The following is a 56560-nucleotide window of genomic DNA, read 5'->3' as shown; positions in this document are numbered from 1 at the left end:
GCTAACAATAGGGCTTCCGCTGATACGTGGCGCAGCAGTGCATGGCAGGAAAGGCTTTGCAGCAATGTATGCTGCTCATGTCTGGCTAGACTATGTGTGGCTTGCATTCCTTGCAGGCCTGGGAGGCCTTGCCCGCATAGCGGCAAAGCCATATGCGGTGCTCCTTGCAGGCTTGGGAGTAGTGCTGACTTACTTCGCGCTAGAGGTGGCCCTTAAAGCATTTACAGGCAAAGGCATTACCGAGAGAATAATGGACTTGTTAAAGCTCTAACAATGACGAGCCACGTGCCTATACAGGGCGGCATCCTTTTCTGGCCGATGAGGAGGGCCGTGAACCCTTCAGACCTGCCGATCACGGGTCTATGGGGAAGTGTTTCAAGGCCGAGGCGCACCGGGCTCCTCAGCTTCTATTCCGCCCTCCTTCTATGAGCTGCTCTTGTCCCTAAGTATCTAGGGCCGCACATCTGGCCCCCTATTCTTGGTTTAACGGGTTATTTAAATGCTAAGTTTCATTGTTAGGAAAGATTAGATTTAAATAGCTTGCTGGGGGTGTTTCGGCAGAAGCCGGTGCTCTATAAATGGTAGCTACGTCTAAAGTATTAGCGTACAAGAAAGCTTTCGCTACATGGACGACGATATACTTTATAGTATGGCTCGTCATTGCGCTCGGGCTCCACTTGCCAGCTAAGCAATTCTATGCGCCACCGGGGAGCGAGGCAAGGATTGGAGGAGCACCGCTAAACTGGTGGATGATACAGATTAGCATCGCGCTAGGCATAGTGCTGGCTTTTCTCTACGCCTATACCATCAACAAGCTTGACGAGAAGTTCGAGAAAAATGTGTAGGGGGTGAAAAGGCTGTGGATGTCCTGGCTGTGAGCTTTCTTACGGCTGCAATCGCTCTTTACATGTTCATAGCTTATCGCGCCAGGGCAGCCACGGCCGAGGAGTTCTACGTAGCTGGTAGAAGGGTTTCGCCAATAAGGAACGGTATGGCGACAGCGGCTGACTGGATGAGCGGTGCCAGCTTCATATCGATGGCTGGCGCGGTCGCGATACTGGGGTACGATGCGAGCGTGTTCCTTATAGGCTGGAGCCTCAGCTATGTCCTGCTAGCCATGGCTATTGCGCCTTTCCTTAGAAGCTACGGCAAGTATACTGTGCCCGACTTCTTCGAGGACCGGTACTATAGCAAGCTTGCACGAATCTTCGCCGTCGTTATGTTATACGTTGTTTCGCTGACTTATCTGACCGGCCAGCTACTCGGCGTAGGAATAGTGCTCTCAAGGGCGGTGGGCGCCTCAGCCGCGCTCATGTCGCTCATAGCGCCGCTAATAGTCATACTTTACAGCAGTTTTGGCGGCATGAAGAGCATTACCTGGACACAGGTGGCCCAATACGTAGTACTCATATCGGCCTACTGGCTCCCAATAGTACTGCTGACCAACCTCTGGCACCCAATACCGCACGTAGCTTATGGCGGACACGTTGAGAAGGTTGACGAGATGGTTATGCAGCTCAAGGATCATGCATGGACAGAGCCGTTCTGGAGACCATACGCAGATGGTCATGGCCAGCTGAACTGGCTGCTAGCGACACTGGCACTAATGCTCGGAACAATGGGGCTGCCACACGTATTAATGAGGTTCTACACTGTCCCAAGCGTCAAGGATGCTAGGAAGAGCGTTGCCTGGGCCCTCTTCTTCATAGGCTTGTTATACCTGACTGCTCCGGTCTATGCAGCGCTGGCTGGTGAGAAAGAGTATTGGCTAGCGCTCCAGTTCAAAGACCTCGTAGGACACCCAATATCTGAGGCGCAGCAACGGCTTGCAGAGATAGCGGCCCAGCACTCATGGGTGGCAAAGTGGCACAGCGCAGGCCTTATCAAGATAGTTGACCTAAACCATAACGGCGTCTTCGACAGTCTCAAGGAGCTTTCAATACACAAGGACATAGCGGTGCTAGGCCTCCCCGACATGTATGGACTGGGAGCGGTAGTCGCATCGATAATACTCGTTGGCGGAATCTCTGCCGCGCTCTCAACAGCTGATGGACTACTCTTAGCCATGACGACTGCCGCCACGAGGGACATCTACAAGTCAATAATTAATCCTAGGGCTAGCGATAAGCAAGAGTTGAGAATAGCGAGAATATCAATGGTCCTCATAGCGTTCTTCTCGGGCCTGCTGGCCTACGTCATGGCCGCGAACCCGAAGATCGGAGCATACATAGCGAAGACCGTTGGCTGGGCATTCGCGTTCGCTGCATCTACGCTGACGCCGGCAATGATACTAGGCATACACTGGAAGAGAACCACGAAAGAGGGAGCAATAGCCGGCATGCTTGCAGGCCTCGCAGTAACCGTGCCATATGTGGTACTCCTAGCGGCCGGAAAGATACACCCAGTAACCATAGCAGGACAAGCGATAGGAAGCATAGCGTGGGGGACGATAGGGTTCACGGTGAACCTCATAGTAACCATAGTGGTGTCGTTGCTTACGCCGCCACCGCCCAAGAACGTACAAGATCTTGTCGAGAAGGTGCGTGTCCCGATACTAGCTGAGGCTCCTAGCGAGGAACGGAGGTGACCTGGACAACCTTGGCGGGCAAGCCTGTGCCCCGAGACATATTGTTTTTTCTAGCCGAAGAAGTATTCCCTCACCTTCCCCGCAAAACTCTTGAAGAAGTGCTTACTTGTTCATCCATAACGCTCCTATCTGAAGGAGAAAAGGTGGAGAAGCCAGGGCTCTACATAGTCTATAACGGGTCTATACGCGTAGGAGATGCTTCTTATCATCGCGGCGACTACTTTGTAGTAGAGGGCAGTGTATCAGCGGAAGCCGAGAGCGAGAGCATAGTTGTCAGAGTTAGGCCTGAGTGCGTTAACCTCTTGATAAGCACTGCCGAAGTGGAAGCATGCCGCGTCGAGGACCTTGTGTACCGTGCACCGGTCACAGTGGTTCGCGGTACACCCGTAGTAAACGCTGTGAGAACGATGTACGAGAACGGTGTCTCCTCGGTAATTGTTGTCGACGAGGAGCTGAGACCAGAGGGGATCTTTACCGACACTGATCTCCGGCGCCTAGTGGCTCTAGGAGAGAACTTGTCTAAGCCGGTCGACGAGTTTATGACGCCGAACCCTATAGGAGTTCCTCCCAGCACCGCCTGCACAGATGCAGTATACTTAATGATGGAGAGGAATATCAAGCACCTGCTCGTAAAGGGCCGCGGCGACAAACTACTCGGAGTCGTGACTATACGTGACATAGCTTATGCTGAGGCCCTTGGCCCCCTCTATGCTCGGAGAATAGTGCGCACAGCCAGCAGCTTAGACGAGCTTAGAGACGCCTATGCTAGGCTCACTCGCATGCTCTCAAGGTTCAATAAGCAGCTGCACCCCCTGCTTAGCCGCGGCGGAGTAGTCACGCTGGTCAAGATGGCTAGTCTCGTCCTTCGCTCAGTTATAGAGAAGGCTGCAGAACTGGCAGCCAAGCAGCTCGGAGTAGGGCCCAAGGACTGGGCTTACATAGTCATGGGGAGCAATGCTAGGCTCGAGCAAATGGCGCCAACGGATAGGGACACAGCACTCATATACAGCGGCTCAGTGCCGGAGAGTAAGGCAAGGGAACTAGCCGAGACAATAGAAGACTTTCTTGACAAAATCGGGTTCCCGGGATGCAGCCACGGCTATACTGCTCGCCGCCTCCTCTACTCCCTCGAGGAAGCAAAGGAGCGGCTGCGCCGAGCAGCAACGAGCCCCAAGGGCGACGAAGAAGTAGTGACCATAGGCTTGTTCATGGACGCTGCCCAGGCTTATCCAAGGCAACAGGGAGGCGATCACGGTGAGGAGCTAAGGAAGCACCTCTTCTCAGCGATCTCCGAGGCCGGCTCAGCGCCTTATCTTCGATCCGTGTTGGCGGCCTATAGGCCTAGGCTTCGTGCGCTGGGCAGGCTGCCACGCAGAATAGATTTGAAGAAGGACGGTCTTGCCCCCATAGTGTTCGCTGTGAAGGCCCTAGTGGTCTCAGCCAACATATGGCGCCCTGTTTCAACTGTTGAGCGCCTCGAAGAGCTCGCCGCCAAGGCGGTGCTCTCTCCAAGCATGGCGGCTGAGGCCGCAGAGGCCTACCGGATACTACTAGGATTTACTGCATGGAGTATAGCAGTGCACGGGTCTAGGGAGATAGATGTAGACGAGCTAAGCGGTGTTGAGAGGAGCTTGTTACGCTCAGCGCTACAAGCAGCGTCAAGACTCGTCGACCGGGCCAGGACTGGAGCCTAGTAGTCCCGACCCTGGAAGGGGCAACAGCTCTATGATGCCTAAGAGGCTTGCAGCCTTTGACGTAGAAGCTACGTGCATACGCGGCCCTAGCTGTAAGATAGTCTCAGCCGCACTCGTGGAGATACGTGGCGACGAACTAGTACTAGATAGCATACGGTGCGCCGTTGAGCCGCCTAGTGTCAGCGTTGGCAGGACAGCCCTCGTGCACGGCATAACTGGTGCGAACGCTACCCGGCTGGGCAGCCTCAGCTCCCTGCTAGCAGAGGCAGCAACCTATACACTCGTAACCTATGGAGACCACGATGCAGCCCTCTTGCTCCAGGAGGCTGAGAGGAGAGGGCTGCCCATAAACAAGGTCTGCTTCATAGACGTCCTCAGCTACTTGCTCTCGAACCCCTCTAGGAGATACCAAGCTATGAGGAGAGGCGGCTATCCCCTCGAGGAAGCAATAAGGGAGATCCTAGGTATATCTCCTCCGGAAACGAGGTTCCACGATCCCATCGTTGACGCTGTATACGTGGGCCTTCTCTACATAAAGTTGCGCAAGAGAGGCGATGAGCCAAAAACAACGTGCATCACAAAGCGGCGCAGCTTGTTTTCAGTAATAACTGGCTTCTTCCGAGGCAAGAAGCACTAAAAGCCTACTCCAAGTCCATGTCCTTTAGTTCTTGCAGGTAGATAACAAGTAGCTGCCGAGGCGGGAAACCCTAAGCCTCACGACTCTGAAGTTGCCGCTCTCTATGGTTGCAAGTACTTCTCTGAGCTCCAGGAAGGAGGCGGGATAGCCAAGTATCTTTTCGAAAACTGTTAGTAGCTTTCCGAGCAGCGATGACGCGTCAAAGTCGCCTATAAGTATGCACTCTGAGACCCGCATAGCCTCCTTTAGTGCTAAATACGGCTCTGCCACGTGGTGGAGCGAATCGTGGAAAACGGTAACCGAGCCGCTAACCCTCCTTAGAGGCAGGCTTTCAGCAACCCCTACAACAATGTGGGAGAAGGCGTCTCTAAGCGCCCTCTTAGCTAGGCACGCATCAGGCTCCACGAGCACATATTCTCCGAGAAAGCCCTTTCTGCGGAGAGCTTTCCCTAGGAGCCCAGAGCCCCCTCCCACGTCTACAGCTAGTCTTGGCTCGAGCTTCACTGCCTCCCCGGTTACAGTATCGTATAAGCTGAGCGGAACGACCCGATACAGCAATTGTAGAAGGGGGTCACAGCGCGCCATACCTCTATGCGTGCCTCCTACTAGAGAATTATGAGCATAGAGGAAAATGAGCTAACGGAGCCACTGGAGCTAGGGCTTCATGAGTCTGAGGACAGCGATTATCCCGACGATCAGGTCTATCGCTAGCAGTGGTATGTGTTGTACTGCCAGTTCTCCTATCTCGCCTCGTGATCCAACTATGCTGCGGGAAACTCTGCCAGCGCTGAAGAGCGCAACTATTGCAACGAGCGCGTAGCCCCATGACGCACCTCTCCAGATGCCTGCGATGCTCGCTACATACAGTATTGCTAGGACGAGGTTCTCTGCTACTAGGAACTTCTCGAGCTCTGTCACGAAGTTTATTCCGATATGGCCAGCTACTAGGAGTGCGAGCAACCCGACCAGTACATAGTCTAGTGCCTGCAACGCGAAACATCACCCCGTAATCGTTTCGGCTTCGCAGCCTATACTGCCACTCCCTACCCCCAGGGATACTTATAGCCACTCCCTCCAAGACACTAGGCAAATCCATAACGCTGGGAAGGCTACATTATTAGAGCATTTGAAGCAGTACTGGATACCCCTATGAGGCCCGGGGAGGAGATCCAGGGTTGGCTAGCCGCATTAGGGCTGATATAGCCGGCGTAGTCGTAGGTGATGAGCAACCGGCCAGGATAATGGGCGTAATAAACGTCAGCCCCGAGTCGTTCTACAAGGGCTCGGTTGCACAGAGAAGGGAGGAGATCATAGCCCGTGCAGAGGCGATGGCCAAGCAAGGCGCGGACTTCATAGACATTGGCGGGAAGTCCACAGCGCCTTATCTCGAAACAGAGGTACCAGTAGAGGAGGAGGCTAGACGGGTCGTTGAGGCGATTAGAGCGATAAAGGAGAATACTAGCATAAGGATCCCAGTCTCCGTTGACACGACTAGGGCCTTTGTGGCTGAGAAGGCTATTGAGGCTGGTGCAGACATTGTTAACGATGTCTACGGGTTTAAGGGCGACGAGAAAATGGCCTCAGTGGTTGCGGAGTACGGTGTGCCAGTGATAATAGGTGCCCACATGGACCCGGTACCCGAGAACAGCTCGCCAATAGCAGTGGTCTTGGAGGCGCTGCGCGAGAGCATAGAGATTGCCCGCAGACACGGCGTAGACGAGGAAAAGATAGTAGTTGACCCGGCAATAGGGTTCTTCCGGCCGAGAAACCCGCCATGGTATGTCTGGGACTCAACAATACTCGCAAACCTGCATGTGCTTAGAACCTTTGGTAAACCAATACTCGTAGGAGTCTCAAGGAAGTCCTTCATAGGAGCAATAACGGGGCGCAAGAGCCCGGAGGAAAGACTATGGGGAAGCCTAGCAGCCACAGCCATAGCAGTATACAATGGAGCCCACATAGTGAGAACCCATGACCCACTAGAGACAATCGATGCTATAAGGGTAGCAGAGTTCATTGCAAGACATAGAATAACGCCCTTTCACTAAGCAGTAAGAACAGGATCAAGGACATCGGGGCACTGCCCTCTATTCAACGACCAATATTTTCTCCGGCAAAGAGCCTCTGATCGTATCAAAAACTAGGTACTTGGGACGGGTTAACGGCTACTCTATTGTCATTTTATTGAAGAGCATCGCCGCAAACCCGACGAGGGCGGTGTCGAGCAGGACTAGGGCAGCTAGGTCCGTTATCGGGCTTAGCCATGAGACCCCTGTCATCCAGTACCTCATGGCATCAACTCCGTACGTTAGTGGGTCGAGGTATGCAAGCACCTTCATCCATGTCGGCATGAGGCTTACCGGGTAAAATGCGCCGCTTAGGAAGAGTAGGGGAAGTATAAGGAAGCTCATTATTAGCTGGAAGCCCTCGTGGCTCCTCATGCGCGAGGCTATTGCTACGCCTAGAGCAGAGAATCCTATTGCGACGAAGTATCCATAGATCAGCGCGACTAGGGTTCCAATAACGCTTATGTGTTCCATGAAGGGTATGCTGACTAGTGCTATTAGGGCGGCTTGCACCATTGCTGTTAAAGAGTCTCCCAGTATTCTTCCAAGTATTGCGGCTGAGCGCGGGGTAGGTGCAACCAGTATTTCTTTGAGGAACCCGAACTGCTTGTCGAATATGACCGAGATGCCGCTGAGGAAGCTGCCCGTGAACACCGACATCGCTATGACGCCTGGCACGAGGAATGATAGATAGTCCAGCCCCCCGAGCAATACCTTCATGAATGGGTTGTTGAAGGCCTTCGCCCACCCCAGTCCGAAGAACACTATCCAGATCAACGGGTTCACAATGCTGCCTATGATGCGGGACGGTGAGCGAACAAAGTGCTTAACCTGTCTGTAGGCCATCACGTAGACAGCGTCAAGGAAGCCCCTCAACACTCTTCAACCCTCCTCATCCACTATTCCTATCCTCGGCGCATCATGATGCTACGAGCATAGAGCCGGATCCTCTCAGCAGAGTCTATCTCCTCCTCTCTAATCTCGCGGCCCGTAAGATAAATGAAGACATCGTTGAGCGTCGGTCTATGGTAGCTGGCCTCCAGCACCTCTATGCCTCTCCGGGAAGCCTCTACAAGTATTCTTGGCAGCATCTTTGGGGCATCTCTAGCCTTAAGTGCAACGCGGTCGCCGCCGAGCTTCTTGCACTCCTCCACGCCGTCTATTGACGCGAAGAAGCTGCATGCATCGTCTATAGGGCCAGCTATCTTCAGGTATATGATGTCGCTGCCTACCAGTGACTTGAGCTGCTCCGGCGTCCCCTCTGCGATTATCTTGCCGTGGTCAATTATCGCTATCCTGTCGCAGAGCTGCTCCGCCTCCTCCATGTAGTGCGTCGTCATGAATACTGTGACGTTCTTCTCGTTGCGTAGGCGGCGAATATAGTCCCATATATGCGTCCGCGTCTGTGGGTCAAGGCCGAGCGTCGGCTCGTCTAGGAACAATACAATAGGCTCATGTAGAAGGGCTCGTGCTATCTCGAGCCTCCTCCTCATGCCCCCGGAGAAGGTCTTCACCAAACGGTTCCGGTGCTCATAGAGTTCCACGAAGCGTAGCAACTCCTCGATGCGCTCCTCGAGCAATCTCCCCCTGAGACCATATACTCTTCCATGTATGTACATGTTCTCGTAAGCAGTGAGGCTATCATCGAGACTAGGGTCCTGGAAGACAATGCCTATGGACTTTCTAACCTTGTCGGGCTCTCTCATAACATCGTAGCCGGCGACTATGGCCTTGCCGCTCGTGGGGCGCAGAAGCGTGGCGAGGACATGTATAGTAGTGGTCTTACCGGCCCCATTTGGGCCCAGGAAGCCGAATATCTCGCCTCTCCTCACTCTGAAGCTTATGCCGCGAACAGCGGGGAAGTCTCCATACTTCTTGACAAGGTTCTCAACAATTATAACGTAGTCATTACTACTCAATTCTACTTCTCGCCCCACATGAGCCTAGTCGCCCAGTAGCTGCTCGCGTAGCCTCCTAACCTCTACGACCATGGATCTTATCATCCTGGCTATAGTCTTTTTCTCTTTGTCTTCAAGCTCTGGTAGTAGCCGTACAAGCTCCCATAGCTCGCGCAACAAGTCGTCAAGGCCCAGGTCCCTAGCCTCGTGGAGCGCCATCATCGAGGCAATGAAGCTCTCAACATCACGCCTAGCCTTCTCGAGCAGCTCGGCACCCTTACTGGTAAGCGAGTACGTCTTAACGAGGCGGCCACCTATGCCACTAACCCTTGCCTCGACAAGCCCCTCGCGCAAGAGATCCCGGAGCAGCGGATAAACCGTGCCAGGGCTAGGCCTCTTGCCAAGAAGCTCTTCAAGCTCTTTCATCAACTGGTAGCCGTGCCGTGGCCCCCTCTCAAGCAAATAGAGCATAAGCATCCTCATCTCTACCGGGCGGCGCCTCCTCCGCCTAGGCTCTCGCTGCGACAAGGTCTCCACGACCCCGATATATCGGGCCGATACATCTATTCCCCTATTTTATTCCCAACGGTTCCTGCCCCGGCCTCCTCCCCGTCAAGGCTCCTCTGTATATCACGTACTTGTACGGACAAAATAAGATAAATGCACAATTATCACTATATTAACAACTCGGGCTAGAGAGGGGTTGCGTACATGGTGCAAGAACACGTAGTCGCAAGAATAGAGAAGGCAGAAAAGAAGCCAAGCGGCCTCTATGAGGCCCAGCTCCTCATCACATACCGTGGCAAAGAGTACAGGATAAGACTCGGAAACCTTGTTCGAGAACCCGGCTATGCCGAAGCCAAGCTCGTCGGCGATTACCTCCTCGTTGAGTTGAGAGGTAGAGATCGCCTACCACTAGCAACGTGCTGCATACACCGAGGCCACCTAGACAAAGGCTGCATGGAGTGCCCCTCGCTGCTCCTGCCACCCAAAACGGGACAGAAAGATGATGAATAACTCTAGTGCTAAAACATTACACAATAGTCTTTGCGAAGACTGTAAAAGAATTTTCCTAGTCTGGTGGTCGCTGCAGGTGTTTCGAATCTCTTTGAAGCATGTTGCGGGCTAGCCTTATCGCCTCATCTAGTGTCGGCGGTGAGTCTGTGCACTGTTTGCAGTTCTTTGTCGCAGGGTTCCATACGCAGCCTTTTTCGAGGTAGCGGCGGGCCTGCATGGCTGCAAGGATAGCGGTGGCTATCATTGATTCCTCCGAGTAGCCGGCTATGTGTGGCGTGAATACAGCTCTATCGCCGCCCTGGTACTGATTTACCAAGGGGTGCTCGGGCGGTACGGGCTCTTCCTCGTAGACATCGAGTGCTACCCTGATATCGCTTCTCCGCTCCAAGAGCTTCTCAAGCGCACCCTCTTCAACAACGCAGCCGCGCCCCACGTTGACGAAGATTGCGTTCCTAGGCAGCTTCTCGAGAAGGTCTAGCGTGACGAGGCCCCGGGTCTCATCGGTGCATGGCAGGGCTGCTACGAGTATCTCGGAGCGCTCGAATAGTTCTTCTAGGCTCAGCCTCCTCGCGCCAAGAACTACTTCTAGCTCAGGCTTACGCCGCCTAGACCAATAATATATCTCCCTTACGCCGAGCGCGGCTCGGAACTTCTGAGCCACGAGGGAGGCGATACGCCCCATGCCCAGGAGGCCGAGCCTCCTACCATAGAGTAAGCGGGGCCGCCACCACCTAGGCCAGCCCTGCCTAGCCCACTCACCGCTAACCACGTAGCTGTGCCCAGCCACGAGGAGCTTCGCCGCGGCAATCGCCAGGCCCAGCGCGTGCTCAGCAACAGCCTCAGCAATGACCTCCGGCTGATTCGTCACACATACCCCCTTCTCCTCCGCGGCCCCCACATCGATGCCGTCAAGGCCACTCGTCCGCGTAATCACTAGTTCGAGCCCTTTAGCCTCCCCGAGCAGCTCCCGGTTAACTGGCAGCCCTACGCGGATAAGTACTCGGGCTCCCACTCTTCGCAAGAACTCTCGTAAAGCATCCTCCTCGCCATAATGAAACATCTGGTAGCGAAGACCCTCTAGAACGTGGAGCGCGGCCGACGGGAGACGAGGATAAGCCACAACGTCGTAAACCATGTAAATCAGCCTCCAAGGAACTGTATGAGAAGCTCTTCAAAATAGTTAACGCTGTTAAAGAATATAAAACGTCCTTGCTAGTATATAAAACCCTATATAAGATCACATAACTCTTTATACAAAGTAATGAGCTACTCTAGCTACTCTACGAGACCCTTCTCAAGCAGCTTGGCTAGGAGCTTTACTGTGTCCTCTATATCGCTCCGCGCTATTGTCTCGACTGTTGTGTGTCCATACTTGACCGGCATCACTATTGCTACCGAGCGTACTCCTGCCCTCATGAATGCTGCTGCGTCCGTGCCTCCCCCTGCGCTCGCTAACTGGTACGGGATTCCCTCCTCCTCGGCAACCTCCTTAGCCCTCCTGACGAGCCCCCAGTCCGCTACATAGGCGTTGTCGAGCGCCCTTATGACTGGCCCGTTGCCGGGCCTCGCTGGCCCCGTTATCTCTGGGCGGCAGCAAGCCATCGTATCTACTGCTATGAAGTATTTTGGCTTTAGGCGCGCAGCTATCGCGAGGGCTCCCCGAAGCCCTAGCTCCTCCTGAACAGTCCATGCCAGTACCACGTGGTGCCTGGGCCTCACGGAGCCCCTTGCTACGAGCCTTGCTAGCTCTACGAGCACGTAGACTCCTGCTCGGTCATCGAAGCCCCGGCTCGCAAAGAACCTGCCCCCGGCTAGCCGGGTCCAGTGCTTCTTAGGCACAACGGGGTCGAGCACGCGGATACCGAGCTCCTCCACCTCCTCCCTGCTCGAAGCACCAACGTCTATCCTCAACTGGTGCCAAGGCACAACCTTGGGCTCCTTCTCTAGCTGGAGATGGGGAGGCTCGAGCCCGATAACGCCCTCCACGGGCCCCTTGGAGCCAAGCACCACTACGTGCTGGCTCGGGAGGACACGGTCATCTATCCCGCCGAGCTTGCGGAAAGCCAGCAAACCGTCATCGAAGATACTGGTTATCACCAGGCCTAGCTCGTCCATGTGCGCAGCGATAAGAACGGTGTCTCCCTCGCCGCCTAGGTCGAGAAACAGGTTACCCACGTCGTCAACCCACGCCTCTCCGAGCCCGTCGATCTCGGACCCTATGAGCCTGCGAATAGGCTCCTCGTAGCCAGACACGCCGGGCTCCATGACGAGCCTGCGGAGAAGATCCTCGTTCAGACTAAACTCCAAAGCCGAGACCACACCTCTCCAAGAACACAATGGCTACGTGAAACCAGGGTTCGAGCACTACTTGTCTAGGAGGGCGGTACTCTACAGCCTATATTTAAGCATTGTTTATTGCAACGTGCCCAAAGCTCGCGCAGTTCATAGCATTATTGCGGTCTATGAGCAGAGAAGATACGGTATTCGTAATGTGTCAGCTATAGTAGGCCTCCGCTTATTGTCAGCACGTCGCCGGTAACATAGGGGTTCTCTACCGCGTCCATTACTAGGCGGGCCACCTCCTCCGGTCTAGCCAGCCTCTTGAGGGGAATCTCCTCCTCTACCCAGTCGAGGTCTCCCCACTCCCTAGCCATATCAGTGTCTACGCCGCCAGGAGCCACAGCTATGACCCTCACACCCTTCTCTGCCAGCTCCTTGGCAGCGGCAATGCTCCACGCTATTAGCGCGGCCTTTGAGGCCGAGTAGTGGCTTGCCCACGGCTCTGGGCGTAGCCCGAGAACAGAGGCGATGTTGACAATGACTCCCCGGGTCTTGGTGAGGTGCGGCAGGGCAGCCTTTGCAACGTTGAGTGCACCGAAGAAGTTGACAGCCATCTCCCTCTCCCAGTCCCCCGGAGCCATCTCCTCGAAGAGCTTCGGGCGCAGAATACCCGCGTTGTTGACAACCACGTCGAGCCGGCCCCATCTCTCTACGGCTGCCTTCACGAGTCTCTCTGCGTCCTCCCACCTAGAGACATCACCGCCTACGACAACCGCGTCGGCCCCAATCCTCCGAGCCTCCTCGGCAACCTTCTCAGCAGCATCTCTTCTCGAAACATAGTTCACGACCACGCCTCGAGCTCCACGCCTAGCAGCCTCAAGCACCACGGCGCGGCCAATGCCGCGACTAGACCCAGTAACGAGAACAACCCTGCCAGTAAGCCAGCCCATGGCAGAAACCCTCGGGTCAGGTCAAGTATGGAAGCCCGTACCACCCGTACCAGAGGCAGCAGTCTCAACGTGTTTTTGATAAAGGTAGTGGCGGTCAGCAAGGGGTTCTTCGCTCATCCCCTAGCCCCGGGGATCGGCCCGGGGAGTCCTCAAAGGCCAATCCCCATCATCCCCCCTTGTGGCCAAAGGGATTTCCATTGCCGGGTCCGAGAACCCTGTTAGCAGCAATTCGGCGTGTTCGGGGCTCCTGCCTATGTGTCGGGATTCTTATAGGTGGCCGCATTATGTGTTGCCCTGGTCCGTGGAAAGGCGGCCTTCCCTGCTTAGACCGTTTGCTCCCGGAGGGCGTTCAGCGGTCTTGGCGAAGTGCAGGAGATGTGTAATCGGTTGCGACTCGGAGCCGGCCTGCGGCGTAATAGACCCCGTGGCGGGGGACAAGTACCCGTGGCACGCGCTCTACATGAGTATTCTGCCCGTTGAGCAGGTTCCTCTCTACCACGTGTGCCCAGGAGGTGTTGCAGCCCGCCTTGTCGCCCCGGTTCCTCCTTGGAGGTGTAGCTACTGTAGCTGGGCTCCCTACTCCGACCCTGGCTCTCTCGTGCTCCGAAGGTTCGGCGAAGGCGAGGCTAAGAGGCTCCTCCTACTACAGCCCGACGTCTTTCTCCTTGACGGCGGAGAGCCCTTAGCACTAGACTGGGCTCTCGAACTCCCTTCTATGCTGCGCCGAGTCCTCGGCGACAAGGCCCCGGAGTACTATGGTGCTCGAACGGCTGGCCTCGTATCCCTTGAGAGGCTTAGGGCGGCTAAGGAGAAGGGCTACAGCTTCATAGTGTTCGAGCACCTCGCAGCAGTGGAGACTCCTCCCCGCCTAGACCACGTATACGAGGCGCTAAGGGAGGCCTACCGCCTCTTCCCCGTAGTGGAGATACACGTGGCCTACGACGGCTCCAAGAAGGCAGACATGATGGTTTCTGAGCTAGTCGACCGCTACCCCGAGGCAGCAGTCCACGTTGTACCGGTTAAGGGTGGCGAGGAGGTAGCGGACAAGGGGTACTCGCTGGTCGAGAAGCTCCGCGACAAGGGCAAGCACTACGTGTACCTGTACGGCGACGAGAGCTACACCTTAACCGACACCCTTTGTAGGAGCTGCGGCAAGCCCCTCGTGTCGCGAAAACCCTGGGGCATAAGGATACAAGCCGAGAGGGGCTCCGAGGGTATGGCACGTTGCATGAATTGTGGCGCAGAACACCCATGGATAAGACTATGTAGGGAAAAACCCAGGAGGCATAGGGCGCTTCATCGAGAGACAGTGGTCTGGTGAACAGCCTCCTCTACTATTATTATCTGTATTCATTACTTTCTTGTGAACCCGACTATGAGTCCAAGTATAAACCCTACTGCAACGGGGCCGACGGTCAAAATGCCGAGCGCCGCTAGGAAGTCCTTGACTATCGGTAGAACCTTCTTCGCCTCAGCCCCTATCTTTGTCAATATGTCCTCGGCGCTTCCGCCGAGGCTCCAGACGGAGAGGAGGGAGCCCAGTATTATCACGCCTATCCAGGCTAAGAGGTACCTAGCTATCTTCACGCTGTAGTAGCCGAGTGCGAATCCAAGCAAGAACTGTATAAGGGTCGCTATTGCCACCTTGGGGTTACTCATGGCTTTTGCAACTATATCTGTAACAGTCGTGTTCGTTGTCGTATTGGTTGCCTCAGCGTGTCCGGCTACTGCGAGCCCGATGACAGTGATCATAGCGGCTGCCATTACAAGTCCTAGAGCGTATCTCATCCTCCACCTGCACCCCTACCTTCCTGTAGAGGTTGTTAGGCGTTATTAGTCCTAGCGCCTAGGCGCTCCCCGAGAGAAGTCGCACAGGCAGCGTAATTAAGGGGCCAACGGTAATATCTCCCGTCAGCCGGGCCCATGCACTAACGCTATACGTGCTAGCTAAAGAAGGGGGCCGAGGAGCAGTGGCTCCGCAGACTAGGCTCTTCAGAAGCATAAGCAGCATTACGGCAAGTGTTCGTAGAGCCCCTGTAATGGAGAGCCTTATTCGGTGCTCGTTTACAGGATTCGTGGCGGGGATACTTGCCCGTATATTCTTCATAGCATCCGGCGCAGCGACAGGCCAGGGAGGAGGCTGTGTCCTCTGCGGATTCATTACACATGTGGTGCCAGGCATCCTTGCCGGGTATGGCTTGCTCCAGGAGGCTTGGAGGAGGCTAGCCCTGGGATTCGCAACGTTCTTCTCCACGTACCAGGTGGGGGAATGGGTTCTAGGGGATTCGCCGTTCACGGAGCTAGAGAGCTTCGCGAAAGGGCTGGTTGTGGGTACGGGCTTGGCCCTATTAGCGGCAACGTATAGGACCATGTTGAGAAGAAAGAGTTCAGCGAGGAGAGAGGAGGGCTAGACGCTCCCGAATTTCTCGAACCACTTCTGGTACCGCTCTATCATCTCTCGGGTTATGCTCGGTCTCCGAGACCTTATCGCGGCCAAGAAGTCCTCCATAGTGACGGGCCGGGGGTCTCCTTCTCCTCCGCGTTCCTCGAACAGCTCTCTTATCGTGCGGAGATGAGCCTCCATAACTATGTCCTTTATGTCGCTCGCGCTGTAGCCCTCTGTTAGCTCGGCGAGCTTCTCGAGGTCGACGTCTGGTGCGAGGCGTAGCCCCTTCGTGTAGAGCTTAAGTATCTCTAGCCTAGCCTCCTTGTCGGGCGGTGGTATGAATATCCTCTTCTGGAACCTCCTTATGAAGGGCTCGTCGAGCTTCCACGGCTTATTGGTTGCGGCGATGACGTATACGTGGAGCTTGTTGCTCTTATCCTGTAGCCCGTCCATTTCCTTGAGGAACTGGTTGCGGACGCGTACCTCGCCGCCAACCTCGTTCTCGTAGACGCCTAGGAGCGCGTCAACCTCGTCAATGAATATTATCGCCGGCTTCCCGTTCTTTGCCGCCGCGCGGGCCTTGTCGAAGAGCATCTTTACGCGCTTTTCTGCCTCGCCAAGCCACTTACTCATAATCGTGGCGGCGTCTATGTTGAAGAAGACCCCGTCAACCTCGTTAGCCACAGCTGCGGCGAGCATCGTCTTACCGCAGCCCGGTGGCCCGAACAAGAGTATCCCGCGAGGCCAACCCAGGGGGAACAGGTCGGGGCGCCTAACCGGGTAGATAATTGCCTCCTTTATCGCCTGCTTAGCGTGCTCCAAGTCAGCTATATCGCTGAACCTTACCTTGGGCTTCTCGGTCACAATCCAGTCCTCGAGCTGCTCGGCCTCAGCAGGAGTAGCGGGAACCCCTATCTTCTCGAGCTGCTCAACCCTGCGCTTATACTGTTCAACAATGTTGCGATAGACGTGGGCAAGCGGGTTATCGGGGCGAAGCTGGAGCAAACGAGTAAGGATCTCGATAGCCTTCTTATAGTTCTGGACCGCCTCCTGGATCCTGCCCTCACGATCAGCCTTAACAGCTGCTAACGCATAGCTCCTAGCCATCGCCTCAAGCTTGTGGATTCCAGCAGACAATCCATAGCTCCCTTAGAGACAGATTACACTCACCCCATACCCGCGTTTTTAAGGCAAAGGGCCACATAACCCACGGGATAAGAACAAGCCCCTTTCTCGTAGACTCGTAGAAAGGATGCCGCGAAGCTATTCAGCATAAATACCTCTGTGTACCTGGCATCTACAGTCCTCTTTATAAGGAACAAGAAGCAAAGAAACAAGAGGGGCAATTTGTCGAAACTCATGTTCCCATTGGCTCTATCCCTGCTCTTATTGATCCTCCCGATTATCTCGCATATAGGCATAGCTGTTAACACTGATGAAAGTGGTTCCTACGAAGCCCTGCTAATAGTCCATAGTGACGGGAGCGTTGAGGTCATGTTGAACCTGAGCAGAATGGAGGCCTTAGCATCCCTTGGCGAGGAGACGTGGTCTCATAGCGTGTTGCAAGTCGTTACTGGAGCAGAGACCGTGCTTGTGAATGAAGGCAACCTAACGATTATCGAGAAGAAGGGCATAGCTTCAAACGTGTCAATGAGGGAAACCTCCTCGTTCATAAAGCTGTATCTTGTTGCCTCAACGAGGCCAGTCAACGATACGGCTAGGAAGCTCAGTATGTCGGGTTGGCTGAGCGTCTATATGCCGCCCCTGGAGGATACGCCTTACGTGGAGATAGGTAATGCGACTTTTAACGTGCAGGGATACATGCTGCTAGACAAGGAGATCGTAATACTCAAGGGAAACGTGGATATCGAGTATGCGTCACCCATGGTGCTGGACGAAATAATTAAGATAAACGGTACAAACAATTCTATAGGCTCAGACGCCTGGGTAAAGACACGGACAGAGATCAACGGCTCATCCGCGAAGATAGTGTTTAATGCCTCAGTAAAGCTATTGTCCCAGCAGAGCAGCGGTCCACAAGACTTCATTCAGGACTTCTTCTCGGCGCTCCTAGCCAAGAACGAGACGCGGCTAGAAATCCGCCACAACGCTGTTGCGAAAGCTATGTGGGATAACGTCTCCAATACCACGACAATAAACGTGAACTATCGTATGGAGATACGGAGCAACGGCGGGGTAGAGTCAACACTATACGCGTATAGTAGCATAGGAGAGGGCTTCATCTTTGGCAGAAGCCTAATACCCCTCTTTATAAAGGACTTTCACGTATCCAATGGAAGAATCTACATAGAGACCAGCGCTTCCATGAAGAATGGTATATTTGAGACATCGATGCACGTCAAGCTTCCTCCAGTAACGTATAGAGGAGACCCTGCTCGCACGCTTCAGATGCTTAAAGCATTCTACGACACAGTTAAGGATAACCCCTTCTTCGGGGGATATACTGCGCTTAAAGTCTCAAAAGTGCTAATTGTAGGCAAGGGTGTAAGGTTCCTCGTAAACAATACATTGACAGATAGGATAGTGTTGACGGAGACCAATATTAGTAGGATAAGCTTCTCAAGGCTCTCCAACGGTGTAATAAAGGTGGAAGTATTGCCTTCCATACCAATACACACAGTAACGACAACAATAACAGTGCAAGCACCAACTTCGATAACCGTTACAACGATCAGAGAAACAACCACAGCGACGAACACGACCGGCCATACAACCGCCTCAGCGGCGAAGAATGCTAGTACCATGCCAGCCCAGCACGGAGGCGCCGACGCAGGAGTAGTAGCTGAGAGCCAGCAAGCAAGCACAACGAGAACAACAAGCGACAACAAGGCAGCCATGCTAGCCACTACGGCAGCCATAGTAGTTGCAGTAGCAGCTACAGCGGTAATCATGCTCAGGAGGCGCTAGCCCGGGTACAGCTAAGGAGGGGGGTCTCGAGCAGCCATGAGGCATGGAAGAGGCCTAGCTAGAGCCGCCTTGGCGATCGTCGCGCTACTCGCGCTCTGGGACTTCTTCGCAGTATTCTTCGTCCTAATGAACCCGGAAGGATACTGGGACCACAGGAAAATCGAGGGCAGCGAAGCAGTAGAGAAGCTGCTACCAGTATACGGCTCCGCACTCCTAGTCGAGCTCGCCGCCCTAGCCGCGATACATAGGCGCAGCCTCTTACCGAGCATAGGCCTCCTATTAGCCTCGGCAATCACCCATCTCTACACGGGCCTACACACATGTGCCAACTGCTACCTATCCCCAGGAGAGGCAGCCATGGCCATCCTAGCAATCGTTGCCCTAATCCTTCTAATGCTAAGGAGGTGTTAGTCTCCGAGACTGTAGACTCGTGCTAGCGAATCACAACATTTTGTTGACAACATTTGTAGAAAATTGTATAATAGTATAGAGGACATGATTAATTACTTGAAGTTATAGGAGCTACTGTAGAGTCTTTTAGGGCAACTGGTTGGAGTGCAGGGATATACTGAGCCGGCAGGAATCTTAATATACGATTTTTAGTCAAGGTATTCTCCTAGATCGTTATCCATTGTCAAGACCTCTTCTATTCAATCTCTCTTCATAATTGCCTGTTATTAGTGCATAGCTCAGTAGCAGCCTGTACTCTAGTATTATTCTCTTGCTCTCCTTGAAGTCGTTGTGAGTTGGTGGAGTCACGTTGAGTTTCTCCGCTGTCTTGTTGAGCCTAGTGAGCTTAGCTCTAATAATGTCTCTAACCTTGTACACACTTGTGTCTCTTCAACCTTAATGATAGAGAGAGTATGAGCTTTTTACATAACCTCTTTTAGAATATGCACTGGGATGTAGGGCTTTGCGAGTATCTTTATTTTCCTAAATGTGTTAGAGTCTAACCGGTTTCTAGGCTTGCTATGAGTTTTGCGTAGTCTCTGTTGTCGAGCAGATAGCAAGCTTCAACTCCAATTTTCCGAGCATTATCCCTCATAACCTTATCACTGGCTATTAGGATCGCTTTAGCATGCTTAGCTGTTGCAGTAAAATATGCGTCAACCGCTCTACACCCCGTGACTAGTGCTATTTCTGCGGCTTTATCGTGTATCTCTTCCTCTCCCACCACGTTTACATGGCCTAGTGTAGCGCTAACTATCTCAAGAACCTGCTCCGGAGGAATTCTTCGTACAAGAACGGCTCGAAGCTCTTTTTCGAAGAGAAAAGGCTCATAAACTATTACATCTCTGAGAGACAGCTTGTCGAGAACCCTTCTAGCCTTCCCGCGGCTCTCCGGTTTCTCGGATAAAGTAGATAGTAGTTGGCAAACACACTAGTGTCGATTACCACTACGTCTATGACGCGATGTGTCAATTATCTCCTCTCCTCTATAAACTCTTTAACAATATCTCGACCAACCTTGAATCGATACTTGCCAGCCTCTTTGCTAAAACCCTTGAAAGTCTTACGGACAACTATTACTTCTAGCTCTTCTCCCTCTCTGAGCTCAACCTCTCCAATCGGTTTCAGTACTCCTTTCTCATACTTGACCTTGATAGCTTTAGACATGCTAGCCACCGCTAACAGTAGGACAGAATAGAGTCCCTAAGCTGTTACTATTCTTCCTCGAATCTCTTGCATTACATTTATAGATATCAAAATGTTCTATTTAGCTATATGCCGACTTTAGCCAAATCAATGTTTTACTTTATAAGCTTTTTGAACCTGGAGTACACAATAGCCTTAGACAAGTATAGTACCTACGCAGGTATTAGTGGTGACTGTAGTGGTTGTTAACGAAGCAGCAATAGGTAAAAGGGTTGTCCGCGAGATACTTGCCTGGTTTACTATATCGTCGATCTCGCTTGCTTTATCAGGTTCAATAGCAAGCTATTTTGCTGGGAAAGCTTTAGAGAGCACTTGTATCTTGGAGACTTTGTTTAACGTATTCTCAGCCCTCTTCGGCGCTATATGGTTCTTGATATCGGCTATTCTAACCTATAGCATCTGGCGTCTTCTAAGAAAGTACATGCTCCTACCATCCCCCTATGAAAGATTACGCGAACTAGATGAAGAGAAGACAGCCCAGCTCATAAAAGACGTGGTCTCTCTCTACCGGGGTTATCGTCTACACCTGGCAGTTGTGGGTGCGTTACTAACGATAACTGGCGCCATAGGCACAATACTCGCTATAAGAGAATATATTGCTGAGAAGACGTACGAAAGCTTGATTAAATTCGCCGCAGCCACCGTATACCTCTTCTACGGCCTTCTAGAACTATATCTTGAGAAGAGAACCATTTGCAGAAGGCTGGCGAAGGCTCAGCAGCTAGAGGACTTGCTCTCTGAGCTCATAAAGTAGCTTTATCTAAAACGCTGAGCGTGATAGGGATGAGGCCGAGGCGAAACATCTACGAAATCATCTGGGACATTCTAACATATTGCAGAAGGCCTAGAAGGATCTCACAGATAATGCTAGCATGTAACCTAAACACAAAGACGGCTGAAAAGTATCTTGAGCTGCTGACGAGGAAGGGGTTCCTCGCTAAGCAAGGGGATATGTACGTGACGACTGACAAGGGACGAGAATATATAAGACTGTTTAACGAGCTATATAAGAAGATCTTTGAGGACTAGGAGGAGAACAAAATTCCAGACAATGAATGCTAAGGCATAGTTGTCACGAATATTTCATTGCTTGTAATACTAGGGGTTACGAGTTGCGAGCAACTAATGCTATCCTCTAAGACATTTGTTAGCTACGCTACCAGAGCCCCGGAGCTTAAAAGTTCTTTTCGTAATTACATAGCCTCATCTAGCCATACAAAAAGATTTTAAAGAGGCTAAAAGCTACAATAACTAGTTCAACCGTTGCAGACATCTAATCGCTTTTCACGAGCCTTGCAAGACAATTATTTCGGGTTCCTAAAGACTGCGTTAATTGGGCTTCCCTCCGGGTGCGGCGGCTCCAGTGTCTCTAGGCTGTGGTACGCTGCCTCAAAGACCCATCCCGTGTTTTCAGCCATCTCTACTAGCTCTGTGAGCGTATAGACTCTTAGCGTGAATGAGAACTCGTCTACGTATATCAAGTTCTTGCCGGATTTCTTGTAGAAGACCCATCTATTCTTGACTATGGAGCGAACGGGGTCGAATTCCGGGTTCTCGGCTAGAACGAAGTCATCGAGATCACTCATGAAGGGCTTAGGGCAGCTAGCAGTGCGCTGGACTAGGTCTCTGCTCGCAGTATTGGCTACTACTAGTAGGCCGCCTGGCTTTACAACTCTCCTGGTTCTTCTCAGCAATTCTAGATCGTCCTCGCGGCTACCATAGCCTAGGAGGGTAGTCTACGTTATATATGCGGCGTCAAAACTATGCCCGGCTAAAACCCCGTCCACCCTATAGGCGTCACCAACGACTAGGGCCAGGTTCTTCACATCCTCTTGCTGAGCCCTCTCCTTGGCCCTAGCTATAAAGGGCTCGGAGAGATCGAGGCATGTTACCTTGTAGCCTAGCTGCGCAAGCGGTATCGCCACCCTGCCGATGCCGCAGCCAAGCTCAAGTACCCTAGAGCCTCTGGAGACGCCGTGCTTCTCCAGGACTCTTGCAATACCCTCGGCCTCCTTCCTCCCTCTATCCCACTTGTGCTCCATGACTATGATGAACAGCTCTGCCTTATCAATGAAAACCTCTCGAATCCACTCACTCATAGAGCGATTCCTCCGCCTATCCGCCATAATAGTGTAAATAAGCACAATGATGCTCCAAAACTGTAACTACACCCAGGCCCGTGTTGGCACCGGCCTAGTCTTGAATCTTATCTAAGCTGGGCTCGTCTAGTCGAGAGGCTCATTAGTGAATTATATGAAGGAGCATCTCTGTATAGACTTTTGTTCCACACATGGCTTATAGAAAGGTTGTCATCAAGATTCATAAGACCGGTTTCATGCTGGGTTCCTGGCTCTCGGTACTTAAGGGAGATCTTGCATCAAGTCTTATCCTGGATTAAGCCCATATATTTATCGGACTAGAGATTTGTGTGAGTATTCCTCTCTATATGCGGCTAGCTAGGTACTATGACGTAATCTATAGGGATTACCTAGTGTATAGCGTGTCCAAGCTTGTTGATGCTACCGAAAAGGTGTTTAAGAAGTACGCGGGTCGCAGGGTCCTCAATGCGCTTGATGTTGCATGCAGGACTAGGGGCTCGACGATAGAGCCTGCTAGGAGAGGGTATAATGTAATAGGGGTTGATGTTCATAGAGAAATAGTAAGTATAGCTAAGGAGAAGGCGGGAGAACCGGGTATTAAGGTGAGGTTTGTAGTCGCTGATGCCAGAGGGAACTCAGCAGAATCTTTCTCGCAGACTCTTTTGATACTATTATGGAGATTGGAGAGAAGTAGTAGACTGGATTCATGGAGAGATTAGGTTTAAACGACTAGTAACGATAATTAAGAGCAACGGGGAATAAGATCTTATCCTATAGCCGATGCGCTAAGGCTCTACACTCCGACAGGGCTAGAGCCGATAGCACGGCAAGAAGGCTTCAAAGGAACAGCGAGTTTGTGCTACAATCAGAGCAGACCACTAGAGTCTGGTGGACGAGGAAAAATGAGAGAGTCATATTCTAAGTATTTGTTCTAAGTATTTGAAAGTCGGTCAAGCATTGTGGTTACCTATTTCTTGGAGGAGGCTCCTTGCTCTCTTTAAGAAGTCCTCTAGTGATGGGTTTGGGGGAGGATATACTTCTCCATCTATATGTCTATGGTGGGGATGGGTAGGTATTTCGGGATGATGCGGCCTGTTATCCCACACTCCTCATAGCCCTTGATTTGCAGATAATAGCCATAGGCTACAGCGTTGCCGCTCTCCAAGTACTCGCGTATAACCACAAGGCCTCCTATTTGGGGGAGGCTTATCCTTATATTCAAGTACTCGGAACGCCCCTCGGCGCTCATGTAATGCTCTACAACCTTGATAATGGGGTGAAACTCTTCTAGGAGCTTATTGACCAGGTCTAGTACACGATATAGTCTCGTCAATTCTCTCTGCCTTCTAGCATAGCTAGCACACGCTTCTTATGCTCCACGAGTTCTTCGAGCCTTTTCTTCAAGTAAAGGTACTCTGGCCAAAGCATGTCCGCCTCAGGGCTATCAATGTCCTTCTCGCTGAATAGTTTATCTAGTTCTCTCCAGCTCTTTGCACCTAGTCTGGTAGCTATGCGTTGAAGCCTAGCCTCAACAAGAGCAATCTCTTGGTTGATTCTCCTTAGCATCATCTCTAAGCTCTCGCGGATCAGAGGCTCCAAGCAGTACACCCAATAGCACAAATAGGTTGAACAGCTACCTAAAATACTACACAGCACTTTAGTCAATACAAATTCTTTATGTCCTTATTAATTTCATGCCTTCTAAACGCTATCTAGAACGTGGTTCTCAAAGCTAGCAGTTTATCAATACTATACCTTTTTGCCTCCGAGACAAGTCTTTGCTTTAAGGTCTGAAATAGGGTATTCTGCTTTTAGGTGTCCGGGCTAGTTGTTTTCTAGCCCCCTATGGCTTTCTCTAAGTGGTTAGGGGTGGTTCTTGGTGCCTAGGTTCCCCGTTGACACGAGTGATTGGAAAGTCATTGGCTCGGATAGGGTTTCGGCTATTGGTCTTGGTACTTGGGCTATTCGTAGCCCTCAGAGGGCGATTGAGACTCTTGTTGAGGCTATTGAGTCTGGGCTTGTCAACCTTATAGATACGGCTGAGATGTATGGCGAGGGTGCTGCGGAGAGGATTGTTGGCGAGGTTGTTAGGCGTGTTGGCAGGGACCGCGTGTTCATTACCACGAAGATGCTGCCGAGCAGGCTGAGCAGTGAGGAGAGGATCGAGGCGGCTGCTAGGGCGAGCCTGGAGAGGCTGGGCGTGAGGGAGGTGGATCTCTTCCTCATACACTGGCCAGCGCCGGGAATGCCTATCGCGGAGCAGGTGAGGCGCTTCGAGAAAATAGTCTATGGGAAGGGCTATGCCCGCTACATAGGTGTCAGCAACTTCGACGCCCGCGAGCTATTGGAGGCGGTACACGCTACATCTATGACGGAGATAGTGGTGGACCAGGTGCACTACAGTGTGCTTCACCGCGCCGAGGCCGAGGAGATACTTGAGACTATTCTACGTGAGAACCTCAACATAACCATCCAGGCCTATACCCCGCTTGAGCGGGGCGCGGTGGCTAGGAACAAGGTTGTGAGGGAGATAGCTGAGAAGTACGGCAAGACCCCGGTGCAGGTGGCGCTCAACTTCCTAATAGCTAGGCCCAGGGTGGTCGCTATCCCGAAGACTGAGCAGAAGCAACACCTTCGCGAAATACTCGGGGCACTGGGGTGGCGGCTCAGCCCAGAGGACATTGAGCGGCTTGAACAACTCTAAGCTGCCCCTTCTTCGCTGCGCCTCGTTTTCCGCCCGACTAGACCCCCGCACTCGATAGATATTTAGTAGTCCGTCACATTTATATAATGTAGCGTAGAGTGTCCCCCGCGCCCAGTCTAACCCTTCTCGGAGGCAGGATACAGTGGCACTCATAGTAAGGGATCTCGTCAAGAACTATGGACGGGTAAGGGCCCTTAACGGCGTCTCGCTGAGCCTCGACAGAGGCACGGTTATGGGGCTTGTCGGCCCAAACGGGGCTGGCAAGACAACGCTCATAAAGTCCGTGCTCGGCCTCGTCAAGCCGAATAGCGGCGAAATATTGGTCGACGATGTGCCTGCGTGGATCCCTGAGGCGAAGAGGCTCCTAGCCTATAGCCCCGAAGCCCCAGAAGCCCCTCCATGGGAGACCGGCTGCGGGCTACTCGAGTCACTGGCTATGCTCGAGGGTGTCCCGAGGAGCGAGGCGCGCCGCCTGGCTAGGGAGGCGTTGGAGAGGCTCGGGTTGCTGGAGTACTGTGATCGGAAGATAGCCGGTATGAGCAAGGGTATGAGGAAGCGCCTACTCATAGCCCAGGCCCTCATCCCCCGGGGCAAACAATACTATTTGCTGGATGAGCCCTTTAGCGGCCTGGACCCGGAATGGGTTGCCGAGGTCCGGAAGATTATCCTAGAGCTCCGGGACAGTGGTGCGGGAGTACTTGTCTCAAGCCATATACTGAAGGAGCTTGAGGACATCGCAGACCGGGTGGCAATAATACACTTTGGCAGAGTATTGTTTGAGGGCTCGCTTGGAGAATTGTTCGAGAAGGCTGTGAAGCGCCCATACATTGTTGTAAGGGTTAGGGATGTTGAGGAGGCGGCTCAGCTACTGCGCAGCATGGGCTATAGCTTCACCAGGGTCGCGGCCGGCTCGCTGAGAATACAGCTGCACAGCATAGATGAGGCCGACAAGGTTCTGGAGGCGCTTAGGCGCGGCGGCGTGAAGGTGCTTAGCTACGAGGTCCGGGAGACGAGCCTAGAGGACGCCTACTTGGCCCTCCTAGGAGGTGAGGAGAATGCCTAGGCTCAGCGTAGTGACTGGGATAGCATTAGTAGAGGCGAGGAGATTCCTGGCCAAGAAGTCTACTTTGTTCGTGCTGGCGCTCTTCGTGCTCCCCGTGCTCGTAGCGGCAGCACTGAAGCACTACGTCAGTGTGCCGCATAGTCCGCGCTTCTGGGTCCTTCTCGCGGGGATAGACGTTAGCCCGGAGCTACAGGGAGTAACTGGCTCATCTCTAGCCGTGGGCCTGGCAGGCCTTGCAGCTTGGTGGTGGCTAGTAGTATCGCTCTACGGGGGAGACTTGTTCGCCTCCGACAGGGCCTCGGGCCTAACGAGGCTAGTGTTGAGCAGGCCGGTGACACGCCTAGAATACGTGCTGGGGAAGCTCCTAGCGTTGCTCGCCTTCCTCGCCCTGGCCGGGATAATAGGGCTCTACAGCATCTATGCTGCATCATGGATCCTCGCGGGAAGGCAGGCCGAGCCACTCTGGCCCCTGGTAACCGGCCTACTACTAGCAGTGGGCTCGGTACCCCTAGCCGCGCTGTCGGCGCTAATGGGGTTTAGGAGTAGTAAGCCACTTGTAGGCATAATATCCGGTATAGGTATATACTTCGTAGCCTCAATGATAATCAGCTTCGGGTCGTTCCTCATAATCATGGCTCATGGGGGGAGCCTTGAGGAAACCGCGCTGCGCCTAGCGACACTCATACCACTCGACGCGGGTAAGTCCCTTGCAGAAATCGTGTACAGTTACCACGCGCACGGCCCGGTAGTGCACCTGGTCCAAACAGGGCATGAAGAGGTGCGCATCGCTGGCAGAACCATAGCTCTGAGCACGACGGTGAACCTTGGCTCCCTGATACCCTTACTGCTTGTCTCCCTTCCAGCATGGATAATAGCCACAGTAATCCTGCTATACAAGATCGTTGACAGAGCAGACCTCTAGCAGAACAAGGGGGTATCGCTTTCCCCGCCAAGACTCGTTTCGGAAAAGAAAGAGGCCTAGGCCTCTACGGCCTTTTCCCCCGCCTCGCCAGCTCCTTCGCTGAACCACTCCTCTAGCTCCCTTTCCTCAGCCTCGATTCGTTCAAGCTCCTCCAGTGGAGGAACCTTCTTTATCTTGAATACTCCGATCCTGTAATCGAAGAACTCCTCGGGCTTCTCAGGCTCAATGATTGTTACTAGCTCGGCCTCGCCTCCAAGATCCTCGATCACGTAGCGGAAGTCGTCAACCCAGTCGTTTATGCCACATGTCTCGCAGAAGCTCCCCTCAAAGGCAACGATCACCGTGTCCCCCATTATCTTTAGGAGCTTTGCTTCGCTCTCTGCGCCACGGTAGCGATTATACCTCTTAATAGCGAGGTCGACTAGCTTCTCAATGGCTTTGACGTCCTCTCTCCTCCTAGGCGCAGCCAGTACTGACAAGACGCGTGCACCCCAAGTTGATTCTACGAAACAGAATCTTTTACGCCTGCTTAAAAAGAGCTTGGTCAACGGAGACCTAGTCGGGTTAAGCGCACAACGGCAACATTATTGACGCCTCCACCTTAGCACGTTTTACAGCACAGGTAGGAGCAGCGTGGCATGGCTATCCACAGTAGCTGAAGCCGTTGCAGCATTAATTGCTGCTGGCCTTGCTCTGCTATGGCTATATGCTCTAAGAAGCATCGTCCTAAGCGTGAGGGCTGCGAAAAAAGCACGGCAAGCACTAGCCGCTAGGCCCCGGAGCAGTGCAAGGGTCTCAGTGGTCATAGCTGCCCGCAACGAGGCCGAGAACCTAGCCAAGCTGCTCCCAGGCATAGCGGGTGTCTTCGACGAAGTCGTAGTTGTTGACGATGCGAGCACAGACACTACTCCGAGCATACTGGCCAGGCTCGCCGAGGAGGTGAAGGAGCTACGCTATATCCGTGTAGAGGAGGTGCCGCGGGGCTGGGCACCAAAGAGCTACGCCCTCTACACCGGGGCAGGGCTAGCCACCGGCGACATACTGTTCTTCCTAGACGCAGACACCCCCATCCATGGCGCCGCCGAGCTCCGCCGCCTCGTGGAGAAGACCCGCAACGGCGAAATAGTAGGGTTCGTGCCCCGCTTCCTCTGCAAGACGAAGCGCTGCGAGGCAATAGAAGCAGCCGTGACTGCCGCCGCCTATGGATTCTACGGCCTACACAGAGTAATGGACCGCAGAGACAAGCTTGCATGGATGTATGGCTGCTGCTGGGCCATTAGGAGAGAGACCTACTGGAGCCTAGGAGGCCACAAAGCCGTAGCAGAGAGTATCGTGGAGGATAGGGATTTTGCGACGCATGCTAAGAGGCACGGAGTACCCGTTATCCTGCCAGATGCGCGCGACCTGGTAGGAGTCTGGACATACGACGACGTAGACAGCTTTGCGTGGCTCATCGCAAGGCTATACATAGATCCTCTCCGCAGCCGAAGAGGCCTAGGCAAGGCCCTAGCAGCGGCTGCTGCGCCAACTGCGACCTACGGCCCACTCTTCACAGCCCTCATTGCAGCGTTGACGGGCAGCATCCTCGCCAAGGCAGCGTTCTTGGCGCCGCTAGCGCTACAGCTGGCAGCCTACGCCGCGGGAGCAGTAATCGAGGGCCATACCCCCTTGCACGCGCTCACCGGCATAGTCTACGGCCAGCTCGTCTACCCACTAGGCCTCGTGAGGGCCTTGAGGGGAGAAGTCTACTGGAAGGCTAGGAGACTACAGTGACGTCTAGCGATCGGAACCAGGGGCTACAAAGGCAGTCAATGCGGGCACGAGAGGTTATAGGGGCACTGTCCAAGCATATTACTTCTATGGAGGCCTCCTAGCACTATTCTTGACAGAGTCCCCGGGGAATGCTGCTCCTTGGCTCGATGCACTCTCTGCGGCCGTGAGGGCCTCGTGTCTGAGGCTATAGGTGTCTGTGCTGACTGCCTCCGGCGTAGACCAGAGGAGGCTCTACGTGTTGTCCGTGAGCGTCGCCGCCGCTTCCGCCAAGCACTTGGGCTCCCCGAGGAGCCTCCGAGAGGCCCCGGCGCCCCGTGTAAGATCTGTGTAAACGAGTGCATCATACCAGAGGGCGGCCGTGGCTACTGCGGAGTATGGGTCAACCGTAGTGGAAGACTAGAGCCGCTCCCAGGCCACGGGAAGCTCCTCGCATATACGTACCTAGACCCGCATCCAACTAACTGTACGGCTGGCTACGTCTGCCCAGCCAACACGTCACGAGGCTACCCAAAGTACACGTTTACACCAGGAGTAGAGAAGGGGTACTACAACCTCGCAGTCTTCCTCCTAGGCTGTCCCCTCGACTGCCACTTCTGCCAGAACCCGGAGCACAAGCTCCACCTAGCCGGGGATACCTGGAAGAGCTACGTGAAGACCGTGGAGCAGCTAGTAGAGGAAGCGATGAATCCCCGAGTAACATGTATCTGCTACTTCGGCGGAGACCCTACCCCGCACCTACCAGTACTCATAGCCGCCTCCAGAAGGATCTTGGAAGAAGCCAAGAAGAGAAGACAATGGCCTAAGAGGATATGCTGGGAGACCGATGGCCTAGCCTCGCCCCCGCTGCTACGGGAAGCCGCGAAGCTCAGCCTCGTGAGCGGCGGCATAGTGAAGATAGACTGGAAGGCATGGACACCCGCAATATACGAGGCCCTAACCGGCGCCAATGGCGAGAAGGCTCTCCGAAGACTCAGGGAGAACACGGCAATGCTCGCCAAGATGGCCTCTGAGAGGCCGGAGCCCCCGCTCCTCGTGATAAGCGTGCTCCTCGTCCCGGGCTACGTGGACGCGGAGGAGGTGCGAGGAATCGCAAGCTACGTAGCCAAGCTCATGGAGGAACACGGGGTAAACATACCAATGGTGCTTCTCGCCTTCCACCCAGACTTCAGGATGAGAGACCTCCCGCCAACTAGCAGGAGGCACGCTCTAGAAGCCTACAGGGCTGCGAGGGAAGCCGGAGTAAAAGAAGTCTTCATCGGCAACGTATGGCTCCTAGGAGACTATTATTAACCCGGTTTCCCATAACTAAAATTTTTCATTAGGCACTAAAATAATCTAGAGGGAAACGTGGAGATCTAGGCAAGGACCATTATTATCGCAATGCTAGCTATGCTTAGATGTACCGGGATATACGGGGATCGACTATAATTCTCTATGATTGCTGGGATAGTTTAATACGAGCCGAACCACGTCCATTACTGCTATCTTGGTTAGTGCTCAGAGACGTGCGAAATACCTTGGCAGGGTGACTGCGGTTTTTCGAAGAGTCTAGATATGCCAGTATCCTGTCCTGCTCCTTACTTTTCTAGGGCTCTAGGGAAATGATGGCACCAATAGAGTATTGGATAAGGTTAACGAGCTTTTGCCCCCCTTCGTTAACGTATCCTTATGGCTCCTCTTAGCCACCATTTAACGGGAGGCTTCTCGGCAGCCTCTAGCGGCACTACGTGCAGATCCAGTATCGCGGAATCCTCACCAATAAGGTCCCAGAGCCGTGCAGTGACTTCCTCATATAGCTTCTTCGGGTCGATCCGTGTAAGAATCAAGACATCTATATCACTTGCGCCCGTGTAGCGGCCCTCAACGATGCTGCCGAATACATATACGCGTGAATAAGGATCAATGACTGCCGCAATCTCTGCTACAAGAGATACCATTCTGCGCCAGTCACGGAGGAGCTGGAACTGCCTAGAAACCCAGCTCCCATATCTCTTTGGCAAGTCTTATCACCTCTCTACTAGCCTCAAGAGCTATTTCGGCCTCCTCTCTATCAGCGCTCTCCATGCCGTATTGCCCAGCTTCCCTACACCTCTCTAGCACTATGAGCTTAGCCCGATTCATCCTAACATAGTCCAGTAGCTTCTTCTTGATATCCTCTTTTTCCGTGTTTTCGACTATAAATGCTATAAGTCTACGAATACTGTGCACGCGTGGCGCGCTAAGCCCGGCCTTAACGATAGCAGCCTTTATCGCTAACTGGGCGGCTATCTCTGCTTCAACACACGCTATGTCGTATAAGCCATCATTATAGTTCCTCTCAGCCGATAAGAGGTACTCATTAGCCCTCCTCATGAGCGTCTCAGCATATTCGTGGCTCACAGCGAGAACACACCATACACTAGTAACTTGTCCCAGGAATTAATAGGACTCTTAAACGCATAATTCAAGCCCCCGACTAAGCCCCAGCCACGCGTCACGAAGCCACCGAGCCAAGAGGGATAGAGATCCAAATAAATAGGCCCATTTGTATACGAGGGGTAGGCTCTCTGGTGCAACACGTAGCCGAGCATAGTGCAAGTAAAGTACTCATACCCTATTTCAAGAATAATATCGCGTAGCTCCATACTGTCTCATGGTTTTCTGCTCCTTGTCTTGCCTGCCTCATAGTGGAAAGCGGCTATATACATGAGGAGCCCCGCATAATCGCCAAGCTCGCTTATCACTTTGTCAACCGTTTCGTGATCAAGTCCGAGTATTTTCTCAAACCCCCTCCGGACTACTAGATCGCTTCTAGGACCTATCAGGGAGAGCGGATGACTTGTACAAGTGCTAGCTCAGCAGTCCAAGGCCCCACCCCCTCAGCCTAGTCAATTCCCGTACTATACCGGGGAGGTCTTCCGTCCTTTCAACATCTCTGACACTAGGCAGTCCTCCCTCATGCTCCGCCACAGCTATGGCCTTTATGGCCTCAGTCCTCATCCTTGTAAGTCCTATACTCCTCAGCTCCCCCACTGACGCCTTGGCTATTCTTTCCAGGTCGGGGAACGAGTAGAAACTATGCCCCTCCACAATCATGTGATGACCATAGGACTTAACCAGGCGTGATTGCATGCAAAGAGCGGCTTTCAACGCTATTCTCTGCTTTATAACAGAGTCTAGAAGAGCCTCATAAAGGCTGAGGAACCGGCCAGGCCGGAGACAAGATTAGGCGAATGGCCTAGGAGAAGTCTAGGATAGTCTTAGCCGCAGCCGAGAAGGCCATTAGGCGGATAAGAGTGAAGCTAGAAGAGATGAGAAGAAATGATAAATATTGGTGCTAGAATTGTCAGAAATGCAGCGATAGAATCGAGGGCTTTTAACGAATTCTTAGGGTGCGCGGCGGATGGCTGGTATGTTGATCAAGGCGTCGTGGAGAGCTGTTTCAAGGAGAAAGCTGGAGTCGTTCGCCGTTATCATGGTCTTGTTCGTGGGGGTTGTGGGGCTTGCTTCGATAAAGCTGGCTGCCTCCTACAGCCTTAGCTTAGCTGGCAAGGCTTGGGTTTATGAGGTTGGTAGCGTTGTTGTTGAGGGGCATATTCCGTATTCTGTGCTAGATAAGGTTAGGGGTATAGAGGGTGTTGAGAGAGCAAAACTTATAATGGCCGTGGATACCATAGGCTATTTCGACTCTACGCCAATAAGTATTACGCTTGTTTATAACCCGGATGATTCTTATCCTATGAGCTACTATATTTCGAAGGGGGTACCCGGTGTCCTAGAGTATGTGACAAATAGCCAACCTATTACGAGGCCTGGAGACATAGTAGTAGTATCGGGCCTCGGTAGTATCAGAATAACCGGAATAGCCAAAGGGATAGTCTCAGTATCTGGAACAGACATTACTTTGTTCGTCAACGAGTCTTTGATCGAGAAGGCTAAGGGTAGGAAGGAGCAGATCCTATTCATAGTAGCTCCTGGTACAGATCCTAGCAAGATAGCTAGCGAGATTGAAAACCTTGTACGTAGCGAGGGGGGAAGTATTCGTACAGTTTTCGTACAAAGCGGGCGAAGCAATCCTGCCACTGCGCCTTTGAAGAGTATGGCGAACTCCCTTGAGATCTTTACTGGCATAGCACTAGTTATTGCAGGCTTCCTTATAGCTGGTAGTGAAGCGAGCCTCTTAGAGAGAAACGTGAGAGAGATAGGCGTACTCAAGGCACTGGGATTCAGTAAGGGTAGTGTTATTCTCTATTATGCTGGATACAATATGATAAGAGGAGCAATAGGAGTTGCTGCTGGGTTAACAGCATCGGTGCCGGTAGCAGAAAAGCTAGTAAGCATGGGTGCAAGAGAAGCCCAAGGATCCCAGGTAATGGAGCTTTTAATGCAGAAGTACCCCTTCACCATAGACTGGGGGACCCTAGGAGAGACTGGGCTAATAGCATTAGCGCTGATACTAGCGGCCACCGTGCTTCCTCCTATGTTAGCCTACCAAGTCCCAACAGGACAGGCGCTGAGATTCACCGGGCTTACCGGGGGAATAATCAAGCTCAAATCCTTGCATGGAGGGAAACTACTCCTAGTATACTCTCTGAGGAGAATGGCTTCTAGGCCGTGGTTTTCGGCGTTCCTGGTGCTCTTTCTCGCAGTATCCTGGGGAGCCACAGCATCCATACCTATGAGCCTTAGAGGGCTTAACATTATTAAGGAGGAGATAAAGGGCTATGGGTTTGACGGCAAGCTCCTCTTTGCCGCGTCTTCTACGAGGCTAGACGATGTCGTGGATAAGGCCTTAAGCGCTCCATCGGTGAAGAGCATAGAGGTTTGGGATTTTAGCTGGAGAAGAGCCAAGATTAATGGGAAGGAAGTATCATTAATGAGCTGCATAGTTGGTAATTGGAGCCTTGGGCCACGCCTCCTCTCGGGAAGATGGCCTCAGCATAGAGGAGAAGCAGCAATAACTGTCACCGTTTCCGAGGAGTTTGGAATAGGTATCGGAGATGTCATAACGCTAAACACTACCCGTGGCACATATGTGTTCAGGGTTACTGGCATAGTAACGGATCATTTCGATAATGGCCTCGTAGTGTTCATTGATAGAGGCGACTACCTCCAAATAGTGCATCCTACTTCTTTCCTCCTCTACTATAAGGCTGATAGGGACTCCTTGCAAGTGGGGCTCAGGATTAAGCGGGTGCTCATTGAAAACGGTATACCAGCCTCGAAGCCAAGGACTAAGGCCGATCTCCTGAGGATGCAGGATAGCAATATGCGGTTCTTATCCGTATTCCTCTCAATCATAGATGCTTCCATACTATTTGTAGGAGTGGTTGGCCTAGCCGTGCTAGTCATAGTGGATATTGCGGGCAGGCTCCGGGAAATCGGTGTACTAAGAGCCATAGGATTCACTGACGTTCAGATACTCGTCTTAGACATTATAATCTTGCTAGTGGCGTGGCTCGCCTCTATGCCCCTAGTCTACCTCGTCGGCTACGCGATTTCACACACAATGCTGAGTATTATGAGAGACGCTGTTGGATACCTCACACCTGTACCTCGGTGCTGGATGTCCCGAGAACAGCCTGGATAATAGTACCATCCATACTTGTCGTATTGCTTATTGGCCTCCTATACCTAAGGAAGCAGCCCACAGCCCAGTTACTAAGAGTGGAGTGAGGTATGAGATAGATTGAAGGCCATACGGTTCATAAATGTATGGAAAATATACCGATCCCCTGGAGGAGCTGAGTACACTGCATTACGGGGAATCACGTTTGAGATAGAGAAAGGCGATCTGGTCTCGCTGCTAGGGCCCAGCGGAAGCGGTAAAACCACGGTAATATATCTTGCAGGAGGAATAGAACTGCCAACAAAGGGGAGAGTAGAGGTTAACGGAACAGACCTAACAGGAATGAGTGAAGCCGCAAGGGCGAAATGGAGAAGGCGGAACGTCGGGATCGTTTTCCAATTCTACCACCTAGTTCCGACACTCACTGTGCTAGAGAACGTACTCTTGCCAATGGAACTCGCCAAGTGGGGGGATAGAGAAGAGAGACTTGAAAGGGCTAAAATGCTTCTCGAGCTTGTAGGAATGTGGGACAAGAGGGAGAAGTACCCGTCCCAGCTAAGCGGTGGAGAACAACAACGAGTAGCAATAGCAAGGGCTCTAGCAGCAAACCCTCCCATAATACTTGCAGACGAGCCAACAGCAAGCCTAGATACCGAGAATAAGCTCAAGATAATCAGTCTCCTCGTAGAGGCAAACAAGCTCGGAAAAACCGTGATGTACTCGACACACGACCCCAGCCTAGCCTCTAGGGCGCGAAGGATCATAAAGATAAGAGACGGAGTACTTGAATAATACCTTGAATTATGAGGCAGCCGGATCCTAATACGGAGTTAGCAAGATATTCTTTAGAACACTGCATAGCTAACGTAAGGCGGCGTGCGTTTATCCAATGGATTATCCTTCAGATAGCATGTATTGGTGTGTATAACGTGCCTAGTATTTCTTGGCAACGTATATGGCTTCTATTATTGCCGCAATCAGCACTACCCACGAGATCAGCGTGTAGAGGTTGACTGTTGTGAACCCATAGTGCTGGAGAGCGTTTAGCGCGAGGAGTATGACGCCTATGTCGGCGAGTATTCTCGCGGTCTTGTTCCTGGGCATTATTACTGCTACCTTGCCGAGGAGCATGGCTCCGCCCATGAGGAGGTAGAAGGATGCGAGCGGGATGTCGTGATCAATGTATGCTAGTGCTGTAAGCGCTAAGAACCCCAGCCCCATGATAGTATAGAGGTTTAGAAAGGCTAGTTCTCTTCGCCTATTCAGGTTCAAGAGGATCAGCCCCTTTGCGCTCCCTTCTTAGTGCTGCCCTTCTAACTGCGCCGGGTACAAGTTGTCCGTGGAGACTGTTGTAGCCGGCGCTTAAGCTATTATAGTCTTCCTCTCCGCCCTCGGCATTGGACACGGTACTGGCTTCCAGGTGGCGGTGGACGAGCCTTGGCGGAGAGCAACGTGTGGGTACTATACGCGCTGGGCACATTCCTCATGTTTGGCCTGACTAACTTCATCCTCAAATACGCATCGGTCAAGGGCATGCCCTCTGTCGAGGGTACTGCTGTACTCCTGCTCGGAGCCGGCCTTGTCGGGGTCTTGGCTGCACTGGCCCTGCTGAGCACGGGGCGCTACGACAGTGCGCGTAACCCTGTGCTGGCAGGCGTTGAGCCGAAGCTCTACGCCTTAATGGCCGTAGCGGGAGTGTTCCTAGCCCTAGGCATGTACTTTCTAAAAGTAGCAGTAGCCCACGGCAAAGCAGGGCCTGCTACAGCAATAGCCCTCTCAAACGCCCTGCTAGTAGCTAGCCTGGCTTGGCTTTTGCTCGGCGAGAAGCTTTCTACAAGCGAGCTAATAGGTATGGCCTTCTACACGGCCGCGATAATCTTCTTCAGCCTAAAGCCCCTGGGCTAACCTTTTTCAAAACCACACCTAACTACTCCCAGCATCCCGGGGGAACACTTCTCCTAGACAATAGGATGCCCAAGGGGAGCGTGCTCGCCTTGCCCTTCGGGATAAAGGGGCTAAGAGTACTCGTAACCGCCTCGAGCCGCGGAATAGGCAGGGGCGTGGCAGAGGTTCTCCTAGAGGAGGGAGCACGCGTAGTAATCAACGGCAGAGACCCCGAGCGCCTAGAGAAGACCAGGGAGGAGCTGAGCAGGCTCGGCGAAGTATATGCGGTGGCGGCCGACCTCACAGTCCGGGAGGAGGTCGAGAACCTAGTCAACAAGGCGGCGGAGCTGCTGGGTGGCCTAGACGCGCTCGTCTACATACCCGGGCCGCCTAGGCCCGGTAAGTTCCGCGACCTGGGCCTCGAGGACTGGGAGTACGCGGCGAGGCTCCTAGCCCTTAGCCCCGTCTGGGCCACAAAGGCGGCTCTGCCCTGGCTCGAGAAGAGCAAGAACCCCTCCATAGTGTTCTCTACCAGCATAGCGGTTAGAGAACCCATACCCGACCTAGCGCTGTCGAACGTGCTGAGGATAAGTATCCATGGCCTCGTCAAGACCCTTGCAAGGGAGCTAGGCCCCCTAGGGATAAGGGTCAACGCAATACTTCCAGGCTACATAATGACGGACAGGGTCAGGCAAATAGCGGAGAAAAGGGCAAAGGAGCAAGGCAAGACCGTTGAACAAGTAATCGAGGAGATGGCTTCAGAGGTGCCGCTCCGCCGGATAGCCGAGCCACGGGAAGTAGGCTACCTTGTAGCATTCCTCATAAGCCCCTATGCGAGCTACATTACCGGGGCGTCAATACCGATAGATGGCGGCAGGCTACGCTCGGTCTTCTAATTGCCTAGCCACATAGGAAACATTACATAATATTTTGGTAGTGTCGGCGAATATGTCATCTATAAAACTTCTCTGCAGGTGCAAGCGTGGCCGTATGAATATAGTTCAGCAATACAGCAATATACTACGGTGACGATATGCGTAGCAATAAGGTAGCTGTATTAGCATTGGGTGTTCTTATTCCTCTTCTTCCTTTCATAGTCTTTATCTCTTTAGGATATAGTGTGAATGGTCTAAAGGTTCTAGCTACCGAAAAGTACCAGGGAATTAGCGTCACTTATTACCATAAGCTCTTCGATAGCGCGCAAAAAGCTAGGCTCATAATACAAGGTATGCCCCCGGGAAGCGGTGTCTGCGTTTCACTATATGGTTGGTTTCCTGATGGACGCATAGTGCTGCTTGACAGAGAGTGCAACGGGCATGGTAAATCAAGCGTATTTAATTTAAATATTAGAAATATTAAAGAATATCTAGTAAATTGGAAAGGATATCTGAGCAAGCATAGGAACAGTATTGATCTTTTGGAACCAGGCATTTTAGCGCTCATAGCTATAGACAAACCAGGCCAAGGTGTATTCGGTCTATTTAAGGGCGTACCTCTCAGCATAGAGAATGTAGTAGACAATAAGGCTTCTGTAAAAATAATCATAGGTAAGAATTCTGTAGAAGAGGCGCTTAAGCATCCTCTCCTCGGTTTTGCGAAGAAGTCGCAGAGCATCAATAGAGGCGATATGAAGGTAGATGAAGAATGGCCTCCAAGTCACTGGCTTGTGAATGGTAGGTATTATTGGCAATTAGTGAATGTGATCTCAGAAAGACTAAATGCGTATGTGCCAACATCTATGGTGCGATTAGTGCTTGACAACAGTGCTACCATTAATGATGTTTCTTCGATCGTCTTAGGCGAGAAGTTTGAGATAAAAGGAGAAAATAGCATAGGCTTTACTGCAACTTATCATATCTCACAGCCTTATCAAGGAGTTGACGTAAGTTATGCGGAGTATGGTGCAGTAGGGCCGTTATACACGCTTAAAAAGACTGCAATTTACTTAAACTTTGCAGCTCTTTTCAAGCCCGGAAGCACTCTTGATACACAGCTATATGAGGGCCTTGGTAGCAGCAATGTAGTTGCAAAAACTGTTAAAATACAGATACAAGGCAATGACCTACTCTTAATGATAGGCATAAAGGCTGATATAGCTCTAGCAAAGTACTGCTTAGCTGTCACAGAATCCGCCGGCAATGTCGCATGTATTAGGTATGCGAACTTCACGCTAATACGCCCGGTAGTAGATAATGATGTAATGCATTACTGGGCTAAGGCCGAGCAATTTCCAAGTTATGATCGTTTTGCTAAAGACTATAGCACTATAGCGCTATACTGGAATAGCACCGACTACGGCTATTATAAGAACATTCTCGAAATTTACTATGATAGCGTGACGTCAAGGTATAACACTATATCACTGCTCGGCGTGAGTACACCAATAATACCGCTCCTCATAGATGATGTACCGTTAGCACTGGTTCCAGTTGTTTCAGCAGGGCTAGGATATACCGAGAAGACCGAATCACGTAGCTTGTTACACCTGGAGATAATACTAAACAATGACAACCTGTATATACATCCAATAGGCTTCTATGGCCCCAAAAAACTATACTATGAGAGCAACAGCTACACAATAGGCTCAATGGTATTCTATATAGGCGTGACACATGGCGGTGGAATACCGTGCCCGCCTTACGGTCCTTGCCCAACCTCTAACAATACGGCGCCACGTAGTTGAGCCCTAAAAGCAACATTATATCCAATCTCTTCAACTAATTTTTATATAGTGTTATTCGTGCGGCACGTACATGAGTACCTTATCCAGTCTCTCACGACCTCGTCTATCATTGCGGCTCCGACAGCGCCTACGAAGAGGGCGGAGACACGCGTCAGTATGACCATGACGTTGCGGCCTAGCCGTCTCAGCAGCATGTCGGCGCCGGTCATTACTAGCCATACGGTGAACGTCACTGCAGGGATAACGAGTAGTAATACTATGAGGTGCCCTGTTGTGCTAAACAATATGAGGTACGTGATTGTGGCTGGGCCCACGAGTATGGGCATTGCGAGCGGGACTATGGCGGCGTCCCTGGGGTCCGGGGTCTGTGTTATGGGGCGGCCTGTTAGACGGTAGATGGCTATAGCCATCAGTATTATTCCTCCAGCGAACCGGAACTGCATTATGCTAACATGGTATATTTCCAGCAGTAGTTTCCCGCCAAGGGCGAGAGAGTAGAGAAGGCCGAGCACAACAAAGGCCACGTATCTGAGGAGCTGCGACCTCTCCGCGGGGCTAAGCTTCTCCGCTATGTCTGCAAATATTGGCGCTGCCCCGAACGGGTTCATTATGAACAGCAACGTTATGTAGTAAGACGCGTAGAGCTTGGCAAGCTCCGCTAGCTCAATCATTTCTACCCGGCCCGCGTCCACGGGCGGGCCGACACCAAGTTACACTTTTTATATAGTTCCCCTCATCCAGTTCCCTCAAGCGTGCTACACTTCTAAATAATTAGCCGAGGCTAGAACGAATCCGAGGGCTCTCACGATGAGCACAATTAGGCCTGCAAGAAACCCGGTAGCTATGAGACGCAGGGTACGAGGAAGGCACTAGCAAGGAGTATTCAGGGTAGCTGGCAGACAGCTTATAGCGAGAAAAAGAGGAACAGGCTAATGTAGTCCTCTATGCTAGTGCTATGAGGCCTTTCTCCGCTAGCCGGTGTATGGCTTGGAGTACTTCGTTCTTTGATACACCGTACTTCGTTGTGAACTCCTTTATGTCGAGTATGCCGCCGTTGTTCCTAATGTACTCGAGTACTAGTTGCTCCACCTCCTCCATGCTCCTCCTTGGGCTGCCAGCGTAGCTGGCTAGCCTGCTACCAGCTGTGCTCGCCGGAGCCTCCTTGCCCTCGATGCTTGTCCCTGCTGCAGCGCCTACTGCTATTGCTTGTCGTGCTGGCTCTAGCTTCACCACTGTGTCTAGCGGTGGCTCAGGGAACTCCGACTTCACTTCCTCCTCTGCCTTCCTTAGCGCCTCGTTTAGCAGGGTCTGGGCCTCCTGGCTAACCACTACCGGGTCTATGTGCTCCACAAACCCGGTGCTCATCGACGTCTCCACTATCATTGACTTAACGTTCCTTGACAGCTCGTCGAAGAACACATTGAGGTTCGGGTATATCGCTCTAGCGTGCTCCCTTATCTCCTCCAAGGCTGTGCCGAACACCATTAGTGCCTGGCCTACCTCCTTAACGTCCTTTACTGTGCGCAGCCTCTCCTTGGTCATGATGATCATGTTCTCGAGCCCGTAGATCAACTTAATGATGTTCCTTACCTGTACTATCTCGCCGGCATATATTGTTGCCCTGGTCTTCTCGTTGCGCCTCAGCAGCCGTATAGTCGTCTCCCATAGCTCTCGGCTCCTCCTCTCAAACCTGTACCGTATCTCAGCAACCTTATCCTCCAATAGCTCGAGCTTGACTAGCAGCTTGTCTATGCTCTCGCGCGGGGCCTCCTGCTGAGCCCCGAACCCGAAGACTTGGAATAAGCGTGAAATTATGGCCGACATGGCCCCAGACACCTCTCTATAGTAGTTTCGGTAGCGTGTCTCCCAGCCCAGATATTGTGGCGCCGCCGAAGCTTAGCGCGCTCAGCGCCGCTAACACGCACTGAATACCAGCAATCCCCTCCCCGAACACCCAGGCGAAGGAGAAGCGTACTCGCTGCAAAGATACCCCAGAAACACCTCAGTGATACCAGAAAGCCCTGGCAGGGAGAAGGCGCAGAGTATTCCTGCAACAAGCCCGCCACACATATGTATTCCGTGATACCCGGCAATACTGCACAGATAAGGCTTAGGACCCCATACCCATGAGGGAGAATAGGGTAAAAGCCACATAGCTCATGCTTATTGCTTTGTCTCGATTTCATCTCCTTCTCTGAGGCCTAATGTCTTAACCAGGAACGCGAGCATGTCAGCAATCTCGTCTACTGCAACTTCTGCAGTTGCACCGCTATGGCCGCTCCTAGTCTCAACCCTGAGATAGACCGGGTGGCCATGTCTTCTCGCCTTTGCTGCATATTTTATGGCGTGGCCCGGATGCACCCTGTCGTCGCGGAGCCCGGTGTAGACCAGTGTCGGCGGCATCTTCTCGCCTACTGGTATGTTGTGGTACGGGCTATAGGAGATGAGATAGTGCCTCATCTCGGGGTCCTCGGGGTCGCCGTACTCTGGAACCCATAGCCTGCCAACGTGGAGCCGATGATAGCGCAGCATATCGATAACAGGGTAGCCTATGAGCGCGGCGTCGAGGAGGCCAGGCCACCTAGTCTCAACAGCCGCTATGAGCAATCCTCCGTTGCTCACACCCCAGCCAGCCACTCTGCAGCCCAGCGTCTTCAAGTGCTTAGCGACGGCCGCATAGTCCTCGAAGACCTTGTGCTTGTTCCTAAGCATCCCGGCCCGGTGCCACTCCTCTCCTTCCTCCCTGCCGCCCCGGAGATTAGCCTGCACGAACGCGAAGCCATTCCTCACCAATGTCTCTACAAACACCCGGTACGCCGGAGTCAGGCTTATCGAGAAGCCTCCATAGCCGTACACGACCACGGCTCTCGGCCTCTCCTCGGCAGGAGCTACTAGCCAGGAATGGATCAGTGTTCCGTCGCGGCTCCTGACCCAGAACTCGCCAACCCTTGCCTCGAAGGAGTGAACAGCCTCTTCAAGAGTTCTCGCTTCGCCCTCGCGGCCCAGGAGCACTATTCGGTACGGCTTGGTGAAGCTCGTTTCCAGTAAGGCGAGGACCCGCTCCGAGCCCGCGAGGGCCCGAATGCTAGAGGGCTCCCTAGGCTCATACGACCATAGCCTTTCCCCGCTCAAGCCGTAAACTCTGAGCCTATGCATATAATCCTCAACAGTAACCACGGCAACGCTATCGCCGAACACCGTGGCGGCCTCGGCGGGCCTATCGAGAGAAACCAGTGGAATAATCTCCTCACTATGCTCGTCATATACTAGTAGCTTGTCGCCGCCAAGCCCCCGCCGAAGCACTACGAGGCCCCCAGCCCACCCCACCGGAGTATATGCGGCATCCCCGCCGACCACCAGCCTCGCCCTACCCGGCTCATCGGCGTAAGCTACGTAGAGCCAGCTAGTATCCCATCCCCTCCAAACACCGTAGACTAGGAGATCGTGCTGAGGCACATAATACAGGCTGAGCCGCGACCCAGTCTCAGCGACACCGCTACCCCAGACAACTTCCTCGCCACCATCACTGCTTCTCCTAACAATTCTCTGAACCGGAGGACTACCTCCATCCGGCGGCGGCTCCCTCCTATAGAACCTGGCATAGTACAGCTCTCCGCCCACAAGGGCGAAGCCCCAGGCAGAGCCCCTAATCCTGGCCTCCAAGCCGCCATCAGGCCCAACTATGTCTACATAGCCCTCGTCAGCACCAGCCATAGAGACATGGATAGCCAGCAGCTCGGAACCCATAACGCGCTCCACGAAAGGTATAACCTCGTCACCATCCGCAATCCTCACAATCCTCCTAAACCCTCCATCCCACCCAGTAAACGCGACCAAATCCCTAGCCCCCTTGTAGAGGAGATAGAGACCGCTCCCCGCAGCCGCCAAGCCCGTGACACGTGGCTGGGAGAGAAGCTGGGCAAGAAGCCCACGATACCTGCTCGGCAGGTCTCCCAGGAACCTTCTTAGCTCAATACTCATAGACTCTATGAACTTCCTCGTCTCCTCGGCCTCTAGGTGCTCCAAATAAGCAAACTCGTCCTCATAATTCGAACCGTTCAGCACAGCCTTAACCCCACGCATAGGAAGGTAGGTGCTCAGCGATTACGAAGCACTACATGTTCTAGCAACATCTTTACGGGATTAATACCGTTCATGAATCGAATCAAAGGTTCGTGTCCGTGATCCCGCAAAGCCAGAAGCACGGTTGTACAAGGGTATAGGGCTTAAGCTATCTGCACTGCTGACAGCTTGCGCACAATAAGGACTAATTTAAGGTTGGACAGCGCACAGTGTATCACATGGGGGCGCGAAACCAGTGTCTTCTAAAGTTAGGGTTGTGCGTGCAAGGTATGAGAAGGGAGTGCTTCGGCCTCTGGAGCCGCTAGAGCTGAGAGAGGGAGAAGAGGTTTTAGTTAAAGTTGAGAGGCTAAGGGAACGAGAAAAGATGGCTGAGAAGTTCTATGGGAAGCGGGGCCCGGCCCCAAAAGAGCTACTCGACGAGTTCATGCTTGAGGCCGAGGCCCAGTGATACTAGTAGACACAAACGCTATCGTGTACTACCTCCACGGGGTCGAGCCCTTCGCCTCCAGAGTTAAGCAGATAGTAGCAAGCAGAGAAGACCTTGCCGTAACTCTGAGAATTGTTGACGAAGTATTGTTTACCTTGATAAGGCTTGAAGCGTGGAGAAGACACAGAATCAAGAGGCTAAGCGAGCTAAGAGAGTACATTAGAAGGCATGGCATTCGAAGCTTCTATGATGTCATAGACGATGTTGAAGAGCTTGTAGATAAACTAGGGATCGAGGTCCTAGAAGATAAAGGCGACTTCACGGAACTCCTCAACGCTATGAGGAAGTTTGATCTCCTACCCGGAGACGCGCTAATCGTAACAACGGCCAAGCACTACAATATAGATGAGATTCTAACCTTTGACGAAGACTTCAAGAGAATTCCATGGCTAAGGGTTATTCAATAGGCATCATGCTAAACACATCTATACATTGTAACTATAGGGTGGAGAGTAAACCTAGCATGGAAACGCAACTAAGCCGTGAGGCGTCTTTGGCGAATTCATAGTGCTTTGAGCACAAGGAAATAGCCAATACCTACCCTAAGAGACTCTGTCAAGAATCTAGAAATTTTCGATAAAAACAGTAAAGACGCGCTAAAGTATGAAATAGTAAGAATTAGCTATTGTCAGCCTTCTATTAGTTTTACTGGTATTGGCTGTGTTGCTGTGGGCACGCTTGGTGCTGGTGGTTCTGTTTTTGCTGGTTCGGGTGCTTTTTCTTCCTCGTGCTTTCTTACGAATTCTACTGCTCCGCTCTCGAGGCTTTCTATCCTGGACTTGGTTTCCTTGAGGTCTTCTAGTTCTCTCGCGTTGCTGTCCTTGGCGTTGCGGAGGTGCTCTATTGCTATCTTGTAGGCTTTCTCGTTTATCTCGCCGGCTAGGTAGCTCATTTTCAGGTTGGCTATTGCGCGGTCGAGTTTAAGGTTCTCGTCCTCTATGTCGTTCTTCCTCTTCGCTATGAGTGCTTTCAGCTTCTTGGCCTCCTCTTTGAGCTTTTCTAGGCTCTTGTCTAGCTTCTTCCTCATCTCCCTGTATACTGTGCTCGGTATCTCGTTCCTGCTGTACATGTCCTCGAGGCCGCGTAGCCTCTTCAGTGCCCTCTGGTAGCTGGCTATGACGCTGTAGGCTAGGGTCTTCCACTCTGGCCACACTACTACTCTTCCATCCTTTATGTCAACGGCCTCTGCGGGTACGAAGTTTATGGTCCTGGTCTCAGTCTCAACGACTATTGTGTTAACTGTGCCGTCTACGTCGCTCTCCATGCTGACTAGTTTCCCGAGGACCCTTCCATAGGGGTCGTAGACTACTTCTCCTATGAAGGGTTGCAGCCTCTCAACCGTGAGTGGAGGCCTAGGCATAGTAACAGCCCACCGCTGAGAAGGATTCATAGCGACGATTACCGGTATTTAAGCCAGCAGACACGTAGCCTAGAACCAGTACCGGGTATCGGGGAAGAAGCCGAGCGTAGCACCCGGGGCCCTATCGGCCCCGAGGCCTTTTATCCCCTCTGCAATGCGGCCTCGGTGGAGGACACTATGCAGGCTAGCCCTACTGGTCGCTGGGACCCCTTGGGCAGCCTCGGCGCCGTGCTCCAACTAGCAACGTGGCTCGTTCTCGCCCTCTACGTCGCCCCCATTGTTGTCGCGGCGTGGCTCTCCTGGCCCCCCGCGGCCGAGCCGCCCTTCAGCCTCGCCTGGGTGCTGGGCTGGACCATTGGCCAAGCAGCGCTGAGCGCCACCCTCGCAGTGGCCGCGGGCTGGCCCCTCGGAGTACTAGCAGGGTTCTACAACCATCGCTTCTCGAGAGCAGCAGTGGTCGCCGCCCTGGCTCCCTTCATGTCGCCGGTCGTTGTCGCGGCTCTCGGGCTCCGAGCACTCTACGGGGAGGGCGGTCTCCTCTCCTCTCATCTGCCTTGGCTCCGCGGCCTAGCCCAGGGCTGGAGCGGCGTAGTGGCGCTGCACAGCTACTTCAACATAGGGTTCGCGGCCGCAATGGTCTCGGCGAGCGCTGCGGCGACAGAGAGGAGCGTCTTGGAGCACGTGGAGCTCCTCGGCCTACGGGGCCCGAGGCTATGGCTGAGAGTCCTTCTCCCCCTCACCTCGCGGGGAGCACTACAGGCGTGGGGAATAGCGTTCCTCTACTCCTTTACCAGCGCAGCCCCCTTGCTAGTGGCGGGTGCAGCGTACCGCTACTACACTCTCGAGGCATGGCTCTACAGCCTCTACTACGGGTTCCCCGGCGTCAGCGGCTTCCAGGGCCTAGCAGCGATACTCGCCCTTGGGGAGCTAGGGCTCGCAGCAACATTCTCCGCCATCCTCTTACTGTTGCTCGCCAGGGGTGTGCCCTCGCCGCTAGCAGCCAGAGGACACGGCCTACTAAGGCTAGGGAGAAAAGACTGGATAGCAGCAACGCTCTACTCTGCAGCTGTGCTCGCCTACCTCTACGCCCCCATAGCAGCCATAGGGGTTGAGGCGGCTAAGGCGAGCCTAGCCGAGCTGGAGAGGCTTGCAAGCCTCGGCCCGGGGCTGTGGGGCTCGGTTGCGAATAGCCTAGCCTATGCGGCGATCACAACCCTTCTCTCCCTTGTCCTCGGCTTCGTCGCGGCAAGGGGCAGAGTCTCCTCGATAACCGCGCTATCCCTCATAGCAGTCACGCCCGTGGCGTACGGCGTCGCCGCGGTGATAACCTATTACCGGCCCCTCTCCAGCCTCCTAGGCCCAGAAGCAGCCACAATCCCCCTCATACTCCTAGCACACGCAGCCGCCGCGCTCCCACTCGCCTCGAGAACCCTCGGCGAAGCGCTTGCTAGGCTACCCCGCGAAATCACCGACCACTTGCTCGTCCTCGGTCTCCGAGGCCTCCGGTACCTGAGACACGTATTGGGCTCCGCAGCGCCAGCAGTAGCAGTAGCAGCAGGGCTCTCGGCAGCGGCAAGCCTAGGCGAGTTCGGAGCAACGCTAACAGTCTCCGTGCCCCGGACGTGGAGCCTAACAATCCTAGTCTACCACATCTACGGGAGCGGAAGATACCTTCCAGAAGCAAGCCTAGCAGCAATAATACTCGAAGCCATGAGCCTAGCAACAATAGCTGGGAGCATAGCAGCAGCAAGAAAACTAGCTAGCTAGTATCAAAGAGGCTTAGCAAAATGAAATCACTGAGAATCTAGTCTTTATAAATGTTCTTAACATGATAATTAAAGTTGGAGAGAAAGTAGATGCACTGCCTCGAAATAAAGGGGCTTAGAAAGAAATATAGCCAAGACACAATAGCTATAAGAGACCTTGACTTCTTCTTTGAGCCCTGTTCTGGCATTATAGTTTTGATAGGGCCCAACGGGGCGGGGAAGACCACTCTTTTGCGGATTCTTGCAGCACAGCTTAGGCCGACAAGAGGAGTAGTAAGGGTATTAGGGCTTGACGTTGTAAGAGACACTGACAAGGTCGCGGAGAAGACAGTCTTCTTGCCACAGGCTATAAGAGCGCCATTTTACACGCTCACTCCCAGGGACTATATAGTCTCATATCTTATGATTAGAGGCTACGGATATTCTGATGCTACACGGCGTGCTAGGGAAGTGATTTCTTTATTCGAACTCGACCACTACAGCTCTGTAAAGGTTTCCCGCCTCTCGGGCGGAACTATGCGGAAGGTATTTATTGCAGCAGTGCTGGCCGACGAGAATGCTAACCTAGTTCTCCTCGATGAACCTCTGCCAGGCCTCGATATTAGGTCAAGGATCCTATTCTGGAACATGGTTCGCAGGATCTCTAAGGAAAAACTAGTGATAATCTCCTCTCATTACACAGAAGAAGTACCGCTTATCGCCGACTATGGGCTCGTCATGTCGAGGGGGAGAAAAGTTGCTGAGGGAAAACCGGCTGAGATTGTTCAGCGAGTATTCGGTGATTGCCTTCACCGTGTTATTCTTAGGCCTCGTCACAACATGTTAGTCGGATACGAGGAGGTATTGAGGAACCTCATTGATAATAGTGTCTGTAAGGCTGTTAGGCTATCCGAGGACATGGTTATCTTATACGTTAGGGATCCTTCCATGTTAATTACTAAGGCCAGGGAGGCGGGCTTCGAGGTTATCCTAGACCGCGTCGGTATTGGCGACGTAGTACTGGCGCTTGGTGAGAGGGATGAAGCACAGCCTTAGGAGGAGAATCAATTCCTTTATAGGGCTTCTCTACTTCTATGCTCTCGCCTACATTGTTAGGGCACCTTCCTCAGCACCATTGCTTGTTCTCCGAATGAGCATTTTCATAGCCCTGTTATCTATAATAGCTGGCAAAGACTATGCCGTACACGTGTTATCAGGTACATTAGTTGCACTCGCCTTTGGAGCAGGTCTCTCGCAGTTCTCGGTTGACGTGAATGCTTTACGGGTCTCAGGATATAGGTACTTGTTGCTTAACACTCCCCTAGGCCCCATATCGTTCGCAGTTGCTACTGCTACAGGTATGAGTCTCCTCTCCTTCATAGGGATGTCCGTATTCTTTATACCATGGTACTATCTCTGCAAACCCTCAGCCCTAGGCCTCTTCGAGCTCTTAGTCGTGCTAGCGCTTACTTGGCTATGCGGCTTACTAATTGGTTTCCTGTTAACAGTCTTTATCAAGACACCTCACGTCTTATTCAACGTGACCGATACCGTTTACGCGCTTCTAGTATACCTCATGCCAGTCTATTACCCGTTAAAGCTCATACCAGCAAGAATTAGAGCATTTACGCTAATTTCACCAGCAACCCATGGAGCAGTGCTCGTACGCGAAATCGCACTAAAAGGGCACATCACCACCCCAGGTAACCTTGAAGCCCTACTTGCAGCCGTGATAATATTGCTCCTAGCTACTTCCAAACTGACCAAATGGCGCGAAGACTAAAACATCACGGTCACTGGGCACTAGAAAGGATATATCGGTCATGGAAGGTTACATTCTCATATCGCTATTATGAAACGTATAACTGCTAATCCCCAATGGATATTCTTGAAGATTCTATAGGCTGGGCCAGGAAAGCGAGAAGAGGATAAACCCTTAGAGAGTCTTATAATGTCATCTAGAAACTAGCCTAGACCAGAAATTCTGTAGAGATTTCTCAATCTATTGCTAGCAAGTACTGCGTATTCAAGAGAATTGTACGCCCTCTTGGTGTTATTAGGATTCTTGCATTTCTTGCATACTGTATGTGTTCTATGGGAAGGATCTCATGGAAGAATATTACCTAACCAGGGCATTAGCCAATATAAGCCAGGACTGATTGGAGAAAAGAACTAAAACTTGGAAGAAAGATTCAAGTCTTTAGGAATATTGATGGAAAACCTGGCGAACTATATACTCATGCTCAATAATAACCGGCAATGTTATATCATTACTAAAATAATATATTTCTGTGAAAGCAGAGTGAAGAGACTATAACTAATGAAATTCAGAAATATAAAGCGTCACATCACATAAGATATAATGATTAAGGTGGTGATATCCTATGTCCCCTTCTGGCAGGATTTCTAAAGGAATTACAGAAAAGACACTAGAAATTAATATTTGTTCTAATTTAATTGAAAATATTAGAAATAAACCACTTTATAGTAAGGCTTATTGTAGAGGAATTAGCATGAGGTTGGAGCGTCATCTGGGTCTAGATGTAGAAGTAGAATCCGGAACTGCAAGCTTAGCCTTTGTTCTAGGAATTCAATTTAAGAAAGCATATAATAAAAGATATGATTTTAATATTAATAAAAATTATTATATTTTTAAAATAAATAATAATTCAGCAAATGATCAACATATTATACTTTGGTTAAATTCTTATATATTACATAATATTTTTAAAAATAAGTTTATTTTCTATGGATATGCCTTTCCTAAATTCATAGATAATTGGGAATTGCATCGCTCATCTCCATTCTTTCTAGGGAGAACTGTTTTCATAGATGCATTAGCCTTTCCTATAAACATACTTGACCGATTGGATCACGAAGTTCTGGTTTATGATGGCATTAAAAAAATTATAGTTAAAAGCGATGAATATGAAATAAATGAGGATTATTTTATTGATGGAAAAGAGATTCTTTATAAACTTAAAAATTTAAATAAAGAAAATATTATAAAAATCTATGATATAAATATTAAAATAAATAGAAAAATATTAGAAGAATTATTAAATGAACTAAGAAATAAAATAAAGCCCGATGTATATGAATATATAAATAGAAAAATCAATAGAGGATGGAGTATAACATCTAGATCATTAATAACGTTAATTTAAAATCACTTTTGCTATTGATGGTGAATAATGTCTTCACATTGATGTTTTATCCTTATCAATTATTGGGTATTATTGGGTATTTTTGATTAAGTATTCTGTGCGAAGGGATGCTCCATTTATTATGAATTGATACATTATGAATATTTATATTGCGGTTTTTGAGCTAGAGGTCCTAGATTCAAACTAGCGGTGGGTCTGTCACAAAATACTCCAGAATCATTATCAACGCTATAAAGTCTATAAAGTAAAGTATATTAATAGCCAAGACGTTAGGAAAGGTGGTGATCTTTTTGACTAGGCAGATTATTAATCATGGCTCTATTATTGATCTAGAAGCTTAGGGTACAACCTTCAGCCATAGTACTCTCTTGAAGTCTTCGTCAAATGTAAGGATCGTATTTATTTCGTAGTGTTTACAGGTTAGTGCTATTAGTGCGTCTGCTGGTAGTAGGTGGTATTCCTTGGCTGTTGATATGAGTTCCTGAACGTTTGCTCTGTCCTCTAGGACTGTGATATCGGTGTCCTCTAGGAATGTGGTTAGCTCGTTGAGTTCTTCTTTAAATGGCTTATATCCGTGTTTTTGGATGTATTCTCTTAGTTTTTCTATGCGTCTTATCCCGAGTTTTAGCCATGCTTTTGTTCTTATAAGGGTGAATATAGCTTCGTCTATGATGCGAATGCTTGTGTATAGTTTGTTCTCGTCCGTGATTATGTCTTCTATTTGTCTAGAATATAGTTTTACGTCGTGGAGATAGTAGAGTATGGCATTGGTATCTAGAAATATCATTACTGCTCCTCAGCCTCAAGCATGAATTTATCCAGAAGCTCCTTCGGTACTTGGCCTAGGGATCCTCGGTGCCTCCTAATTAGTCTCCTCCTTTCTTCAGCTACTATAATCTTAACTAGTAGCTCTTCTCCCTCGCTCAGCTCCAAGGGTTCTAATGGCTTAAGCACGCCCTTCTCATATTTTACTCTAATAACCTTAGACACAGTAACCACCACTGACTATAGGGCTGAATTGAGTCTCTAAGCTGTTACTATTTCATCTTTAGATCTCTATGTTATATCCTATAATTATAGCGGTTTATTCCCTTGTAGATAACATAGAGTCAGTAAGCTATTATTGGAGGCGATATAGTTGTCCCTGTCTATAAAGTAAGATTTAATGACTATGCTCAAGGATAGGGATAATAATGTGGCTTATTTAGATTGTAGAAATTCTAGTATGATTCTCGGTAGGATTTTCTTCTTCATCAAATGAATTGATCTCTTAATGCTCTCGTACTCCTCAGAGGTGTACTCGATTCCATGTAGTGGGGAGTCCTCGATAAACACTAGTCCTACCGCTTTCTTCTTAAGGGAGTTCAATATTCTTAGGATAGGTGCTAGTTCCATGTCAATAGTGTAGACACCTATGCTCGATAGATATTCTAGGAATCTCCTCGTCTCCATGTAGAAGAACGGCACACTAGCATGAAGCGAAGACGATGCATTACAGCCAACTCTCCTCCCTATCTTCAACACTCTCCGGACTAGTGACGTGTCAGCTACTGGAAGACCCTCTGAGAGGCCGGCATAGACTAGGGAGGGATCAAGCACAGTAAGCGTGTAGAGAGGAACGTTACATGAGCCTGGCCTTAAATCCTCTTTCAGCGAGGCTGCTGTTCCAACGAATAAGATCTCCTCCACTGTATTATCATGTCCTATTATCCATGCCCTATCGGTAGCCTCAATAGCTCCCCTCCCGACAAACAAGATGTAGTATGGCTCACCGCCTAGCTCCAGCCTTAAATTACCCTTGGCCTTGCCTAGAACGGGGTCCCTGGTATGTAGCCACTTGAATCTAATCCCCTCAGTGTTTAAGAGATCCTCGATACCAGGTATAACCTCCTCTAGTGGAAGTGGCGATATAACAATACGCTTTGAAAGGACACCAGCCTCGACGCCGAACTCCAACCTTATAATTCTTCTTAACAGCTCGGGATTATACACGTACTCGCCATATACCAAATGTAAACTCGCCAAATATACTGGAACCGGGTGCTCAGATTCTATTCAAGTGTTTTGGGCATAGTTATCCGGGAGCGAGGGCTCCATAAGATCTTGGTATCAACGCTGCAGGGATATTTTCAGCTCCTTTATTAGATAATAGCTGGGGTTCTTGTAGGGGTCGTTCCAAGGGTATTTAGGTGACTTACGATTATGCTTTAGTAGCTATATTCTATTACCGGGAAAGCCGGGTAAAGAAATAATCAACTCTCACGTGGTTACAGCCATGAATTCCTAGACTTCTATAAGAGGCCAGGACTTAGTCCGGCAGCTCCACCTCTATTATCTTCGCGTCTATTGCTTCACGTATCTCGGCTTCACACCAAGCATCCTGCATCCTGACCACCTCCTCCCGGAGCCTCTCCAGTGCCTCCTCTAGGGTTTCACCCTGGGCCTGTGCTCCGCTGAGGGGCTCGACTGCTATGTACCAGGTGGTTCCGTCCTCCTGCTCCTTGTAGATGACTGCTCCGAGCCTTACCTTTCTAGCCAAGTTGGCTCCCCCGAAACTAATTACAGAAACAAGTTCTTCCCGGTGGGCTTAAAAGGCTCTAGGCTACATTGGTCTCCTCCGTGCTATGAGGCTCCTCCTCCTGCCTAGCTTCCTCCTCCATCTCTTCAGAGTCTCCGGCCCCGTTACGGCGGTCTCTGTTTCCAGTATGCGGGCTAGTAGGGCGAGGACGAGTAGCGCCTCTACTCCCTGGACTATGACTGCTAGTAGCGGCATGGTGGAGCCTATGAATGGTTTGAGTACAGTGTATATCACGGCTGTGAAGGGAGCTGCAACCAGTAGCGAGGTCTTCGGCAGCCCGGTTATGAGGAGGAATGTCGGGATAAGGGCTGGGAATGCGACTATTCCTGCCGCTGCCTGTGCTCCGCGTGTAGTCGTGCTAAATAAGCCCACGAAGAGGGCGAGCGTTGTCGCTAGTAGTGCTTCAGCTCCTAGGGCTAGCGCGTAAAGTGTGAGCATTTCTGCGTCGAATACTTTGAGGCTTACCGGTATCTTTGCGGAGCGCGCGAATATGACGAGGCCTAGCATCGCGGAGGCGGCTGCGAGCAACCCGACGACTATGGCTGCGACGCTTTTCGAGACTGCTATGTCTCTACGGCTTATCGGGAGGCTAAGGAGAACCTCTAGGGTGCGCTCCTCCCTCTCTGCTCCTATTAGTGAGGCTCCTATCGAGGCGGCGGGGAACACTATGAACAGGGTGGCGTAGGACATGAATGTCGCTAGGCTGAAGAAGTTGTTTATGTCCCTGAGGCTCCACACCTTGTTGTTCAGCACTATCAGTGTCCTTACGCTGACGTTCTGCTTCTTCTCTCCCCCAAGGGCCTCGCCTATATAGCCCATGGCGGCTGTGGGCAGGGCGAGCATCCTGTTTAGCCGGCTAACGTCGCCGCGCACATAGATGGTTATCCTGGCCTTCCCTGTTATGATTGACTCGGTGAACCCTGGCTCAAGGTAAACGACTAGCTCGTATCTCTCTATCAGGTTCCTGGGCGTACACGTATTCACCGCCGAGGCGTTTGCTCCACGAGTCTTCAGCGCGGCAGCAATTGTCTTCGCGACAAAGTAGTCAGCCTTATCGCACGCGGCGATAGCGATGCTCACACCACGGAGCTTGGAGGCCTCCTCTACCTGCTTCACAGCTGAGCCCAGGAAGGGGGACATGGAGCCATAGATTATGGCTGGCAGTACTATCATTGCTATAACCATGGGCTCGCGAAGCAGTGTCCTAAGCTCCTTGCGGACAAGGAGGCCCATCAAGCCGCCTCACCCCTCCTAGCCCTCATGGCAGCCATGTAGGCTTCTTCGAGGTTCTCGGCGCCATACTTCTCAACGATCTCGCGGGGACTACCCTCCTCTATTATTACGCCGTCGTGGATAAGGGCTACCTTGTCGCAGAGATATTCGACCTCCAACATGTTGTGGCTAGAGAGTAGCACGGAGACACCGTGGCTCCTCGCATACTCTTTTATGAGCTTGCGGAGCCCATAACTAGCCTCAACATCAAGGCCGGAAGTAGGCTCGTCAAGTATCGCCAGCACCGGCTTCACGGCAAGAGCCCACGCGACCTGCACCCGCCTCTTCATACCCTTGCTGTACTCAAGCATACGCGTAGAGGCGAGCGTCTCGTGGTCGAGCCCGCTAATCCTCACAGCCTCCTGGACAGCCTTCTCAACGTCGCTATCGCTCCCACCGCGCGCCTTCACGTAGACGCTTATGACGAAGCGCAGATACTCCAGCCCGGTTAGGCGACGATACCCGCCCACCTCTTCGGGGACAAAGCTAATCCTCTTCCTAGCCTCCATAGGGCTCTTCACAACATCCACAGCGTCGACCAAGACCTGGCCACTGGTAGGCTTAAGCAGCGTAGCTATAATCTTGAACGTAGTACTCTTACCCGCGCCATTAGGGCCTACGAGGCCAAAGATCTCTCCACGCGACACGGTAAACGATATCCCGCGCAAAGCCAAGACTCCGCCAGGATACTTTTTCACCAAGTCCCTTACCACGAGGACAGGGCCACTGGTTATTCGGCACCACCCCTGGCCGGCAACAGCCCCGACAATAACGATGCATTCAGCATATATAAAAGGCTTCAATCCATCATAAGTGTTCGCACAAACACGCGGTACCAGTACATGACCGTTCCACGAGCGTTCCGACACCGTTCCAAGGACGCCTCGGTACGCGTACCTCAAAAGGAAAGAACAGCCACACCCATTCACGGGGAGCACCCTTTGAGAGGTGATACAGGTATGAGGCTCGTAAGCAAGCACGCGTCCGCACTTTTCATAGTACTTGCACTACTAGTTGCAAGTCTGGCACCGATAACGAGCCTAGCTAGGATAGCTGCCGCAGAGAACCAAGCAACCACAACTAATAATAGTACTAATGTTAGTAGCAGCGGCTACGGCATAGTAATAGCTCTAAGAATCAGCGTCAACAACGTAGAAGCGTTGTTCAAGACATGGGGTGTGCCTAACGGCTCAGAACTGTGGGAGAAGCTCAGCGAGATAAACGAGAGTATAGCCAAGGTAGAGGAGCTGGTAAAGCAGGGCAAGATCAACGAGGCCAGAGTGCTTGCAGCAAAGCTCTTCAAGCAGCTCGGCCTACTGGTCGCTGAGGCAGCGCAGCAATACGCTAGGAGAGTAGCAGGCAACACCACTGAGAAGGCACTAGTGATCGCCGAGATTAACAGGCTAGCAGCAATGCTTAGAGCAACACTGGCCGCGCTGAACGCAACCCTACACCGCGTCGACGCTACTATCCGCTGGGCAGCAAAAGCCAACGTAACGGCCTGCAACAACGTAGTGGAAGAGCTAAGGAGCCTCAAGAAGGAGCTTAGCGAGAGCATAGCTAAAGGAGAAGAACTGCTCAACGAAACCCTGGCGCTAAAGAGGCTAGTAATACAGGGCAACATCACCGCTGACGAGGCACGCAAACAAGTCAAGGAGCTTGGCGAAGAGATACGCGACTACGTTAAGGACTCTATGGAGCTGGTGAAGGAGGCTAGGATAGAGGCAGCTAAGCCACACTTCTGCAAGGCTAGGGAAGAGCTCGAGAAGATAGTGGAGAAGCTGAGGGAGCGAATAGAGAACCTGACAGAGGAGGCAAAGAAGCTGCGCGAACAGGGCAGAGAGGATCTCGCCAAGAGGCTCGAGAAGAGGGCTGAGATATTAGAGAGAATGCTTCAGCGCTACGAAAGCATGCTTAACGAGACAACTGGTAAGGGCTTCAGAGGCCTCGGGCCAGGAGAAATATTCAAGATCATAAAGATTCGCCACATGCTACCAAGCCCCATAAAGGACATCATCGGTAAGAGGTTCCACATACTACCAATACCGCTGCCGCTCCCGCCAATGGGGCTCGACAAGGCACTAGTCAAGCTGAAGATGACTATAGTCCAGCTACGTGCAATGAAGTATGTGGTGCCCAGTGATCTGAGAGACCAGTACAACGAGACCCTTGCAGCGCTCGCCACGCTGGCGGACAAGCTTGAAGCGTATAAGCACAACGAGACAAGTAAGGAGGACGTGCTTAAGGCGGCACAGGCAGCGCTAAAGAAGCTCGATGACCTCAAAGAAGTGCTCAGGGAGAGAAAGGCAGGGAAGCGAGCACTAGCACCGCTAATACACCTAGTGGATATGGCTGAGCAACAAGTAAAGACAATAATGAAGATAATTGGAGGCGGTGAGGCTCACGAAGAGAAGCCTGCTCTAACCAAGATCGTTGCAAAGAGAATGATCGAAGCCGCACAGAAATCCCTGGAAGCGGCGAAGAGGCTAGCAGAAATAAAGAAAGACGATGACCTAGTAAAGAGCATTGAGGCCCAGATAGAGGAGCTCAGCAAGGCCAAGGAGGCACTGGAGGAAGGCAATACTGCAAAGGCGCAGACAATAATAAGCAACGTGGTATCGGTCCTCAAGAATCTTGAAGGCAGCCTAGACGGCCATGACTGGATAACGCTAAGGATAAGGATACTCATAGGCCAAGCATCTATAACTCTTGAGGCACTACTGGCACTAATAAGTTAGCCCTCGTTTCTGAACCATTTTTTAATGGGATTACTTGCATGTTTTTCCACCCAGCTGATGTATTGGTTTAAATAGGGTAAGATCGCATTATGCTTACCTCATTGGGCGTAGTGAATGGAGTCGCAGCACTTTGTTGTGCTAAGGCGGGGCGATTCCAGAGCCATAGGGGAGTGCAGGCTCGCGTATAGCGTGGACGGTGTCTTCGAGTTCTGTGACCCGTTTGGCTGTCGGCGTGCACTGTTGACGGAGCATGACACAGTGTATGCTGACCTGGTTCCTCCTCTCTACAGACCGCAGCCGCTTACCTCGTGCATATATCTAGAGTTCAGCGACCCCGTAATCATAGGGGCCAAGA

66 protein-coding genes and 1 pseudogene (2 of these 67 cut by a window edge) are annotated in these 56560 nt (G+C 51.8%); 32 read left to right on the top strand and 35 right to left on the bottom strand.

Annotated features, from left to right (window positions below):
- The 5 genes from SBG41_RS06540 to SBG41_RS06520 all read left to right on the top strand — a co-directional run.
- On the top strand, positions 1-271 hold the final stretch of the coding sequence (locus SBG41_RS06540; protein ID WP_317894755.1) for a LysE family transporter. It extends 431 nt beyond the left edge of the window; 271 of the gene's 702 nt are visible here — the last part of the coding sequence; its start codon lies off the left edge, out of view; it ends in the stop codon at positions 269-271.
- A 307-nt stretch (positions 272-578) separates the two neighbouring features.
- Positions 579-845 (top strand): DUF4212 domain-containing protein, encoded by a 267-nt coding sequence (locus SBG41_RS06535; protein ID WP_317894754.1) that lies wholly within the window; start codon positions 579-581, stop codon positions 843-845.
- Between the two features lie 14 nt (positions 846-859).
- Positions 860-2587 (top strand): sodium:solute symporter family protein, encoded by a 1728-nt coding sequence (locus SBG41_RS06530; protein ID WP_317894753.1) that lies wholly within the window; start codon positions 860-862, stop codon positions 2585-2587.
- Between the two features lie 11 nt (positions 2588-2598).
- Positions 2599-4281, top strand: coding sequence for a CBS domain-containing protein (locus SBG41_RS06525; protein ID WP_317894752.1), 1683 nt, complete (start codon positions 2599-2601; stop codon positions 4279-4281).
- Positions 4282-4312: 31 nt separating this feature from the next.
- The gene (locus SBG41_RS06520; RefSeq protein ID WP_317894751.1) at positions 4313-4918 is read left to right on the top strand and encodes a 3'-5' exonuclease family protein; all 606 of its coding nucleotides are present in this window, start codon (positions 4313-4315) and stop codon (positions 4916-4918) included.
- Positions 4919-4942: 24 nt separating this feature from the next.
- Here the strand turns inward: SBG41_RS06520 and SBG41_RS06515 are convergent, their stop codons facing one another.
- The gene (locus SBG41_RS06515; protein WP_317894750.1) at positions 4943-5503 is read right to left on the bottom strand and encodes a class I SAM-dependent methyltransferase; all 561 of its coding nucleotides are present in this window, start codon (positions 5501-5503) and stop codon (positions 4943-4945) included.
- A 69-nt stretch (positions 5504-5572) separates the two neighbouring features.
- On the bottom strand, positions 5573-5908 hold the full coding sequence (locus SBG41_RS06510) for a hypothetical protein (RefSeq protein ID WP_317894749.1): 336 nt from the start codon (positions 5906-5908) through the stop codon (positions 5573-5575).
- Positions 5909-6159: 251 nt separating this feature from the next.
- Between SBG41_RS06510 and folP the strand changes: the two genes are divergently transcribed.
- Positions 6160-6966: a dihydropteroate synthase gene (gene folP, locus SBG41_RS06505; RefSeq protein WP_397470792.1), complete on the top strand. Its 807-nt coding sequence runs from the start codon at positions 6160-6162 to the stop codon at positions 6964-6966.
- A gap of 117 nt (positions 6967-7083) precedes the next feature.
- Here the strand turns inward: folP and SBG41_RS06500 are convergent, their stop codons facing one another.
- The 3 genes from SBG41_RS06500 to SBG41_RS06490 are packed head-to-tail and all read right to left on the bottom strand — an operon-like array spanning position 7084 to position 9410.
- Positions 7084-7863: an ABC transporter permease gene (locus SBG41_RS06500; protein WP_317894747.1), complete on the bottom strand. Its 780-nt coding sequence runs from the start codon at positions 7861-7863 to the stop codon at positions 7084-7086.
- A 26-nt stretch (positions 7864-7889) separates the two neighbouring features.
- Positions 7890-8903, bottom strand: coding sequence for an ATP-binding cassette domain-containing protein (locus SBG41_RS06495; protein ID WP_317894746.1), 1014 nt, complete (start codon positions 8901-8903; stop codon positions 7890-7892).
- A gap of 24 nt (positions 8904-8927) precedes the next feature.
- Positions 8928-9410: a PadR family transcriptional regulator gene (locus tag SBG41_RS06490; RefSeq protein ID WP_317894745.1), complete on the bottom strand. Its 483-nt coding sequence runs from the start codon at positions 9408-9410 to the stop codon at positions 8928-8930.
- A gap of 183 nt (positions 9411-9593) precedes the next feature.
- Between SBG41_RS06490 and SBG41_RS06485 the strand changes: the two genes are divergently transcribed.
- A complete protein-coding gene (locus SBG41_RS06485; protein WP_317894744.1) occupies positions 9594-9899 on the top strand; it encodes a hypothetical protein in 306 nt (101 codons plus the stop codon).
- 55 nt (positions 9900-9954) lie between these two features.
- On the opposite strand, the gene SBG41_RS06480 is transcribed toward SBG41_RS06485, so the two are convergent.
- The 3 genes from SBG41_RS06480 to SBG41_RS06470 form a co-directional block, all read right to left on the bottom strand.
- The gene (locus tag SBG41_RS06480) at positions 9955-11034 is read right to left on the bottom strand and encodes a 2-hydroxyacid dehydrogenase (RefSeq protein ID WP_317894743.1); all 1080 of its coding nucleotides are present in this window, start codon (positions 11032-11034) and stop codon (positions 9955-9957) included.
- 140 nt (positions 11035-11174) lie between these two features.
- A complete protein-coding gene (locus SBG41_RS06475) occupies positions 11175-12206 on the bottom strand; it encodes a M42 family metallopeptidase (protein ID WP_317894742.1) in 1032 nt (343 codons plus the stop codon).
- A 191-nt stretch (positions 12207-12397) separates the two neighbouring features.
- On the bottom strand, positions 12398-13129 hold the full coding sequence (locus SBG41_RS06470; RefSeq protein WP_317894741.1) for an SDR family NAD(P)-dependent oxidoreductase: 732 nt from the start codon (positions 13127-13129) through the stop codon (positions 12398-12400).
- A gap of 358 nt (positions 13130-13487) precedes the next feature.
- On the opposite strand from SBG41_RS06470, the gene SBG41_RS06465 reads away from it, so the two are divergent.
- Positions 13488-14450, top strand: a complete 963-nt coding sequence (locus SBG41_RS06465; protein WP_317894740.1) for a hypothetical protein — start codon at positions 13488-13490, stop codon at positions 14448-14450.
- A gap of 32 nt (positions 14451-14482) precedes the next feature.
- Here SBG41_RS06465 and SBG41_RS06460 read toward each other — a convergent pair whose 3' ends face one another.
- Positions 14483-14917 (bottom strand): hypothetical protein, encoded by a 435-nt coding sequence (locus SBG41_RS06460; protein ID WP_317894739.1) that lies wholly within the window; start codon positions 14915-14917, stop codon positions 14483-14485.
- A 182-nt stretch (positions 14918-15099) separates the two neighbouring features.
- On the opposite strand from SBG41_RS06460, the gene SBG41_RS06455 reads away from it, so the two are divergent.
- Positions 15100-15540, top strand: a complete 441-nt coding sequence (locus SBG41_RS06455; protein WP_317894738.1) for a hypothetical protein — start codon at positions 15100-15102, stop codon at positions 15538-15540.
- Here the strand turns inward: SBG41_RS06455 and SBG41_RS06450 are convergent.
- Positions 15537-16622 (bottom strand): AAA family ATPase, encoded by a 1086-nt coding sequence (locus SBG41_RS06450; RefSeq protein WP_397470791.1) that lies wholly within the window; start codon positions 16620-16622, stop codon positions 15537-15539. The genes SBG41_RS06455 and SBG41_RS06450 overlap by 4 nt on opposite strands.
- A 240-nt stretch (positions 16623-16862) precedes the next feature.
- Between SBG41_RS06450 and SBG41_RS06445 the strand changes: the two genes are divergently transcribed.
- Together SBG41_RS06445 and SBG41_RS06440 are read left to right on the top strand one after the other, a co-directional pair.
- Complete coding sequence (locus SBG41_RS06445; protein WP_317894736.1) at positions 16863-18443, top strand: hypothetical protein; 1581 nt, start codon at positions 16863-16865, stop codon at positions 18441-18443.
- A gap of 36 nt (positions 18444-18479) precedes the next feature.
- Positions 18480-18854: a hypothetical protein gene (locus SBG41_RS06440; protein WP_317894735.1), complete on the top strand. Its 375-nt coding sequence runs from the start codon at positions 18480-18482 to the stop codon at positions 18852-18854.
- A 213-nt stretch (positions 18855-19067) separates the two neighbouring features.
- On the opposite strand, the gene SBG41_RS06435 is transcribed toward SBG41_RS06440, so the two are convergent.
- The 3 genes and pseudogenes from SBG41_RS06435 to SBG41_RS06425 form a co-directional block, all read right to left on the bottom strand.
- Positions 19068-19271, bottom strand: coding sequence for a hypothetical protein (locus SBG41_RS06435; RefSeq protein ID WP_317894734.1), 204 nt, complete (start codon positions 19269-19271; stop codon positions 19068-19070).
- A 121-nt stretch (positions 19272-19392) separates the two neighbouring features.
- A pseudogene (locus SBG41_RS06430) lies at positions 19393-19773 on the bottom strand (PIN domain-containing protein); the annotation flags it as partial.
- A gap of 92 nt (positions 19774-19865) precedes the next feature.
- Positions 19866-20060, bottom strand: a complete 195-nt coding sequence (locus tag SBG41_RS06425) for an antitoxin family protein (protein ID WP_317894733.1) — start codon at positions 20058-20060, stop codon at positions 19866-19868.
- 217 nt (positions 20061-20277) lie between these two features.
- Between SBG41_RS06425 and SBG41_RS06420 the strand changes: the two genes are divergently transcribed.
- Together SBG41_RS06420 and SBG41_RS06415 are read left to right on the top strand one after the other, a co-directional pair.
- Positions 20278-20853: a hypothetical protein gene (locus tag SBG41_RS06420; protein ID WP_317894732.1), complete on the top strand. Its 576-nt coding sequence runs from the start codon at positions 20278-20280 to the stop codon at positions 20851-20853.
- Positions 20854-20882: 29 nt separating this feature from the next.
- Positions 20883-21128 (top strand): winged helix-turn-helix domain-containing protein, encoded by a 246-nt coding sequence (locus SBG41_RS06415; RefSeq protein WP_317894731.1) that lies wholly within the window; start codon positions 20883-20885, stop codon positions 21126-21128.
- A gap of 275 nt (positions 21129-21403) precedes the next feature.
- Here the strand turns inward: SBG41_RS06415 and SBG41_RS06410 are convergent, their stop codons facing one another.
- Entirely contained in the window at positions 21404-21793 is a 390-nt protein-coding gene (locus SBG41_RS06410) for a hypothetical protein (protein WP_317894730.1), read from the bottom strand.
- 42 nt (positions 21794-21835) lie between these two features.
- Positions 21836-22198, bottom strand: a complete 363-nt coding sequence (locus SBG41_RS06405) for a class I SAM-dependent methyltransferase (RefSeq protein WP_317894729.1) — start codon at positions 22196-22198, stop codon at positions 21836-21838.
- A gap of 401 nt (positions 22199-22599) precedes the next feature.
- Here SBG41_RS06405 and SBG41_RS06400 point away from each other — a divergent pair, with 401 nt between their 5' ends.
- The gene (locus SBG41_RS06400; protein WP_317894728.1) at positions 22600-22917 is read left to right on the top strand and encodes a class I SAM-dependent methyltransferase; all 318 of its coding nucleotides are present in this window, start codon (positions 22600-22602) and stop codon (positions 22915-22917) included.
- 231 nt (positions 22918-23148) lie between these two features.
- On the opposite strand, the gene SBG41_RS10500 is transcribed toward SBG41_RS06400, so the two are convergent.
- Genes SBG41_RS10500 through SBG41_RS06390 form a run of 3 tightly spaced genes read right to left on the bottom strand, consistent with a single transcriptional unit; the run spans position 23149 to position 23797 of the window.
- Positions 23149-23304, bottom strand: a complete 156-nt coding sequence (locus tag SBG41_RS10500; protein ID WP_397470751.1) for a toxin-antitoxin system TumE family protein — start codon at positions 23302-23304, stop codon at positions 23149-23151.
- Entirely contained in the window at positions 23244-23531 is a 288-nt protein-coding gene (locus tag SBG41_RS06395; protein ID WP_317894727.1) for a hypothetical protein, read from the bottom strand. Before SBG41_RS06395 ends, SBG41_RS10500 begins: the two co-directional genes overlap by 61 nt.
- The gene (locus SBG41_RS06390; RefSeq protein ID WP_317894726.1) at positions 23528-23797 is read right to left on the bottom strand and encodes a hypothetical protein; all 270 of its coding nucleotides are present in this window, start codon (positions 23795-23797) and stop codon (positions 23528-23530) included. The genes SBG41_RS06395 and SBG41_RS06390 overlap by 4 nt, the downstream gene beginning before the upstream one ends.
- Positions 23798-24077: 280 nt before the next feature.
- On the opposite strand from SBG41_RS06390, the gene SBG41_RS06385 reads away from it, so the two are divergent.
- The 3 genes from SBG41_RS06385 to SBG41_RS06375 all read left to right on the top strand — a co-directional run bounded on the left by SBG41_RS06385 (position 24078) and on the right by SBG41_RS06375 (position 26887).
- Positions 24078-24902: an aldo/keto reductase gene (locus tag SBG41_RS06385; RefSeq protein WP_317894725.1), complete on the top strand. Its 825-nt coding sequence runs from the start codon at positions 24078-24080 to the stop codon at positions 24900-24902.
- Positions 24903-25044: 142 nt separating this feature from the next.
- Complete coding sequence (locus SBG41_RS06380; RefSeq protein ID WP_317894724.1) at positions 25045-25965, top strand: ABC transporter ATP-binding protein; 921 nt, start codon at positions 25045-25047, stop codon at positions 25963-25965.
- Positions 25958-26887 carry an ABC transporter permease gene (locus SBG41_RS06375; protein ID WP_317894723.1) on the top strand — a complete coding sequence of 310 codons (930 nt, stop codon included), beginning with the start codon at positions 25958-25960 and terminating at the stop codon, positions 26885-26887. The genes SBG41_RS06380 and SBG41_RS06375 overlap by 8 nt, the downstream gene beginning before the upstream one ends.
- Before the next feature lie 56 nt (positions 26888-26943).
- Here SBG41_RS06375 and SBG41_RS06370 read toward each other — a convergent pair whose 3' ends face one another.
- On the bottom strand, positions 26944-27366 hold the full coding sequence (locus SBG41_RS06370) for a hypothetical protein (RefSeq protein WP_317894722.1): 423 nt from the start codon (positions 27364-27366) through the stop codon (positions 26944-26946).
- 154 nt (positions 27367-27520) lie between these two features.
- Here SBG41_RS06370 and SBG41_RS06365 point away from each other — a divergent pair, with 154 nt between their 5' ends.
- Complete coding sequence (locus tag SBG41_RS06365) at positions 27521-28660, top strand: glycosyltransferase (protein ID WP_317894721.1); 1140 nt, start codon at positions 27521-27523, stop codon at positions 28658-28660.
- A gap of 138 nt (positions 28661-28798) precedes the next feature.
- The gene (locus SBG41_RS06360) at positions 28799-29950 is read left to right on the top strand and encodes a radical SAM protein (RefSeq protein ID WP_317894720.1); all 1152 of its coding nucleotides are present in this window, start codon (positions 28799-28801) and stop codon (positions 29948-29950) included.
- Positions 29951-30315: 365 nt separating this feature from the next.
- On the opposite strand, the gene SBG41_RS06355 is transcribed toward SBG41_RS06360, so the two are convergent.
- The 3 genes from SBG41_RS06355 to SBG41_RS06345 all read right to left on the bottom strand — a co-directional run bounded on the left by SBG41_RS06355 (position 30316) and on the right by SBG41_RS06345 (position 31807).
- A complete protein-coding gene (locus tag SBG41_RS06355) occupies positions 30316-30660 on the bottom strand; it encodes a nucleotidyltransferase domain-containing protein (RefSeq protein WP_317894719.1) in 345 nt (114 codons plus the stop codon).
- Positions 30629-31039: a HEPN domain-containing protein gene (locus SBG41_RS06350; protein ID WP_317894718.1), complete on the bottom strand. Its 411-nt coding sequence runs from the start codon at positions 31037-31039 to the stop codon at positions 30629-30631. Before SBG41_RS06350 ends, SBG41_RS06355 begins: the two co-directional genes overlap by 32 nt.
- A 450-nt stretch (positions 31040-31489) precedes the next feature.
- Complete coding sequence (locus SBG41_RS06345) at positions 31490-31807, bottom strand: DNA glycosylase family protein (RefSeq protein ID WP_317896505.1); 318 nt, start codon at positions 31805-31807, stop codon at positions 31490-31492.
- 235 nt (positions 31808-32042) lie between these two features.
- Between SBG41_RS06345 and SBG41_RS06340 the strand changes: the two genes are divergently transcribed.
- Entirely contained in the window at positions 32043-34229 is a 2187-nt protein-coding gene (locus SBG41_RS06340; RefSeq protein WP_317894717.1) for an FtsX-like permease family protein, read from the top strand.
- Between the two features lie 99 nt (positions 34230-34328).
- Complete coding sequence (locus SBG41_RS06335; protein ID WP_317894716.1) at positions 34329-35000, top strand: ABC transporter ATP-binding protein; 672 nt, start codon at positions 34329-34331, stop codon at positions 34998-35000.
- 141 nt (positions 35001-35141) lie between these two features.
- Here the strand turns inward: SBG41_RS06335 and SBG41_RS06330 are convergent, their stop codons facing one another.
- Together SBG41_RS06330 and SBG41_RS06325 are read right to left on the bottom strand one after the other, a co-directional pair.
- Positions 35142-35480, bottom strand: a complete 339-nt coding sequence (locus SBG41_RS06330) for a hypothetical protein (RefSeq protein ID WP_317894715.1) — start codon at positions 35478-35480, stop codon at positions 35142-35144.
- On the bottom strand, positions 35467-35613 hold the full coding sequence (locus SBG41_RS06325; RefSeq protein ID WP_317894714.1) for a hypothetical protein: 147 nt from the start codon (positions 35611-35613) through the stop codon (positions 35467-35469). The genes SBG41_RS06330 and SBG41_RS06325 overlap by 14 nt, the downstream gene beginning before the upstream one ends.
- A gap of 32 nt (positions 35614-35645) precedes the next feature.
- Between SBG41_RS06325 and SBG41_RS06320 the strand changes: the two genes are divergently transcribed.
- The 3 genes from SBG41_RS06320 (at position 35646) to SBG41_RS06310 (ending at position 38775) form a co-directional block, all read left to right on the top strand.
- Positions 35646-36113, top strand: coding sequence for an EamA family transporter (locus SBG41_RS06320; RefSeq protein ID WP_317894713.1), 468 nt, complete (start codon positions 35646-35648; stop codon positions 36111-36113).
- An 89-nt stretch (positions 36114-36202) separates the two neighbouring features.
- Entirely contained in the window at positions 36203-36988 is a 786-nt protein-coding gene (locus tag SBG41_RS06315) for an SDR family oxidoreductase (RefSeq protein WP_317894712.1), read from the top strand.
- 137 nt (positions 36989-37125) lie between these two features.
- Positions 37126-38775 carry a hypothetical protein gene (locus SBG41_RS06310; RefSeq protein WP_317894711.1) on the top strand — a complete coding sequence of 550 codons (1650 nt, stop codon included), beginning with the start codon at positions 37126-37128 and terminating at the stop codon, positions 38773-38775.
- A gap of 41 nt (positions 38776-38816) precedes the next feature.
- Here SBG41_RS06310 and SBG41_RS06305 read toward each other — a convergent pair whose 3' ends face one another.
- The 4 genes from SBG41_RS06305 to SBG41_RS06290 form a co-directional block, all read right to left on the bottom strand.
- Entirely contained in the window at positions 38817-39467 is a 651-nt protein-coding gene (locus tag SBG41_RS06305) for a MarC family protein (RefSeq protein WP_317894710.1), read from the bottom strand.
- Between the two features lie 250 nt (positions 39468-39717).
- On the bottom strand, positions 39718-40599 hold the full coding sequence (locus SBG41_RS06300; protein WP_317894709.1) for a hypothetical protein: 882 nt from the start codon (positions 40597-40599) through the stop codon (positions 39718-39720).
- 16 nt (positions 40600-40615) lie between these two features.
- On the bottom strand, positions 40616-40759 hold the full coding sequence (locus SBG41_RS06295) for a hypothetical protein (RefSeq protein WP_317894708.1): 144 nt from the start codon (positions 40757-40759) through the stop codon (positions 40616-40618).
- Between the two features lie 179 nt (positions 40760-40938).
- Positions 40939-42840, bottom strand: a complete 1902-nt coding sequence (locus SBG41_RS06290; protein WP_317894707.1) for a prolyl oligopeptidase family serine peptidase — start codon at positions 42838-42840, stop codon at positions 40939-40941.
- A gap of 253 nt (positions 42841-43093) precedes the next feature.
- Between SBG41_RS06290 and SBG41_RS06285 the strand changes: the two genes are divergently transcribed.
- Both SBG41_RS06285 and SBG41_RS06280 read left to right on the top strand, forming a co-directional pair.
- Entirely contained in the window at positions 43094-43306 is a 213-nt protein-coding gene (locus SBG41_RS06285) for an antitoxin family protein (protein ID WP_317894706.1), read from the top strand.
- A complete protein-coding gene (locus SBG41_RS06280) occupies positions 43303-43752 on the top strand; it encodes a PIN domain-containing protein (RefSeq protein WP_317894705.1) in 450 nt (149 codons plus the stop codon). The genes SBG41_RS06285 and SBG41_RS06280 overlap by 4 nt, the downstream gene beginning before the upstream one ends.
- A 221-nt stretch (positions 43753-43973) precedes the next feature.
- Here the strand turns inward: SBG41_RS06280 and SBG41_RS06275 are convergent, their stop codons facing one another.
- On the bottom strand, positions 43974-44705 hold the full coding sequence (locus SBG41_RS06275; RefSeq protein WP_317894704.1) for a CdvA-like protein: 732 nt from the start codon (positions 44703-44705) through the stop codon (positions 43974-43976).
- Here SBG41_RS06275 and SBG41_RS06270 point away from each other — a divergent pair.
- From SBG41_RS06270 to SBG41_RS06255, 4 genes are all read left to right on the top strand, one after another.
- Positions 44670-46472 (top strand): ABC transporter permease, encoded by a 1803-nt coding sequence (locus tag SBG41_RS06270; protein WP_317894703.1) that lies wholly within the window; start codon positions 44670-44672, stop codon positions 46470-46472. The two genes, SBG41_RS06275 and SBG41_RS06270, sit on opposite strands and share 36 nt — an antisense overlap.
- 89 nt (positions 46473-46561) lie before the next feature.
- Entirely contained in the window at positions 46562-47506 is a 945-nt protein-coding gene (locus SBG41_RS06265) for an ABC transporter ATP-binding protein (protein WP_317894702.1), read from the top strand.
- On the top strand, positions 47490-48233 hold the full coding sequence (locus tag SBG41_RS06260; protein WP_317894701.1) for an ABC transporter permease: 744 nt from the start codon (positions 47490-47492) through the stop codon (positions 48231-48233). The genes SBG41_RS06265 and SBG41_RS06260 overlap by 17 nt, the downstream gene beginning before the upstream one ends.
- 601 nt (positions 48234-48834) lie before the next feature.
- On the top strand, positions 48835-49617 hold the full coding sequence (locus SBG41_RS06255; RefSeq protein WP_317894700.1) for a hypothetical protein: 783 nt from the start codon (positions 48835-48837) through the stop codon (positions 49615-49617).
- Between the two features lie 337 nt (positions 49618-49954).
- Here SBG41_RS06255 and SBG41_RS06250 read toward each other — a convergent pair whose 3' ends face one another.
- From SBG41_RS06250 to SBG41_RS06225, 6 genes are all read right to left on the bottom strand, one after another.
- Positions 49955-50404, bottom strand: coding sequence for a PIN domain-containing protein (locus tag SBG41_RS06250; RefSeq protein WP_317894699.1), 450 nt, complete (start codon positions 50402-50404; stop codon positions 49955-49957).
- Entirely contained in the window at positions 50404-50607 is a 204-nt protein-coding gene (locus tag SBG41_RS06245) for an antitoxin AF2212-like protein (RefSeq protein WP_317894698.1), read from the bottom strand. The genes SBG41_RS06250 and SBG41_RS06245 overlap by 1 nt, the downstream gene beginning before the upstream one ends.
- 210 nt (positions 50608-50817) lie before the next feature.
- Complete coding sequence (locus SBG41_RS06240) at positions 50818-51627, bottom strand: phosphorylase family protein (RefSeq protein WP_317894697.1); 810 nt, start codon at positions 51625-51627, stop codon at positions 50818-50820.
- A 298-nt stretch (positions 51628-51925) separates the two neighbouring features.
- Positions 51926-52156 carry a hypothetical protein gene (locus tag SBG41_RS06235; protein ID WP_317894696.1) on the bottom strand — a complete coding sequence of 77 codons (231 nt, stop codon included), beginning with the start codon at positions 52154-52156 and terminating at the stop codon, positions 51926-51928.
- Between the two features lie 63 nt (positions 52157-52219).
- Positions 52220-53428: an ABC transporter permease subunit gene (locus SBG41_RS06230; protein WP_317894695.1), complete on the bottom strand. Its 1209-nt coding sequence runs from the start codon at positions 53426-53428 to the stop codon at positions 52220-52222.
- The gene (locus SBG41_RS06225; protein ID WP_317894694.1) at positions 53428-54336 is read right to left on the bottom strand and encodes an ABC transporter ATP-binding protein; all 909 of its coding nucleotides are present in this window, start codon (positions 54334-54336) and stop codon (positions 53428-53430) included. The genes SBG41_RS06230 and SBG41_RS06225 overlap by 1 nt, the downstream gene beginning before the upstream one ends.
- Before the next feature lie 90 nt (positions 54337-54426).
- Here SBG41_RS06225 and SBG41_RS06220 point away from each other — a divergent pair, with 90 nt between their 5' ends.
- Together SBG41_RS06220 and SBG41_RS06215 are read left to right on the top strand one after the other, a co-directional pair.
- Entirely contained in the window at positions 54427-56205 is a 1779-nt protein-coding gene (locus SBG41_RS06220; RefSeq protein WP_317894693.1) for a coiled-coil domain-containing protein, read from the top strand.
- Positions 56206-56319: 114 nt separating this feature from the next.
- A protein-coding gene (locus SBG41_RS06215; RefSeq protein WP_317894692.1) for a DUF432 domain-containing protein crosses the window boundary here: on the top strand, positions 56320-56560 show its 5' end (the start). 455 nt of this gene lie beyond the right edge of the window; the window shows 241 of its 696 coding nt (coding positions 1-241); the start codon lies at positions 56320-56322; the stop codon falls past the right edge of the window.

It is taken from the genome of Pyrofollis japonicus (assembly GCF_033097485.1).
GTDB lineage: Archaea > Thermoproteota > Thermoprotei_A > Sulfolobales > Pyrodictiaceae > Pyrofollis > Pyrofollis japonicus.
The sequence above is the reverse complement of the archived record's forward strand: the minus strand, read 5'-3'. Positions and strand labels throughout refer to the sequence as shown.

Excerpts from the sequence above, each read along its gene's own strand:
- SBG41_RS06275 (WP_317894704.1), bottom strand. The coding sequence starts at position 44,705 with ATGCCTAGGCCTCCACTCACGGTTGAGAGGCTGCAACCCTTCATAGGA.
- SBG41_RS06535 (WP_317894754.1), top strand. The coding sequence starts at position 579 with ATGGTAGCTACGTCTAAAGTATTAGCGTACAAGAAAGCTTTCGCTACA.
- SBG41_RS06460 (WP_317894739.1), bottom strand. The coding sequence starts at position 14,917 with ATGAGATACGCTCTAGGACTTGTAATGGCAGCCGCTATGATCACTGTC.
- SBG41_RS06310 (WP_317894711.1), top strand. The coding sequence starts at position 37,126 with ATGCGTAGCAATAAGGTAGCTGTATTAGCATTGGGTGTTCTTATTCCT.
- SBG41_RS06515 (WP_317894750.1), bottom strand. The coding sequence starts at position 5,503 with ATGGCGCGCTGTGACCCCCTTCTACAATTGCTGTATCGGGTCGTTCCG.
- SBG41_RS06340 (WP_317894717.1), top strand. The coding sequence starts at position 32,043 with ATGGCTGGTATGTTGATCAAGGCGTCGTGGAGAGCTGTTTCAAGGAGA.
- SBG41_RS06440 (WP_317894735.1), top strand. The coding sequence starts at position 18,480 with ATGAGGCATGGAAGAGGCCTAGCTAGAGCCGCCTTGGCGATCGTCGCG.
- folP (WP_397470792.1), top strand. The coding sequence starts at position 6,160 with ATGGGCGTAATAAACGTCAGCCCCGAGTCGTTCTACAAGGGCTCGGTT.
- SBG41_RS06485 (WP_317894744.1), top strand. The coding sequence starts at position 9,594 with ATGGTGCAAGAACACGTAGTCGCAAGAATAGAGAAGGCAGAAAAGAAG.
- SBG41_RS06520 (WP_317894751.1), top strand. The coding sequence starts at position 4,313 with ATGATGCCTAAGAGGCTTGCAGCCTTTGACGTAGAAGCTACGTGCATA.
- SBG41_RS06405 (WP_317894729.1), bottom strand. The coding sequence starts at position 22,198 with ATGAGTGAGTGGATTCGAGAGGTTTTCATTGATAAGGCAGAGCTGTTC.
- SBG41_RS06265 (WP_317894702.1), top strand. The coding sequence starts at position 46,562 with ATGCACTGCCTCGAAATAAAGGGGCTTAGAAAGAAATATAGCCAAGAC.
- SBG41_RS06480 (WP_317894743.1), bottom strand. The coding sequence starts at position 11,034 with ATGGTTTACGACGTTGTGGCTTATCCTCGTCTCCCGTCGGCCGCGCTC.
- SBG41_RS06415 (WP_317894731.1), top strand. The coding sequence starts at position 20,883 with ATGAGGCCGAGGCGAAACATCTACGAAATCATCTGGGACATTCTAACA.
- SBG41_RS06220 (WP_317894693.1), top strand. The coding sequence starts at position 54,427 with ATGAGGCTCGTAAGCAAGCACGCGTCCGCACTTTTCATAGTACTTGCA.
- SBG41_RS06470 (WP_317894741.1), bottom strand. The coding sequence starts at position 13,129 with ATGGGCTGGCTTACTGGCAGGGTTGTTCTCGTTACTGGGTCTAGTCGC.
- SBG41_RS06255 (WP_317894700.1), top strand. The coding sequence starts at position 48,835 with ATGTCCCCTTCTGGCAGGATTTCTAAAGGAATTACAGAAAAGACACTA.
- SBG41_RS06450 (WP_397470791.1), bottom strand. The coding sequence starts at position 16,622 with ATGGCTAGGAGCTATGCGTTAGCAGCTGTTAAGGCTGATCGTGAGGGC.
- SBG41_RS06425 (WP_317894733.1), bottom strand. The coding sequence starts at position 20,060 with ATGTCTAAAGCTATCAAGGTCAAGTATGAGAAAGGAGTACTGAAACCG.
- SBG41_RS06250 (WP_317894699.1), bottom strand. The coding sequence starts at position 50,404 with ATGATATTTCTAGATACCAATGCCATACTCTACTATCTCCACGACGTA.
- SBG41_RS06230 (WP_317894695.1), bottom strand. The coding sequence starts at position 53,428 with ATGGGCCTCCTTGTCCGCAAGGAGCTTAGGACACTGCTTCGCGAGCCC.
- SBG41_RS06260 (WP_317894701.1), top strand. The coding sequence starts at position 47,490 with ATGAAGCACAGCCTTAGGAGGAGAATCAATTCCTTTATAGGGCTTCTC.
- SBG41_RS06375 (WP_317894723.1), top strand. The coding sequence starts at position 25,958 with ATGCCTAGGCTCAGCGTAGTGACTGGGATAGCATTAGTAGAGGCGAGG.
- SBG41_RS06300 (WP_317894709.1), bottom strand. The coding sequence starts at position 40,599 with ATGTCGGCCATAATTTCACGCTTATTCCAAGTCTTCGGGTTCGGGGCT.